This is a genomic window from Rhodococcus sp. C-2 (assembly GCF_027854095.1).
In the GTDB taxonomy this organism is placed as follows: Bacteria; Actinomycetota; Actinomycetes; order Mycobacteriales; family Mycobacteriaceae; genus Rhodococcus_F; species Rhodococcus_F qingshengii.
The window spans coordinates 1-42,583 of the sequence record NZ_JAQGFI010000027.1 but is presented as its reverse complement, the minus strand read 5'-3'; the positions used below and the strand labels follow the sequence as shown (position 1 = coordinate 42,583).

The window sequence follows — 42,583 nt, the reverse complement described above, 5'->3', positions numbered from 1 at the left end:
GCCGCGTTCTGGTGTGAGGCGGCGGCGAAGGCGTCCTGCTCGGCGCGGGTGATGTGGGCGGTTTCTTGTTGGTTGACCTGTTCGGTGAGCAGGCCCATGGCCTGGTCGGTGAAGATGTCGTGGAGGCCGTCGTAGGCCATGTGGTCGCGGAGGGTGACGTCGCCGTATTTGAAGCCTTCGCGGCTTTTTTCGAGCATGTGGGGTGCGCGGGACATCGATTCCTGCCCGCCGGCGACGACGATGTCGAATTCGCCGGCGCGGATGAGTTGGTCGGCGAGGGCGATGGCGTCGATGCCGGAGAGGCACACTTTGTTGATGCTCAGGGCGGGGACGTTCATGGGGATGCCTGCGGCGACGGCGGCTTGGCGGGCGGGCATCTGGCCGGCGCCGGCGGTGAGGACCTGTCCCATGATGACGTAGTCGACCTGTTCGGGTGCGACTGAGGACTTGTCGAGGGCGCCTTTGATGGCGATGCCGCCGAGGTCGGACCCGGAGAGGTCTTTCAACGATCCGAGGAGTCGACCCATCGGGGTACGAGCTCCCGCAACAATCACAGTGGTCGTGTCGGTCATGCCAGTTCAACTTTCAGTTCGGTGCCGGTTGCGGCGACTACGTCTTCGACGCTGACATCGGGGGCGAGTTCACGCAGGACGAGTGGACCTTCTTCGCTCACGTCGATGACGGCGAGGTTGGTGATGATCCGATTCACCACGCCCTGGCCGGTGAGCGGCAGGGTGCACGCGTCGACGATCTTGGGGTTGCCGTCGCGGTCGTTGTGCTCCATGACGACGATGACACGCCGGGCACCGTGGACGAGGTCCATTGCGCCGCCCATGCCCTTGACCATCTTGCCGGGGACCATCCAGTTGGCGAGGTCACCCGTCTTCGACACCTGCATACCGCCGAGGACTGCGGTGTCGATGTGGCCGCCGCGGATCATCCCGAACGAGAGGGCCGAATCAAAATATGCCGCACCGGGGTTGACGGTCACGGTCTCTTTGCCGGCGTTGATGAGGTCAGGATCGACGTTGTCCTCGGTGGGATACGGTCCGGTGCCGAGAATTCCGTTCTCCGAGTGCAGGACCACACGAACGTCCGAGCCCAGGTATCCGGGAATCAGTGTGGGAAGGCCGATTCCGAGATTGACGTACTCCCCGTCGATCATCTCTGCAGCCGCCCGCGCTGCCATCTGCTGGCGCGTCCAACCCGTCACTGTCACTGGTGCGGTCATCGTGAGGTTCCTTCCGAAGCGCTGACGGTTCGCTTTTCGATTCGCTTGTTCTGAGGGCCGGTGTGGACTACGCGCTGGACGAAGACCCCAGGTAGATGCACCGATGCCGGGTCGATTTCACCGGGCTCGACCAGACGTTCCACCTGCGCGATGGTGACCCGTCCCGCCATCGCGGCGAGCGGGTTGAAGTTCATCGCGGTCTTGTCGAACACGAGGTTGCCGTCGGTGTCTCCGAGAACAGCGTGCACGAGTGCGTAGTCGGCGTTGATCGCCTCTTCCATTACGTAACGCTTGGTTCCGAAGACGCGAGTCTCCTTCGGAGGCGATGCAATAGCGATCGAGCCGTCGGCGTCGTAGCGCCATGGCATTCCGCCGTCGGAGATGGGGCTACCCACTCCGGCCGGTGTGAAGAATGCGGGGATTCCGGTTCCGCCGGCGCGCAGACGCTCGGCGAGCGTGCCCTGCGGCGTCAGTTCCACTTCGAGTTCGCCGGCCAGGTACTGCCGGGCGAACTCCTTGTTCTCACCGACGTACGACGCGGTCACCCGTCGGATACGGCCGGCGCTCAGCAAGATTCCGAGACCGTGATCGTCGACACCGCAGTTGTTGGAGAACACCTCGAGGTCGGTTGCACTCGTAGCTGCGATCGCGTCGATCAACACGTCGGGGATGCCGCACAAGCCGAATCCGCCGACGGCCAGCGTTGCGCCGTCGACGATGTCGGCGACCGCCTCCGCTGCGGACTCGTACACCTTTGCTGTCATGTTCTCTCCCTGCCAAGCGTTCATTGAGTAGACACTCACTCACTTCGATATCCAGTGAACTATCTCCAGTTCACAGGTTCAAGGAATCTCGAACATCAACCGAGAACTGATCGACTACTGATCGTCTGAAGGAATTTCGTTCATTGAATGGACGCTAGGATGGCTGCATGCCAACTCACGGGCAATCGCCGGCCATGGTCGCGCGGGTGGCTGCACTTCTGCGAGCCCTCGGCGCGTCCGAACCAACGGGCACTTCCACCACGGAATTGGGCAAGGTCACCGGCCTCGCTCGGCCCACTGCGCACCGACTGCTCACGTCCCTGGCTGCCGAAGGACTGGTCGACCGTGACGCACGAACCGGTCGGTGGTCTCTCGGCCCGGAGTTGTACCTCCTGGGGGCGGCGGCCGGAAATCGGTACGACATCACCGACCGGGCTCGCGACGTCGTCGACGAACTTGCCCGGGTCACGGGGGAGAGCGCCTTCCTGTCGGCACGCCGAGGTGACGAGACCGTCTGCATCCTGAGTCAGGAAGGCAGTTTTCCACTGCGATCTCACGTGCTGCACGAGGGGAAGCGATTCCCGTTGGGGGTCGCGTCGGCGGGGCTTGCCATCTTGAGCCATCTACCGACGCGGGACGTCGACGACTATTTCGCCCGAGTGAATCTGGAATCGGAATGGGGTGAGATCCACAGTGAGGCATCACTCCGTGAGCGAATCGAGTCGACGCGTGTCACCGGGTACGCGGTCAATCCAGCCCTCATCGTCGAGGGAAGCTGGGGGATGGGTGCCGCGGTGTTCGATCGCAACGGTCGCCCGGCCTGGGCGCTGAGCCTGACCGGAGTGGAAACACGCTTCCGGCCCGCGCGTCATGCCGAGTTGGGAACGCTACTCCTCGAGTATGCTCATACGTTGTCGAACCGACTGAAAACACATGCAGTGAACTAGCTTTCGATAAACACGCTTTAGGCAGGAGCGTTCTTTACCTTCGTGCGCACGTGTGCCTTCTCGCCTTGCGGGCCGAACAGGTGCAAGATCTCCACCACCTGTTCATCGGCAGGCCCGAACCAATGGGGCTCGGCAGTGTCGAACTCCGCGACTTCCCCGGGGTGCAGGACAACCTCGTTCGCCCCCAGGATGAGACGCAGATCCCCGGCGAGGACGTAGAGCCATTCGTAGCCGGCGTGGGTGACGAGCTTCGGTGGACGCGGCCCGATCACCTGCTTGAAGACCTGCACTCGGCCGGGATAGCGCGTCAACGGAACGACGGCACTGCCGTTCTTGCGTCGGCTCGGGGTGAGATGGACCCGAGGATCGCCCGTAGCGGGGGCGCCGACGAGTTGGTCCAGCGCGACCCGGTGCGCTCGGGCAAGCGGCAACAGCAGATCGAGGGTGGGACGACGCTTACCCGATTCGAGGCGTGAGAGTGCGCTGACGGAGATGCCGGTGGCTTCGGACAGGCCCTCGAGGGTCAATCCGCGATCGCGTCGGAGCGTGCGCAGTCTCGGTCCGATATCGGTGATCAACTGCTCGAATTCAGCATCCATGCTGTCCATCTTTGCAGTTTCCGCAAAATTTCTACCGGCTTCGGACGCTGGAGAGCAACGATCCTTTCGACAGTCGAGTACGGCAGAGCACTTCGAGAGATGGAGTCCGACCATGAAACCTTCGAGCGGGATCGAACCGCAAGTGATCGGACTCGATGCAGGGCGGCGATGGGGCATCCTGGCGATCTGCTGCACGAGCCTGTTCGTCGTCGGGTTGGACACCACCATCGTCAACGTGGCCCTGCCGACGATCGGTGAGGGATTTCGCGTCGGAACCCGTGGTCTGGAATGGGTCGTCAACGCATACACACTCGTCCTGGCGAGCTTGCTGATCTCGTCCGGAGCAGTGGCCGATCGTTTCGGCAGGAGACGAGTCTTTCAGATCGGGCTCGTCGTCTTCGGGGTGGCGTCGATTGCCTGCGCGCTCGCTCCGTCCGTCGAGATGTTGATCGCGGCGCGGATCGTCCAAGGCGTCGGCGGGTCGATGCTCAGTCCGGTTGCCTTGGCGATCGTCGTCAACGTGATGACCGACCCGAAGGAGCGGGCCAAGGCAATCGGGGTGTGGGCCGCGGTCTTCGGCCTGAGTATGGCGGCAGGGCCGATCGTCGGCGGCGTGCTCATCGAAAGTTTCGGCTGGCGATCGGTTTTCTGGATCAACGTGCCGGTGATCTTGGCCGTGCTCGTCTTGACTGCTGTGTTTGTACCGGAGTCCCGAGCGCAGCAGTCGCGACGTCTCGACCTTCCCGGTCAGTTGCTACTGGTGATTCTTGTCGGCGGGGCGGTCGCCCTTCTGATCGAGGGTCCGCGAATCGGATGGTTCTCTGCCGCGGCGACGGCAGGGTATGTCGTTGTTGCTGCAGCGTTGGCCGCATTCATCCGCGTCGAATCACGCAAGCGCGAGCCGCTGATGGATCTGGCGCTCTTTCGCCGCAGAACGTTCTCGTCGGCTGTGATCGGCGCTGTCGTGGTGTTCGTGGCGTTGAACGCGACGCTACTGCTCGGCACGTTCTACTTGCAGCACTCCCGCGGTATGAGTCCGGCCCTGGCCGGCGCGATCACCCTCCCGATGGCTGTTGCGGCAACGGTCTGCGCGCCGTTGTCCGGAATACTCGTCGGACGCTTCGGCCCGCGGCGGCCGCTGCTGATCGCCGGTAGTTTCACGACGCTCGGTGGACTGTGCCTGGTCTCGCTCGACAACAACACGGCGATTCCGATGCTGTTGGCCGCTTACCTGTTTCTCGGTATCGGATTCGGGTTCTCTAATGCCCCCATCACCAACACCGCCGTCAACGGGCTGCCGAGATCGCAGGCGGGGCTTGCCGGTGGAATAACTTCCAGTGCACGCCAATTCGGTGCCGCTCTCGGTGTGGCGCTGGCCGGCGGCATTATCGGCGGCAGTGCATCGGTAGATGTCGCGCAGGCATCGAGGTCGGGATGGATCCTGGTTGCCGGATGTGGGATCGCAGTCCTGTTAATTGCGCTCGCATCTCGGAATTCCGAGGAACTCCCCGGCTGATCACCTCGCGCGTTCGTGGGAGCTTCACCCTGCGCGGGTGATTCCAAGCGCGTGCCCAACCGATACAGATGATGGGGTATCAGATCGTCGTATCCGAGCGGGGAGTGCCATGTGCCAGACACCTAAGGACGCAACACCGGCCACAGTCACGGCGAATCGCGAGGCAGTCGCACGGTATGCCATGGACGACCGGCAGGATTTTGCCGACGCGGATCGAGGGTTGATCGCTCCGTTGCCGGGCAAGGTTGTCGCCGATGACGGGCATACGGTCTTCGATCCCGATGCGATGGCATACCTCGGTGACGATGTTGCCGCGCCGGAGACAGTCAATCCGAGCCTGTGGCGTCAAGGACAACTGATGCGCCGAGGTGGTCTGTATCAGGTGACGGATCGCCTTTACCAGGTACGGAACAACGACCTGGCAAATTTGACGGTTGTCGAAGGTGGCGAGGGACTGATCGTCATCGACTGTATGGCGGGGGTCGAATCGGCGCGCCAGGGTATGAAGATGATTCGTGAGCACGTCAGCGACAAGCCAGTTTCGGCGATCATCTACACGCACACCCACATCGACCACTACGGCGGAGTCAAAGGGATCGTCGATCTGGACGACGTGACGTCCGGGCGAGTTCCGATCATCGCACCGGGCACGATCGCGTCGTTCGACAAGTTCGCGATCGGGGAAAACGTCGTCGCCGGAAATGCCATGGCGAGACGGTCCTTCTACGCCTTCGGTGGATTGCTCGATCTCGATGCCAAAGGGATGGTTACCTGCGGCATCGGCACGATCAGCACGAAAGGTCCACTTGTCTCGTATATTTCCCCCACTGACAGCATCACGGAGACCGGAACGAAGCGTGAGATAGCCGGTCTGGAATTCGAGTTCCTCTACGCGCCGGATACCGAGGCCCCGGAGGAAATGCACATCTGGATCCCCGAACTCGCCGCGCTGACCTGTGCGGAGAATGCCAATCATTCGCTCCACAACATCCAGACCTTAAGAGGTGCGCGCACTCGCGACGCTCGGAACTTCGCGCGGTATCTGGACGAGACTCTCGAGCGGTGGGGAGACGACGCGGCTGTTCACTACGGACCGCACACGTGGCCGGTGTGGGGTAACGAGAACCTGGTGCCGTTCATCGAATCGCAAAGGGACACTTACAAGTACATTCACGACCAGGCACTCCGTCTCGCGAACAAGGGGTACACGCCGCTCGAAGCTGCCGAGGTGATCGAACTACCGGACGAACTCGGGCGCAAGTGGTACAACCGCGGATATCACGGCACTCTGCACCACGACGTTCGCGCCGTGTACACCAAGGAACTGGGAATGTGGGACGGCGATCCGGTGTCGCTTCATCCTCATCCGCCGGTCGAATCGGCGAAGAGGTTCGTCGATCTCCTTGGCGCGCAGAAGATCCTGGACGAGGGTAAGCGGGCATTCGACGCCGCGGACTACCGATGGGCGGCAGAGATCCTGCACAAGTTGGTGTTCGCGCAACCGGAGAACGCCGAAGCGAGGAACCTGCAAGCCGACGTCTACGAGCAGATGGGCTATCAAGCCGAAGGGCCGCAGTGGCGTGGGATCTATCTCTCGGCCGCCCTGGAGCTCCGTGAAGGCGCCCAGCCCGCCCCGTATGTCACCGCGAGCCAGGACAGTGTCCTCGCGATGCCCATCGACATCCTCTTCGACTTCGTCGCAATACATCTCATCGGCGACAAGGCCACCGACGCGGAACTGCGGATCGATTTCGTGTTCACCGATCGCGGCGACGAGGCATGGACTGCGTGGGTCAAGCGCGGCGTCCTCAACGCACGTAAGGGCGCGTCACCGAACACACAACTGACGGTCTCGGGCCCGAAAGCGGCACTCGTGGGAGCGCTTCTGCAACCGGGCGCGGCCGCCGAACTGGCCAAGGCCGGGCAGATTTCGCTCGACGGAGACGAATCAGCGCTCGAGACGCTGGGAGGGTTGCTCGATACCTTCGATCCCAGTTTCAATATCGTCACGCCGTAACGAAGGGATAGCTTTCGATGTGTACACGCTTGGTCTACTTGGGGCCCAACGACACTGTGATCACTGCTCGATCGATGGATTGGAAGGTCGACCTCGGAACAAACCTCTGGGCATTCCCGCGCGGCATGACCAGAGAGGGCTGTGCAGGTCCGAACTCGATACAGTGGACGTCGAAATACGGAAGTGTTGTCGCGACGGCCTACGACATGTGCACGACCGACGGGGTCAACGAGGCTGGGCTGTCTGCCAATCTTTTGTGGTTGGTCGAGTCCGAGTACCCGACGTATGACGGTTCGACCCCGGGATTGTCGATCGCGGCGTGGGCGCAATACGTCCTGGATCGCTTTGCGACAGTTCAGGAAGCGGTCGAAGTACTCGCGTCGGAACCGTTCACGGTAGTGACCGCTGCCGTTCCCGGCGAAGACCGCCTCGCAACGCTGCACATGTCGCTCTCGGACGCCGGGGGAGACAGCGCGATCATCGAGTACGTCGGTGGACGCCCGACGATTCATCACAGCCGTGAGTACCAGGTGATGACCAATTCGCCGATCTTCGATCAGCAACTCGCCGTCAACGAGTACTGGAAGCAGATCAACGGGACCGTCATGCTGCCCGGAACAAACCGTGCCGCTGACAGATTCGCTCGGGCGTCGTTCTATGTCGATGCGATACCGCAGACGGACGATCCGCGGGCGGCGTTGGCATCCACCTTCAGTGTTATTCGGAATGTGTCGGTGCCCCTGGGGATTTCGACTCCCGATGAGCCCAACATTTCATCGACCCGTTGGCGCACCGTCGTCGATCACAAACGCACGCTCTATTTCTTCGAGTCGGCGATGACGCCCAATATCTTCTGGGTGGACGTGGCGTCGATGGATCTCGCGGAAGGGACACCCGTCCGAAAGCTCGGACTCGGACCGAACGAGAGCACCGTCTATTCCGGTGACTCCACTGACCAGTTCGAACGGGCGGAGGCATTCACGTTCGCGGGAGCATAAGGCTTCGGGGCGTAGTAAAAATCCAATCGTGAAACTTCTTGACATTTCTACTCCGTTCAGATGAAACTTTGTTGCATATTCGGGTTTCGTCAACGGAGGACGGCATGGGCATCACAGTGCAGACACGGAACGATGGTGCGCAGCTCAAACGGCGCAGGGCGCTCGTCGCCGGCTCCGTCGGAAATTTCATCGAGTGGTACGAGTTCGGTGTGTACGGGTTCTTCGCGACGATCATCGCGTCGAACTTCTTCAGCGCCGACGGCTCCGGCGACCTCGAAAGCCTGATCAAGACCTACGCGTCGTTTGCGTTGGCGTTTTTCTTCCGCCCAGTGGGGGCCGCGCTGTTCGGTCGACTCGGTGACCGCATCGGCCGACGTCCCACCCTGGTGATCGTTCTTCTGCTGATGTCGGCTGCGACGACCCTGATCGGTGTGCTCCCCACCTACGAGAGCGTCGGAATTCTGGCACCGCTTCTCTTGACGGTCCTTCGAATTCTGCAGGGATTGTCGGCCGGTGGTGAGTTCGGCGGTGCAGTGTCGGTGATGACCGAGTTCGCTCCGCCCGGACGACGTGGGCTGTACGGCTCGTGGCAGTCGTTCACCGTCGCACTCGGACTGCTCGCCGGTGCGGGGATCGCAGCACTCCTCGCTACTGTCCTCGACTCGGGACAGCTCGGTGACTGGGGCTGGCGCATTCCGTTCCTCCTTGCACTTCCGATGGGTCTGGTTGCTCTGTGGCTCAGGCTCCGCCTCGAAGAAACGCCGTCGTTCGAGCGTGCTCGATCAGTCCAGTCCGAACCGACAGCTGATGAAGCGGCGCCTGTAGTGCAGCCGACTGTCGGAGAGACAGCCAAGGCGATTCTGCTCGGAATCGGGCGGTTGATGGGGTGGTCTGCTGCCGGTTACACGTTCCTCGTCGTGATGCCGACTTATCTTCAGAGTTCACTCAACGCGACTTTCCATCAGGCACTTGTTGCTTCCGTGCTCGCCAATGCGGGCTTCGCGGTGACCATTCCGATCGCGGGTGGACTCAGCGATCGCATCGGACGACGCGCAGTCATGCTCACCGGCACCGTGATAATTCTGGTCTTGGCTCTGCCGCTGCTCAACGTCCTGCAGAACGAGCAGACGTCTCTGACAGCCAAGGGATTTGCAGTGTTTGCCGCCGGCGCCGCAGTGGGACTTGTTGCCGGACCAGGACCCGCCATGCTCTCCGAGATGTTCCCCACCTCGGTCCGGTACACCGGATTGGGACTCGCATACTCCCTGTCCAACGCGGTCTTTTCGGGCTGCGCCGGTCTGATCATCACGTGGTTGATCAAGGAAACGTCCAATCTCGATATTCCGGCCTACTTCGTGATGGCAACATGCGCCGTCAGCGCGATCGCCTTGAGTACCTTGCGAGGGAATGCCCACAAGCGGGCACTCGTCGACTGACCGCAGTTCTTCCGAATGCCGAAACGATGCGAGTAAGGGATATTTCATGAGAGTCATCGGTCTGATGTCCGGTACTTCGTACGACGCTATCGATGCTGCCGCAGCAGACATCCGGATCGACGGGGACACTCTTGTGCTGACCCCACTGGGGATGGTCAGCGAACCGTACTCCGGTGAGTTGCGGGCAGCGGTGGCTGCTGCGGTACCGCCGGCGTCCACCACTGTCGGTCAGATCTGCCAACTCGACACCGAGATCGGACAGGCATTCGCGGCCGTGGCTGCGCGGGCGAACGCGGAACTGTGCGGTGGCAGTGCGGAATTGATCTCCTCACATGGTCAGACGATGTTCCACTGGGTCGAAGGAGCGCAAGTAAAAGGCACTCTCCAGCTCGGGCAGCCGGCCTGGATAGCCGAGAAGACCGGATGCACGGTCGTGTCGGACCTGCGCTCTCGCGACGTGGCGACGGGTGGTCAGGGCGCACCACTTGTCAGCGCATTCGACGTATTGTGGCTCAACGGAAGAACTTCGGGTTCCGTCGCGCTCAATCTCGGTGGCATCGCGAACGTCACTGCTCCGGGAGGCGCTCCGACATCGACGGCAGATGGTGCCGCAGTACCGATTGCCTTCGACACCGGCCCCGCAAATGCGTTGATCGACGCTGCGGTAAGCGAATTCACCGCGGGGGAGCAGTGGTTCGATCTCGGAGGTGCTCTGGGCGCAGCCGGCACACCGAACGTCGATCTGCTCGCACAACTACTGAGCGAACCGTATTACGCGCAGCCCGCTCCCAAGAGCACAGGCAAGGAATTGTTCCATCGGGACTACCTACTCGCCGCACTGCGGGGCTACGAATCCTTGTCTCTGGCCGACATCGTCGCCACACTGACTGCACTGACCGCCCGGACCGTCGCCGATTCCGTCAAAGCACTGACGGCTACCGAAGTGGTGGTGTCAGGCGGTGGCACCAAGAACCCGACGTTGATGGCGATGCTCCGTGACGAACTGGGCGACATCGCGCTTGTCTCTTCGGACGAACTCGGCGTCACCTCCGACATCAAGGAAGCATTGGCTTTCGCGGTTCTCGGCTTTCTCACCGCACACGGATTGCCTGGAAGCATTGCTTCGTGCACCGGTGCACGTCACGCCAGTGTGCTCGGATCCCTGACGCCAGGAAGCCGTGGGCTGCCTAGAATCACATCGGTGCCGTCAGCTCCGAAAACGATGCGAATCGAGGCGTTATGACTTTGGACCGGAGTGCTCCGGCGTCCGTCGACCTGCTTGCTCGTATTCGTGCATCACTGAGTAGCCTCTCGCCTGCCGAGCTGCGGATCGCCGAAATCATCGAAGCCGACCCCAGTCTGGCCTCCACCCTGACGGTCAACGACCTCGCCGAACGAGCGTCGACAAGCACGGCGACAGTGGTCCGCACAGCCAAACGACTCGGTTTCGAGGGTTATCCACAGCTTCGTCTCGCGCTGGCGGCGATCAGCGGGTCCGGTACAGAGAACACGATCCCGCTCGGTGTGGACATCGTTGCTGCCGACTCGGCCGGTGAGGTGATGGCCAAGCTCGCCGAGTTCGAATCCGAACAGCTCAAGGGCACGGCGCAATTGACAGATCCTGCTGCGCTCGAAGAAGTTGTGTCCCGGATTCGATCCGCCCGCCGCGTCGAGGTCTACGGCATCGGCGCCTCTGGCATCGTCGCGCAAGACCTCACGTTGAAGCTCTCTCGCATCGACGTCAACTGCCGGGTTCATCTCGACCGAGACGCGGCCATGGTCAGCGCCAGCTTGCTCGGACCGGACGACATCGCAGTGGGGATCTCACATTCAGGTGAGACTTCGGATGTCGTGGAACCACTTGCCCTTGCCCGTCGAACCGGGGCGTCGACGGCTGCGATCACCGGAGGGGCACGATCGACGCTCGCCGTGCAGTCACATCACGTTCTGCTCACTGCCGGTAGAGAATTCGGTTTCCGATCGGCTGCGATGGCAAGCCGCACCGGTCAGCTGTTGGTAGTCGACACAATTTTTGCGATGGTGGCGCACTCGCTGCCCAGCGCACTCTCTGCTCTACAACGAAGCCATGATGCCATTGCTTCGAAGCGGCACTGACGAGGAGTCGTCGCTGTGAGTACTGACGAGGAGTCGTCGCTGTGAATACTGACGAGGAGTCGTCGTAATGAATATCGATCGAGGAGGACTCGCCACAATGCAATTGGAAATGCTCTCCACCGAGAGACCCAACCCTCTGACCCGCGATCTCGATGTCATGTCGGTGTCGGGTCTGCTGACGGTGATGAATCAACAGGACGCAATCGTGGCCGACGCGGTAGCAGCGGTACTACCCGCCATCGAAGCCGCAGTCGACTTGATCGTCGCGGCCCGAGCACAAGGTGGTCGACTGATCTACCTGGGAGCGGGGACAAGTGGGCGTCTGGGAGTTCTCGACGCAGTGGAATGCCCTCCGACGTTCGGGACCGATCCGGGCGAGGTGATCGGCATCATCGCCGGTGGCCCAGGAGCGTTTCTGAACGCCGTCGAGGGGGCAGAGGACGATCCGCGAGCGGCTGGGGTCGATCTCGACGCAATCTCGTTGAACGCCAACGACGTCGTGGTGGGTCTGGCTGCCAGCGGTCGTACCCCCTACGTCATCGGGGGACTCGATCACGCCCGCGAACTCGGCGCTGCAACAGTGGCAGTCTCGTGCAACCGGAACGCGGCAATGAGTTCTCACGCCGGCGTGGCCATCGAAGTGGAGACCGGGCCCGAAATCCTCACCGGATCGACGAGGCTCAAGGCCGGAACTGCGCAGAAGATGGTGTGCAACATGCTCTCCACGGCCAGTATGGTTCGCTCCGGGAAGGCATTCCACAATCTGATGGTCGATCTTCGGCCGACCAATGCCAAGCTTGTCGATCGTGCGAACCGGATCGTCGCGGCAGCCACCGGAGTCGATACCGAGATCGCTGCGGAGACCATCGACAATGCCGATGGTCATGTGAAGGCAGCGGTCGTCATGTTGTTGGCCGAATGCGACTTCGCCGAAGCAACCGAACTGTTGGACCGCGCTTCGGGTTCGGTACGTGAGGCCATCGTCGGAGCCGGCACGAGCAGTGAGGATGTCTGAATGGAAATCGTCATAGTTCCCAGTCCGGAGGACGGCGGGCGAATCGCTGCAGATATCGTTTGTGGCGCAATCGAAAACGGAGCGCGGACGCTCGGCCTCGCGACCGGATCGTCACCGCTGCACACGTATCGAGAGCTGGTCAAGAGGCATCGAGAATCGGGAGTGTCGTTCGCGGCGATGAGCGCGTATCTTCTCGACGAGTATGTAGGTCTCACGTCCGATCAGCCGCAGTCCTACGCGCACACCATCCGCACGGAACTCGTGGATCACCTCGACATCGACAATGCGCGAGTGTTCAGCCCCGACGGCGGGGCCGCGGATCCCAGTGACGCTGCCCGGCGTTACGACGCTGCCATCGCCGAAAACGGTCCCATCGACGTGCAGATCCTCGGCATCGGCCTGAACGGACACATCGGTTTCAACGAGCCCTCCTCCTCGCTTGCATCGCGCACCCGAGTGAAGACCTTGACCGAGAGGACCCGCGCCGACAATGCACGGTTCTTCGCAGACCCAGCCGACGTACCGCATCATGTGATCACGCAAGGGCTCGGAACCATCAGTGATGCACGGCATCTCGTCCTGATCGCGGACGGCGCCCGCAAAGCGCCCGCCGTCCGGGCCGCGGTCGAAGGTCCGGTCTCGGCATTCTGCCCGGCGTCGGTGCTGCAGCTGCATCCACACGTGACCGTCATAGTCGACGAGGCAGCTGCCGGCGAACTCCAACTAGCGGACTTCTACCGCTACACAACCGAGCACAAGCCTGCAGAGCAGGGTTACTGAAAAGCGGGCTGCTGAAAGCGGACTTGATCTCCAGCGCAGTTGAGGTCCTAGCCTCGGGGGATGATCAACGCCAGAGGTCCAGCGGTATCCCCGCCTGCGGCGCCCCGATTCTTCTCACCACCGCTCAGTGTCGCGATCGTCGGAGCGGGGCCGGCGGGAATCCACGCCGCCGGCGCTCTCGCCGAACTTGCGCCCGGCACCAAGACAGACGTGTTCGAGCGTCTACCGACGCCGTACGGACTGGTGCGCTACGGTCTCGCACCAGGGCACCCCGAGTCCGAAAAGTTCGCCCATTCTCTGCACACCACGCTGGTCGCCAGTGAGTTCCGGCTGTTCTGCAACGTGGAGATCGGAAAGGACCTTTCCGTCGATGACCTACGTTCGTCCTACGATGCCGTGATCATTGCAACCGGTGTGCCGCGGGATGCACCTCTCGACATTCCCGGCGTCGAGCTTCCAGGTTCTTTCGGTGGCGCCGAGTTTGTCGGTTGGTACAACGATCACCCGGACAGCTCGCCGCAGTGGCCGCTGAACGCGGAATCGGTCGCAGTGATCGGAGGTGGCAACGTCGCACTCGACGTCACCCGTATGCTCCTCGCCGAGGCGCAATCGCTGCAGGCCACGGACGTCTCCGACCAAGTTCGGGAAGGGATCGCCGGCAGTCGAGTTCGCGAAGTACACATCTTTGTCCGGCGCGGACCAGCCGACGCTCGCTTCTCCCCGAACGAGTTGCGCGCTCTCGGTGAACTACCCGGCGTAGATGTTGTCGTCGATTCTGTCGATGTCGTACCGGACCGGCATGTCGAGCGGATGACCAAACAGTTGGCGCACACCCGACTGACAGTCGAGACACTCCGTGGTTTCGCGGACGCTGCTTCTGCCGATCGGACTTCCCGGCGCCGAGTTCACCTGCACTTCTACCGACAGCCGGCGCAGATTCTCGGCAGCGGGAAAGTCGAAGCACTCCGCGTCGAGCGGACAGACCCGGACGGATATGGTCACGTCACCGCTTCGGGTATCTGTACCGACTATCCGGTTCAAGCTGTGTACCGGGCAATCGGATTTCTCGGGACGCCACTTGCCGGGGTGCCTTTCGATCACGGACGCGGCAATGTTGCGCACCAGGGCGGCGCAGCGGTCGACGAGAGCGGCTCGCCGATCGCAGGTTTGTTCGTGACGGGCTGGATGAAGCGAGGTGCCGCCGGGCTGATCGGTGCGGCTCGGCCTGATGCACGCCAAACCGTCGAAACCTTGCTGCGACAGTTGGATTCGGCATACGAGCGTCGAGCCGGCCACGGCCGGATCGCGGAGGTCCTCAGGGCCGGCAGAGTGGTGCCCGTCGATTGGGACGGATGGCTTCGCATCGATGCCGCCGAACGTGCCCTCGGTGTGAAGCATGGGCGTGATCGGATCAAAATCAAAGAGCGCGACGAACTCGTTCGCATCGGCACGGAGTCGGCAGTTCACGCCGAATAGATTCGCTGGGGTCTGGAGTACCACCGGGGTTACGCTGAAGTGAGTCACTCCGATTCATTGTGATCGAGGTGCGGAACAGAAGTGTCATGAATGAACGTGGTGCGCAGGCCAGTGACGCGACAATCGCGAGCGGGCCCCTGACCGAACGGGGCACCGTCACCGAGTTGCGCCCCTCAACGCTGCCGGTGATGCGTGACGGCCAGAACGGTGCAGACGGCCTCGGCCGCCTTGTGGCGGATTGGGAGGAGGGACGAACCCCGTCCGACCTGAGCGACTATCTGCCTGATCCAGCCAAGATTCGTCGGGCGGCGCTGATCGAACTGGTCGGAATCGACATGGAGTACCGCTGGCTGAAAAATGATTGCCCGAAACGGCTCACGGATTACTGTGCCGAGTATCCCGAATTACTCGAAGAACCATTACCGGCCGAGCTCCTGTACGAGGAGTTCCGGCTGCGGAAGCAGGGTGGGGAGGACGTCGCAGCAGCCGAGTACCTCAGCGAGTTTCCTTTGCAGGCAGAGAGTTTCGAGCAGATGTTCGACCGTGATTCGATGGCGGGTCGCGAAGACGTGATGATGTTGGGGCTCTCGGGTTTCGACGAGTTCGAAATCGGGCAGCACCTGGACGATTTCGAACTGGTGTTGGAACTCGGGCACGGCGCATTCGCCCGAGTGTTCCTCGCTCGGCAACTCTCGATGCAGCGGTGGGTTGCGTTGAAAATCTCGCGCAACGTCGGAGTCGAGCCGCAGACTCTCGCCCAGCTCGACCATCCCAACATCGTCCGGGTCTTCGATCAACGGCTGCTCGAGGAACGCGCACTGCGAGTCCTGTTCATGGAATACGTGCCGGGTGGGACCCTGCTCGACGTGGTCAAACTTGTCCGCGTGACACCGCAGGCGCAGCGGTCCGGACAACTACTTCTCGACGCCATCGACAAGACCCTGGCGAAGAAGGGAGAGATGAAGCCCAGCGAGACGAGCCTGAGGAGCGAGATCGCTGCGATGTCGTGGCCGGAGACCGTGGCCTGGATGGGGATGCGACTGGCCGATGCCCTCGAGTATGCGCGTGAGCACGGCGTATTACATCGGGACATCAAGCCGGCGAATGTCCTGCTCAGCGTCGAAGGCATCCCCAAGCTCGCCGACTTCAACGTCAGCTCGAGCGAGGAGGTCTCGACCGAGGACGCTGCATGTTTTGTCGGAGGCTCGCTTGCCTACATGTCTCCGGAGCAATTGGAGGCCTGTGCGGTGGGGGCGCCTGGCACACTCGACACCCGTAGCGACATCTATGCACTGGGCGTGATGTTGTGGGAACTCCTCACCGGGAGTAGGCCTTTCACGGACGACGGTACGGGGGAGAGCCCACCGTCGCCCAAGAAGGCGCTCGAGGCCCGCCGGCGCGGGGTGGATCCCGCAGCCGAGGCACGGCTACCGGACGACTGTCCGCCGGCGCTGCGCCGAGTTCTGGTCAAGTCTCTCTCGCCGGAGAGAGACGGAAGGTGGTCTGGCGGCCGAAAGTTGGCTCGTCAGTTCGCACTGTGTCTGGACCGGTCTGCTCGCAATCTGGTGGACCCACCGGAAGGGAGTCCACGTTCGTCGTTGTGGAAGTGGGCGCTGCCGATAGTGCTTGCCGCGATCGGAATTCCGAATCTTCTTGCGGCGGGCTACAACTACTACTACAACAAGATGCTGATCATCTCGGGTCTCTCGCCGCAGGCTCAGCAGCATCTCGAGCAGGTTCATCTGGTCATCGGGGTGGCTGCGTTCTCTCTCGGTGCCGCAGCGATCCTGTATTGGTGTCGGCTTGCACTCACCGTGCCTCACGGACTGCGCAACGGTCAGACGTACAGCGCGGAGGTCTTGAACAAAGCGCGTACCGCGACGCTGAATGTCGGACATCGCGCGGTGGTGATCGCATTCGGTCTGTGGGTTCTGGCCGGTATCGCATATCCGGTCGCATTGCAGATTGCCGCCGGCGGGATTCCGCAGCGAGCCTACGTGCACCTGATGTCGTCGCTGGCGGTGTGCGGCGCCGTCGCAGTCGCGTATCCGTTCTTCATCCTGACGTACTACTCGGTTCGATGTCTGTATCCGATCTTGTTGTCACACGGCGAGTTACGAAGCGACGACGGCCGCGATATACGTTCACTGGGTCGCAGCAGCACGCGTTACCTCGCAGTCGCGGCGTCGGTTCCACTGGTGGGAATCGCGGGGCTCAGTTTTGTCGGTTCGGGTGCCGGTGAGGAACTCAACGCAACAGTCCGTGCGCTGTGTTTGGGCGGTATCGCCGGATTCATCGTTGTGTATCAACTGTTTCGACGGATCGAAAGTGATCTCCGAGCACTGCTGCGCGTCGTGTCTCTCGAGGTGTCGGCGTCTCCGTAAGTGCCGAACAACCGTATTCGAGTCGGCCTATGTGGAAGTGCTCTTGCGTGGTCGGCTGCGACGAACTGCTTTGGTGCGAGGCGGAGACTTCTCTTCCGATTCTTCCTGAGGGTCGTCGCGCCAGTGAATCTCGATTTCTATCTCGACTTCGTTGCCGTCGACTTCGATCTCGAGTTCCCACCGAACCTGTTCCGGAACACTGATTTCGATCGAGTCCCCACCCGACCCCAGCTCCACTTCCGATCCACTGGCGAGGGCTTGACCGAGGGCGATGAGTCGGTCGGCGACTTCCTGCCGTGAGAGTTCTGACTTCCTCTTGATCTCCAGTTTGGGCACGAGCACTCCTGACCTCGGCGGATTCTCCCTTTCACGGTAGTTGGACGAAGGGGAGATTGTCGGAGTTTGTGGAACCACACAGCAGGACGCGTCGACGCGCAACAAACCTGAAGGCGCTGTTGGGGGCGTGAGAAACAGCGAGGAATCCGGCTCACTTCCAGCACGGACGAATCGGTCGGGAGGGCCCTGTCCGCGATGATTTTCGCGAAAGTCTGGGTTCAGTCCAGAAGATTGCGCAATAGTGGAAAGGTGCCTTCGACGCCGGATTATGCAGCCCAACTGCGTAACGCTGAGCTTCGCGTGACTCGTCCCAGAGTCACGGTGCTCGAGGTTGTGCATGCACGCCCACACGCAGCCACCGAGACTGTCTTCGATGCTGTGCGGGCTGTTCTGCCGGGGGTGTCGCGGCAGGCGGTCTACGACGTGTTGCACGCTCTCACCGACGCCGGGCTGATCAGGCGGATCCAACCGTCCGGATCGGTGGCGCTGTACGAGTCACGCGTCGGCGACAACCATCATCACGTCGTCTGCCGGTCCTGTGGGGTCGTTGCAGATGTCGACTGCGCAGTCGGAGAGGCACCGTGTTTGACGCCGTCGGCGCACAACGGTTTCGTTCTCGACGAAGCCGAGGTCATTTACTGGGGCCTGTGTCCCGACTGCTCGACAACTCAGAGTTTGCGATCACAAACGTGATCGAAGTCCGTTCTACTCGCTCATGGAGGGATTACCGTGTCCGATAGTTGCCCGGTTGCTCACGACGGAAACACCGAGAGCACCAGCGAAAGTGAAAACCCCGCAATCCCGTCTCCGACGCCTACCGGGAATCGTCCGAGAACAAACAGCGACTGGTGGCCGAATCAGCCGGATCTCTCTGTCTTGCATTCACATTCGTCGAAGTCGAATCCGATGGGTGCCGACTTCGATTACGCCCAGGAATTCGCCAAGCTCGATGTCGAGGCGCTAAAGCGCGACGTCATCGCGTTGATGACGGCGTCGCAGGATTGGTGGCCGGCCGACTACGGGCACTACGGCGGACTCTTCGTGCGTATGAGCTGGCATGCTGCCGGCACCTATCGCATTGCAGACGGCCGCGGCGGTGGCGGCCAAGGTGCTCAGCGTTTCGCCCCGCTCAACAGTTGGCCGGACAACGCCAGCCTCGACAAGGCCCGGCGCCTGCTTTGGCCCGTGAAGCAGAAGTACGGAAAGCAGGTTTCCTGGGCCGACCTGCTGGTGTTCGCGGGCAACTGCGCCCTGGAGTCGATGGGGTTCAAGACCTTCGGCTTCGGATTCGGCCGAGAAGACATCTGGGAGCCCGAGGAGATCTACTGGGGTCCCGAGGACACCTGGCTCGGCGACGAGCGTTACAGCGGAGACCGTGAGCTGTCCGGACCGCTCGGAGCCGTGCAGATGGGCCTGATCTACGTCAATCCCGAAGGACCCAACGGGCAACCGGATCCGGTAGCGGCCGCCCGCGACATCCGAGAAACGTTCGCCCGCATGGCGATGAACGACGTGGAGACAGCTGCGCTGATCGCCGGCGGTCACACCTTCGGCAAGACGCACGGAGCCGGACCGGCCGACCTCGTCGGACCGGAACCGGAAGGTGCTCCCATCGAGCAGCAGGGACTGGGCTGGAAGAGTGCCTTCGGCACGGGTGTGGGTAAGGACGCGATCACCAGTGGTCTCGAAGTCGTGTGGACTCCCACTCCGACGAAGTGGGACAACACCTTCTTGGAGATTCTGTACGGCTACGACTGGGAGCTGACCAAGAGTCCGGCGGGTGCGTGGCAGTGGATTCCGAAGGACGGCGCGGGGGCGGGCACCATCCCGGATCCGTTCGATTCGTCGGCCGGACGCACCCCGACGATGCTGACGACCGACCTGTCCCTACGCCTGGATCCGACGTACGAGAAGATCACCCGGCGCTGGCTCGATCATCCGGAAGAATTCGCCGAAGAGTTCGCCAAGGCTTGGTACAAGCTCCTTCACCGTGACATGGGACCGGTCACGCGCTACCTGGGACCTTGGGTTCCCGAGCCGCAGCTGTGGCAGGACCCGGTTCCCTCGGCCGATGATCAACTGATCGGGGACGCAGACATCGCGATCCTCAAGAGTCGACTTCTCGACTCCGGGCTGTCCATTTCGCAGTTGGTATCGACGGCGTGGGCGTCTGCCGCGAGCTTCCGCAGCACGGACATGCGCGGCGGCGCCAACGGTGCGCGAATCCGACTGGAGCCGCAGAAGAATTGGGAAGTCAACGAGCCCGCAGCTCTCTCCGCGGTGCTTCAGACTCTCGAGCGGGTTCAGCAGGACTTCAACCAGGCTGGTGGAGCCAAGGTTTCTCTCGCCGACCTGATCGTTCTGGGTGGTACAGCGGCCGTCGAACAGGCTGCGAAGAACGCCGGACAGGACATCACGGTCTCGTTCACTCCGGGACGTACGGACGCAACGCAGGAGCAGACAGACGTCGACTCGTTCGAGGTACTCGAACCCCGGGCCGACGGATTCCGGAACTACCTCAAGGGAGGCGAGAAGATTCCGGCAGAGATTCTGTTGGTCGACCGCGCGTACATGCTGTCGCTGACCCCGCCCGAGGTGACAGTGCTGGTCGGCGGACTTCGCGCGCTGAACGCGAACTTCGGCAATACCCGTCACGGGGTGTTCACCGATCGTCCCGAGACGTTGACCAACGATTTCTTCGTCAACCTTCTCGACATGGGTACCGAGTGGAAGCCGTCGAAGACGGACGAAAACGTCTACGACGGCGTTGATCGCGTGACGGGCGATCCGAAGTACACGGCAACTGCGGTCGATCTCGTTTTCGGATCGAATTCGCAACTGCGTGCACTCGCCGAGGTGTACGCCAGCGCAGACGCCAAGCAGAAGTTCGCCGAGGACTTCGCCGCAGCCTGGACCAAGGTGATGGACCTCGACCGGTTCGACGTGAACTGATCCAGCAGATCGTCGACGACGCCCCGCGAGCTTGTTCTCGCGGGGCGCCGTCATTTCACGCGCACGATAGCGTGGTCGTGTGGCCGATCAATTTGCGCTGGTACCAGCGGTGTACGTGCTGTTCTGTCGAAGCAACCCGGTACAACGGCGCGAGGTGCTGCTGCAATTGCGCGAGGGCACGGGATTCATGGACGGATACTGGGCTCACGCTGCTGCGGGCCACGTCGAACTGGGGGAGTCGGCGATCGACGCTGCCGTTCGGGAGGCTGCGGAAGAACTTGGTGTCGAGTTGCTTTCCTCGGAACTGAAGCCGCTGACCGTGTTGCATCGCCGCCACGCGGACGGGAGCGAACCGGTGGATCATCGAGTGGACTTCTTCTACGAATGCCGCACGTGGTCGGGTGAACCACGCCGGATGGAGCCGTTGAAATCTGCAGATCTGCGGTGGTGGCCGGTTGACGAACTCCCGGAGAAGTTGGTCGACCACGAGCGTTTCGTAATCGAAGCCCATCACTCCGGTCAGCTCGCACCCATCCACAGTTACGGCTTCTGACCGGGTGACGATCTGATTCAGGCTTCGCTGGCAACGATGACCGGGCAGTGTGCTTTTCGAATCATCGCACTGCTCGTGGTGCCGAGAGCGGTGTCGTCGAACGAGCCTCGCCCACGCCGACCCACGACGAGAAGCCGTGCCTCGGTGGAGAGTTGTTCAAGAATGGCAACCGAGGGGCCGTCGAACTCGATCTGACGGATCGCGACGCCAGGGTAGAGCGTGGCCCAACCCGACAGTTGCCACGTCAGCGGCGTCGAGTGCTGGGGCGAGTGCCCGGATGCGACGTCTCGACGCAGTTCGGCCTCTGGCGGCGCTGCGTGCACGACGACCAGTTCGGTGTTCGCTGCCTCTGCTTCCTTGAAGGCGATGGCCAGAGCGCTTTCGCTGTAGGCGCTTCCGTCCAAACCGACGACAACCGGCAAGGCTGCCGCAGCGCTGCTTTCACGCGGTGTTCCGACTCTTGCGAACGAACATGTCGGTCCAGGTGCGGCGGGATCGTCCTGTGGTGCGACGATCAAGGCGGCCTCGGACGTCAACGCGGTGAGGATTGCGGTGTTCTCCCCGGAGATCAGATCGGTCCGGATCCGAAGATCTGGCGACACCGACTCGGCGATCTGAATGGCCTCCATGAACAGGCCGGTCGGCGATGCCGAGGTGTTCAGATCGGCGCTCGGAGCTACGAAAACGATTCGCATCCAGAGACCGTGGCGATGTGCGAACTCAGCCGCCCACGTGATCACGTCGGGGCGCAGCGGGGATCCGTCGATGCACACGACCACCGCTCCGTCCGCGGACCACTCCGAGGTGATGAGGTCAGTCGATAGTTCGGGCTTCATCGTGAACTCCTCGGGCTGTGTCTGTTGAATGCGAACTAGCTTGCAGGACAGTGCCGAACAGCAATCCTGCTCCGATTATCTAGCACGCGGCAGTCGTCAGGGGCAACCACACGAGCGTCGTGACAGCGAACATGAGCACGAGCAACGGGGCGAGGAGATGGCCGGGTTTCGCTCGGCATTCGTGGTGCTGCTTTTCTGCCCAGGCTCGGTACTTCGTGCCGTCATTCATGTTGTTTCACCTCAGTTCTCACGTCGGAAACCGACTTGTGACCAAGCAGTCCGACATGCGCCTCGTCGCGCATTCTTTCGACCATGTGGGGGTAGTGCAGTTCGAATGCCGGCCGCTCACTGCGGATTCGGGGAAGTTCGGTGAAGTTGTGTCGCGGTGGTGGGCAGGACGTCGCCCATTCGAGCGAGTTTCCGAAGCCCCAAGGATCGTCGACGGTCACAATTCGGCCGTACCGGTAGCTCTTGAAAACGTTCCAGATGAACGGAATCGTCGAGGCTCCGAGCACAAACGCGCCGATGGTCGAGATCGTGTTGAGAAGAGTGAAATTGTCCGATGGCAGGTAGTCCGCGTACCGCCGAGGCATGCCCAGGGCGCCGAGCCAATGCTGGACGAGAAATGTTGCGTGAAAGCCGATCAGGGTCAACCAGAAATGGATCTTGGCGAGCTTCTCGTCCAACATCCGGCCGGTCATTTTCGGGAACCAGAAGTAGATTCCGGCGTATGTCGCGAACGCGATTGTCCCGAAGAGGACGTAATGGAAATGCGCGACAACAAAGTACGAGTCGGTGACATGAAAGTCCAAGGGCGGGCTGGCAAGGATGACGCCGGAGAGTCCGCCGAACAGGAATGTGACCAGGAAGCCGACGGAGAACAGCATGGGCGATTCGAAAGTCAACTGCCCCTTCCACATGGTGCCGATCCAGTTGAAGAACTTGACTCCGGTGGGAACTGCGATCAGGAAGGTCATGAACGAGAAGTAGGGGAGGAGAACGGCGCCGGTTGCGTACATGTGGTGCGCCCACACAGCGATCGACAGTGCAGCAATTCCCAATGTTGCGTAGACCAATCCGGTGTATCCGAAGATCGGCTTGCGGCTGAAGACGGGGAAGATCTCCGAGACTATGCCGAAGAACGGCAGCGCCAGAATGTAGACCTCGGGATGGCCGAAGAACCAGAACAGGTGCTGCCACAACATGACTCCACCGGTGGCGGGGTCGAACAGGTGCGCTCCCAGGTGCCGGTCCACCCACAGTCCGATCAAGGCAGCAGCGAGCAGCGGAAAAACGAGGAGGATCAGCATGCTGGCGACCAGCGCATTCCACGTGAAGATCGGCATGCGGAACATCGTCATACCCGGGGCGCGCAGGCAGACGATCGTCGAAACGATGTTGACTGCGCCGAGGATGGTGCCGACGCCGCCGAGAGCGAGACCGATGATCCACAGGTCGGCGCCCATGCCGGGGGAGTGGAGTTCGCTGGTGAGCGGTACGTAGGCGGTCCAGCCGAAATCTGCCGCACCACCAGGTGTTACGAATCCGGCGGACGCGATCAGGCCGCCGAAGAGATAGAGCCAGTAGCTGAAGGCGTTGAGTCGCGGGAAACACACGTCCGGCGACCCGATCTGCAGTGGCATGAGGTAGTTGGCGAATCCGAAGAACACCGGGGTCGCGTACAGCAGGAGCATGATCGTGCCGTGCATGGTGAACAACTGGTTGTACTGCTCGTTGGACAGGAATTGCATTCCCGGAACGGTCAATTCCATGCGCATGAGTAGTGCCATCAGTCCGCCGATCAAGAAGAAGGCAAACGAAGTCACGATGTACATCAGACCGATCATCTTGTGATCGGTGGTCCTGAGGATCTCGACCAGTTTCGAACCCTTCGGAGCGGTTCGGGGAATTGCATCGGCGGGAGAATCGACCTCACCGACCGGCCGGGGCGCGAGATCAACCACGACGGCCGCCTACGCACATCGACGTGACGAAAGACCGAGAATGCCTGGGACTGTGGAACATAACGCAATGATCGTGGCGACCGGGAACTCGGACGAGGGGAAAAGGTCCCTAGGATCGGAACAGAGGCATGGCGTAGATCACGTGGTCCGGTACGGTCGAGAGAGTTGTCTTCACGAGCCGAAAGAAAGCGAGATGGTCATGGCATGTCGTATCAGTGAACTGGTGCTCGGTTGCCGGGAACCCGAGGTGCTGGGCCGGTTCTGGTGCGAGGTCCTGGACTTCGTCGTGCTCGATCGAATGGACGACGGTTCGTTGGAGATCGGCCCACGCGAAGGGTTCGGCGGTCCGCAGCCGACGATCATCCTCAGTCGCAGAGACGAACCGGAGAAGGGTAAGCCCCGCCTGCATGTCGACGTCAACGCCACCGATCGCGATCAGGAGGCCGAACTGGAACGCCTGTTGAGTCTTGGTGCGCGGCCGGCCGACATCGGCCAGACAGGGCACGAACAATGGCATGTCCTGGCCGATCCGGAAGGTAACGAGTTCTGCCTGCTCAAGGCCCAACTGGATCCGCTCTGACGCTCAACGATGCTGGATCGGCAACGGACTTCGCCTGGGGCTCAGCGGAACACGCCACACCAGTTCGGTGACACCGTTCTCGCTGGTGATGTTGCTCGAGCCTCCGCACTGACGAGCGCGGGTCGCCAGGTTGTCGAGACCGTGGATTCTGGTTGCCTGGTCGATTCCCACACCGTCGTCGACGATGCTGATGACAAGCTCCTCGGTGGCCCGGATGGTGACGTCGATGGCATCGGCATGTGCATGCCGCAGAGCGTTGCTCAAGCCCTCGCGCACAACGGCTTCGGCGTGCGGGGCAAGTCGAGACGGGACGGAACTGTCGATGGTTCCCTCGAAAGTGACGCTGGGAGTGATCGACGAGTGGCCGGACAGACCGTTGACGGCATCGAGTAGTCGCCGCCGCAGGCTTGTGGGAGTAGACATCTCGCTCGTATGGAGGTCGAAGACTGCGGTGCGGATTTCACGGACTGTTCGATCGAGTTGATCGACAGAGGTGTCCAATACGGTTCGAACGGTGTCCTCGTCGCCTGGACGTTGCAGCACCCCCTGCAAACTCAACCCGGTGGCGAACAGCTGTTGGATGACGTGGTCATGGAGATCCCGCGCGATTCGGTCGCGATCTTCGAGGACGTCGACCAGTCTTTCTTTCCGTTGCTGTTCTGCGAATTCGACAGTGACAGAAGCGATGTCTGCCATCGCCGTCAGTTGCTCGATCTCGTCCACTCCCCACGGGCGGTTGCTGCGGCGTGACGCGAAGAGAACACCGCCGCCGAACGAGGTTCCGGAGAGGGGGAGTGCGACCACTGATTCGTCGCCGGAAACGTTCAGTGCCGGAACGGAACTGCCATGTGGTGCAGAGATCGGCCGCCGGCTCCGCGCAGCGTCGTCGATCACGGTCCCGGACAGATCGACGGCTGATCCGGTCGCGGGGACAGGCTGGGAATCAGCAGCATCGGCGACGTGGACTACCGGCTCTCTGCCGAGGTCGTAGCGAACGACGCACACAAGATTTCCATCCGTGAGGTGCCGCGTCGTCCGAACCAGTTCCGCCAGCGTCTCGTCGCGGGATCCGCCGCTGAGCAGACGTACATTGACGGCGGCGACGGCCTTGAGCCAGGCTTCTCGCGTCCGGGATTCCTCGAACAGACGCGCATTGTCGATGGCGATGCTCGCAGCATTTGCCAGAATCTGGAGTACAGCCTCGTCGCGGTCGTCGAATGCAGTCCGTTCTGAGCTGTCCGCGAGGTAGATGCTGCCGAACACCTCGCCCCTGACGAAGATCGGAACACCGAGAAACGTGTCCATCGGCGGGTGATTGGTCGGAAACCCTGCCGAGGACGGATGCGAGGAGATTCGGTCGGTTCGAACCGGGCACGGTTCTCGAACGACCAGGCCCAGCAGGCCGTGTCCTTCGGGAAGATGCCCGATTTTGGCAACCTGCCCCTGAGTCAAACCGGAGTGGATGAATCGGGACAAGCGTCCGTCGGGGGATTTCACGCCGAGCGCGCCGTAGTCCGCGTCGAGGAGATGTCGCGCGACGTCGACTATCTGTTGCAGGGTTTCGTCGAGCTGGAGTGTGGACCCGACGGTCAACACGGCACTGAGCAGTTTGGGAATTGCAGTCGGGTTGAGAGCAGTCAGCTCCGCGCTTCCGGCGATGTCGCCGAAAAGGCTGAGCATGAGCGCGTCGCGGCTACCTGGCATGGTGCGTGCCCGTGGTGGCGGAGAAGGGCGAGCCGGACGGCGTCAGCAGGTGAGTGGTCGCCTGGCCGGAAGGATCCGGGTGCGAAGTGCCCGCACGAAGCTTTGTCGCCAGAACTGCGGCCTGCGTTCGACGTTCGAGACCCAGTTTCTCGAGGATGCGTGAGACGTAGTTCTTGACTGTTTTCTCCGAGAGTTCTGCGTGCGAGCTGATCTCTCGATTGCTCAGTCCCTTGCCGATCAACTCGAAGATCAAGAGCTCCTGATCGGTCAACAGGGCTGCCGCAGTACCCGACTCCTGTTCGGACCGGATGCGCCGGACCAAACCGATCACCGCCTGGGTGTTCAACAGCGACTTGCCGGTAGCAACCGTGCGGATCGCCGACACCAGGTCGTGGCCGCGGATGTTCTTGAGGACGAATCCTCGTGCGCCGGCGATCAGGGCGTCGAGCAGTGCGTCGTCGTCGGAGTACGACGTGAGCATCAAAGTGGCGGCGCTCGGGTAGGTCGACGCCAGTTCTCGGCACAGTTCCACACCGTTACCGTCGGGAAGTTCTGACGTCCATGACAACCACGTCGGGTCGGCATTCGGGTATTCCGGCCGAGGCTTCGCGAACACACGACGCCTCGCCAACAACGTTGAATCCCGATACCTGATTCAACAGGTCTGCCAATCCACGACGGACGATCTCGTGGTCGTCGACCAGATAGATGCCGATCGTCACGGTGGTCACCTCTTCCAGCTCACGCCTGCCGTCGATGTTACCGGACGGTAATGTCCCGACAGGATCGGGTTGTCCGACCGATGGTCGACAAAAAACCCGCGTCGAAGGGTGCGAGACCGAGTCTCGATTGCACAGAGTCAAAGGTCCCGACCGTCACGAGATCTGAATCACCCAGATCTCGTGAGGCGGTGGGTGTGAGCTGAATGTGATTGCACCGGTGGCTGTTCGATCCGCTCAGTCGACGGGAGCGAGTTCGACGGAGACGTAGACACCCTTGCCTTTTCGGTGTGCGAGTGCCTCGCCGGGGCGATCGATACCGTCCAGTTGGAGAACGATCGGACCTTGTTCCGGGTAGAAATTGCGCCACCAACTCTTCTTGTCCGGCATGGCAACGCCGATCGTCACATGGTCGCCTTTTCGTTTGTAGGACACGGGCGCGCTGAAGGTGCGACCGGACTTGCGTCCGACGTAGGTGATGACGGTCATGGAACGGCCCAGTAGTTTGCCTACGATCGGAGCGCCGATCAGTGGTTGGACCACTACGTTCACGGCGGCGGATACACGTTGGAAAGTGTTCACGAGAAGCCCTTTCACGACGAATGCTGCACGAATTCGAATCCTGCACGGAAATGGTGCGTGCAGTAGTTCTATCCTGCTCGACCGGGATTGTCGCGTGGGCAGAAATTGGTACAAACCGGTGTGCCGAAGCGAGTAGCGTGGGGTACGTCGAGGGTCATTCGAATATGCGCGGTCAAGCCATGTCGTCCTCGACGCCAACCCGGTCTGTGGTCGAACGGCCGAGAACTGGAGCGCCGGTATGGCGTCGAACCCGTCCGATGTGTCGAATGCACGAGGGCAATCCGAGTCGACTGACGAGGATCAGAAAACACCGTCGATCTGCCCGGCGTGTCAGCACAGTATGAAATCCCACGATCCGCTCGGGGTTCGCTTCTGCGCAGTGACTGCCGACCGCGGTCTCGATCGAAAGTGCATCTGCGCTGCAGATCGCGAGGAGATGCAGCACTATTCGCGCTACTGAGGTGCATCCTGCATCCCAATCGGAGACGCACCGACCTGTAGTCGCCGACAGTGCTGGATGCCCCGAACCCGCCCTCGTCTATCGACGATCAGCACGTGGTGGTGATGTGTGCGTAGTGCACTTTTACCTGTACGACGTGCAGGGCTGCAATGTGTATGTGCGCTGCCCGCCGCGCTCAGAGGTGACCGGATAGACCGCCGGTCGCGGTGTGTGCTCGCTTCGCCGAACGACTACCTGCTCCAACGCTGCCGTGCTTACTCGATCAGATCCACCTCCCAATTCGTTCGTTGAATCTGTGTATCGACCTCGTGAATCTCGCGGGCGAGGTCGTCCGCGATTGCCCGAAGTTCGGTGACGGGGACTGCCGCGACATAGACCAATTCTGATCGGAGTTGACGACCGTAACCTCGCTCTTCGCGCCCGGACGCGGCGTCCGCAGCGGCATTGACTGCAGAGTGTCTCAGACGCAGCACATCTCGATGGGCGAGTGCATCTGTGACAGTGCCGTTTCCGAGGATCGCCTGCGCATTGGTTCGATTGATCGCGCGCATCAACCGTTCGAGTTCGCTCAGAGTTGACGTCAGCTCTTCGAGAAGGACGGCGGCGTCTTCGGCGGGAACTTCTCCCTCCTGGTGGCGTGCATTGTCGACGATCCGCTCGCGCAAGTGCGCAACCTTGCGAGTGGTGTCACTGCGTAGCGCCAGTGCCTCTGCCAGTTTCATGGATGAAGCTCCTGCTCTGACCTGAATCGGGAACTCCAAGCTAGCACTCGGTTGACAACCTGGGTCGGATTCCATTGTCTTGCTCCGTTCTTCCCAGTTCAGCATTCGAATCATCTTGGAGACAGCTGGTGCTGCGTGTCCTTCGATGAAGCGATGCAGCCGGTGGAGCACGCTGCGCACGGTCTCGGGTCGACGGGGCGGGCGAGGCATACGATGGTCCGCCGTCGATCTCGCGGTTCAGACTGAAATAGTCGCCCCGCGACGAGTTAGAGTGCGCCTTTCCTATTTGTTCGTCTTCGGGAGGCCAGGGGGATTGACCAGCGACTTGTCGACTGCCTCGTTGGTGATCTTCCATCGCTCGAGAACTTGCTCGTATGTGCCGTTTTCGATGAGATGATCTATCGCCTCGCTGATCGGTTGTACCAAGCCGTTGTCTTTCTTGACCAGTACACCGATCTGGCCCAACGCGGCCTCACCGGCTCCGGAGAACTGACCGATCACTTCGTTCTCGCCAGTCTGTGCAGCGTGAAACTGCGATGACGGGTTGGGGCCGAAGTAAGCGTCGATTCGACCGGAAGACAGCGGCAGGTAGTAGTCAGTGGTCTTCTGGTACACGGTGATTTCAGCGGGAGCACGCCCAGCTGCGAGGTTGTCCTCATTCCACTTCACCAGCAACGCCTCCTGATTGGTGGCAGCGCCGACTCCGATCTTCAGTCCGGCGATGTCTTCCGGCTTCTCGAGTGAGAGATTCCTGTCCTTTCTGACCTCGAACGCGAGAGTGTCGAGGCGGTACGTCGCGAAGTCGTATTTCTCTTTGCGCTCTTCGGTGACCGTCACGTTGGAGATGAACGCATCTGCGTCTCCCGAATCGATCCGCACCGAATTCTGCGCCCAATCCGCGACCTGAAGGTCGATTTTCAGCCCGAGCACCTCTGCAATCAAATACGCGACGTCGGTCTCGGAACCGATGACAGTCTTGTCGTCGTCGGCATAGAAGCGCAACGGTGGAGCGGTTCCAGCGTTGCCGGTGATTCGGATCGTGCCCCGGTCGCGGAACTCCTGAGGGACCTTCGCTGCGATCGAATCAACCTTGTCGGTGCTGATGCGGTTCTGCTCGGCCGACAAGTTGATACTGGATGTTGTTGCACCGGAGTGTTGCCCGGTCGATTCTTCATCTGGGCTTCCGCAAGCGGTACCCAGGAGAGTAACTGTGGCCAGGGTAGAGATCAGAAGCGTTGCGGTGCGAGGACGGGTGAACATCGGGTTCCTTCCGGGAAGAGGGTTTGTCGAAGCAGGTTGTCGAGATCACGAAGTGTGGGCTAGCTCTTCCACGCATCCACGAAGTCCACCGAGTAGAGATCGGCTTGGATGCGCAGGTCGTGAACCGCGGGAGTCGTCGCGTAGATCAGCGAAGAGGCGTGCAACGGGATCGCCAGTGCCTGATCGGCAATCAGTTCCTGAATCTCCTTCAACACTCCGTTTCTCGCATCGACGTCTACGGTCTGAGATTGTTTGACCAGCAATGCATTCAGCTCCGGAGTCGAGGCGATGCCTTTGGTCGAGCCGAGAGTGGGACTGAACACCAGCAGTACGTCACCGTCGGCGCGCAAGCTCTGGAAGTAGATCGATTCCCATGTGCCGTCGGTTCTCGCGGCGTTGTCCTCGGCAGTCGAGCGAGGTTGCAAGTTCACTGCAACTCCGATGTCGCGCAGCTGAGATTGGATCAGTTCGAACTGCGATTGGGGGAGGTGGTTGCGGTAGGCCAATTCGACGGTCAGTTTCTCACCGTCCTTGGTTCGGAATCCGTCACCGCCGACTGTCCATCCACTGGCGTCCAGCAGTGACTTCGCACCCGACGGGTCATAGGTGTACTCGGACCACAGATCGGTGTAGCCGGGCGCTTTCACCGACAAGATGCTTCGCGCTTTCTCGTCACTCGGTGTGTAGGTGGTGTCGATGATCTGCTGGGTATCGATGCCCTTCACCAAAGCACGCCGCACGTTCAGGTCCGCAAGTACCGGCGCGAACGTGGGGTTGAGCAAGAGCGAGTCGTTGATGCCGGCAGCAAGGGACGGGATGACAGTGAGTCCGGCGCCTTCTGCCCGGTCGACGTCTGTGCTCGGAATGTCGATCGCGGCGTCCAGTTGTCCTGACGTCAAACCGCCGATTCGCACCGAGGATTCGGGGACCACCAAAAAGGTGATCGAATCCAGATAGGCCTCTCCCTTGTTCTTGTTGAGTGAGGATCCCCAGTGGTACCCGTCCCGACGAGCGAGTACGACCTTCGCGTTGGTCTCCAGTTCTTTCTGTACGAACGGGCCGGAAGCGATAACGCCCTGGGCGCAGCGTTCTTCGGGCGTCTTCTTCAACGATTCCGGTGCGATGATGGCGAGCGTGTCGGAGCGGGCGGCTTGAAGGAAGCCCGCTGACGGTTCCGAGAAATTGAGTGCGACAGTGGAAGCGTCGAGTACCTCCGCTCCAGTGAAGTTTGCGAGATGTGACTTCGCAGTGGTCGCGAAGCCACTGTCTCCCAGTCTCTTCTGGCTTTCGAAGTTGTCCGCGACAACCTGCGCATCCAGACGCTCGCCGTTGCTGAAGGTCACGCCGTCCCGCAGAGCGAAGACGAATCGTCGACCGTCGTTCTGGACCTCCCAGGAGGTCGCCAACCAAGGCACGATCTCCCCGGTCTCGAGGTTCTGGTCGACGAGTTTGTCGTAGAGTGGATGGAATGCCGTAGCAGTTTGACCGTTCAGGGTCTTGTCGATGCACGGTGGAAACGTATTGATCGCAAAGGTCAGATCGCCCCCTGACACGGGCTCGGAGTCGGCGCTCGCAGCTGGCGTTGCAGTGCTGCAGCCGGCTGCAACTGCAAGCGTCGACGCCAGGATGGCGACTCGGATCGGTATGGATGAAAGCCGCGACGTCGTCATGGGCTGAGTTCCGTTCATCGTGGGGAAGTGCGAGTGGTGTCGAAGATGTGGGACCGCAGGGTCGTTCCGGTGTATTCGCGCCGGAACACGCCCCGATCTTGCAGAAGTGGCACGACGGAACTCGCGAAGTCGTCGAGCCCCCTGGGGAAGTGGGTAGCGGTCAGGATGAAACCGTCAGCTGCTCCCGATTCGAAGAGGTGCGTCAACTCGTCCGCCACTTCTTGCGGCGAGCCGACAATCTCGGGAGTGAGATCATTGCGCGCGAACAACTCTGCGGTTTCGGCGATGGTGAGATTTCGGGATTCGATCAGGCGTGTCAATCGACGCGAGGGGCCACCACCGCGGTTGAGAACTTCGGCGATCGGAGTGGACGGATCGAACTGCGACAAGTCTAGTCCTGCGGAGTGGGAGACCCACTCGATTGCCGCATCCGGATGGATCAAGGATCGCAGGTACTCCTGCCGTTCCTTTGCGATGCTCGTCGTCTCGCCGACTATCGGTTGCACAGCGGCGACGAGGCGCACCGAATCAGGGTCGCGTCCGGCCTCTTCCGCGTAGCCGCGAATTGCCTTGCGCTTCGCTCGAAGATCTTCCTCCAACGGGTCGATCGCAAAGACCAGATCTGCCCACCGCCCACCGAATTCGCGCCCTCTCACAGATTCACCTGCCTGGATGAAGACCGGGCGGCCCTGAGGTGATTGTGGCAAGGTGAGTGGACCCTGCACCGACAAGTATTTGCCCTTGTAGTCGGCCGCGTGAATCTTGCTTGTGTCTGCGTAGATTCCGCTGTCGCGATCGGCAGATACGGCGTCGCCGTCCCACGACGACCAGAGTGCGGTGGTTGCTTCGAGAACTTCGTCGCCGCGCTCGTACAGTTCTTCTCTCGGAAGCCGATCGACTTCGGGAAAGTTGTCGTTAGCCGGACCGGGTGCCGTCATCACGATGTTCCAGGCCGCGCGCCCACCGCTGAGTATGTCGAGGCTGCCCAGAGTTCTCGCCAGGTTGTACGGGCTGTTGAAGCTTGCCGAAAGGGTTACGCCGAGACCGATACGATTTGTTGCGCCGGCCACCACTGCAGCCAACTGCGTCGGATCATGTTGAAAGCCGGTCAGCAGACCGTATTTGGTGTGGCCGTCGACGTAGTGCACACGCTCAGGTATCAGTATCAGGTCGAATTTTGCTCGTTCCGCTGCTTGCGCGTATCGCTCGTAGAGCGCTCTGTCCTCGAAGGCATTCTCCGAGTACGAATGCCGCCACATTCCGGCACTGTGCATACTCGGAAAGACCATGTAGGCGCCGAGGATCATCTGTCGTGTCATCGCTGGTCCGGATTCCTTGGTGTGTGATGGATGTCAGTGGAGACGGGTCGTTCGGGGTCGGCGCTCCACCCCGACCACGACGCGACGTAGACCGCGGAGCTGATGCCGACCGCTGCAAGCGCCAGTGCGTTGTGCGACGCGGCAACTCCGCCGCCGCAATAGGACACGACGGTGGCACCACGCTCTATTCCGAACTGGTGGAAGTATTCTCGTAACTCGCGGTCGGGAAGTAGGAATCCGTTGTCGTCGAGTAGGTCAGTTGCCGGCGCTGAGATAGATCCGGGGATGTGGCCGGCGCGGAAACTGCTCGATCCTCGGGCGTCGAGCAATCTGCCGGCCGATGCCGCGCGCAGGGCGTCTTCTGCGTCGGCGAGTGTCGTGCTAGTGGTGGAAGGTGGTACGGGAATCGAATCGTTTGTCGATGTGCGTTTCCGGGCTGTAACCCATCCGGACGATCCGCCGTCCAAGTACCGCACTGAACGTCCTGCCCAGCGAAGCGTGAACCACGCGCGGGCCGCAAGCAGGGGGCTGTCCGAACTGTAGACCACGATGTGAGCATCGGCGGATACTTTCAGATCGTTCAGTGTTCTTCCGAATGCGGCGAGGTCTGGCAGCGGTCGATTCCCGTCAGTCCCGCCTCCACTGCTTTGAAAGTCGTTGATCGACAATGTGATGGACTGCGGCGCAGTAATGATTCCGGCTCCGCCCTCGCTGTTGTCTCGCACCACGTTGACGACGACGAGCGTCCGATCGGAACGAATGAGTTCGCGGAGTTCGGTTGCGGAAACAATGACTGCGCGACGCTCGATTCCCCCTGCTTCTGACATGAAAGATATTGTGTAACAATTGCTTCAGTCAAGAAAGAGATAAGATCGTGGCAATCTTTACTCATGGCGCCACGGCTGCCAGCACTTGTCCGGCATCGATGACATCTCCCACCGTTACTGTCACCGACGAGACGATTCCGGGTGAGGAAGCACGAAGGGCAGTCTCCATCTTCATTGCTTCTACGACCGCGACGACATCACCTTCCGACACCCGCGTTCCAGTCTGCAGCACTGCCAGCACGGTTCCCGGCATCTTCGATGTGATCTCTCCGTCGCTGAGATCGGAATCCTTTGCTGTATAGACTTTCTCGTCCACCTTCACGGTCCAGCCACCAACGCACACCCATATACCGGTGCCGACTCCGAGGCGCCCAGCGGTGGTTGTCAAACCATCGGCGACCAGACTGAGTGTCACCTCGTCGGTTCCACCCCTGACGACCACCGAAATGTTCCGGCCGTCGGCGGCGACAATCCAGTGGTTGCTTCGTTGTGAGATGACGGTTGTCGGCACGACGCGGCCGTCGGCAATGAGTTCGCGTCCGATCGGGTCGGATCCCAACTTGCGCAATGTCTCTCGATGTAGTCCGTGGGGGCCGGTCCACGACGACCCGGTGACCGGCGATTGTTCCTCGACGGAAGTCCACACCATCGCAACAGCAGCGGCGGTGGCCTGGAGCTCTGCAGAATCCGGGATCAACCGAGTGAGGTGCTCGTCGACGAAGGAAGTGTGAATGTCATCCGCGCGCACAGCCGGTGTCGCCAAGAGAAGTCGGAGGAAACCGATATTCGAGGTTCCACCGAAGTAACTCGAGTCGGCCAAAGCTCGGTCCAATGATTCCAGTGCGGTTGACCGCGTCGGACCGCTTGCTATGACCTTTGCGATCATCGGATCGTAGAACGGCGGAATGCTGCCGGCACCCTCGAAAGCACTGTCGATGCGAACCCCCGACGGCCAGGCTATGTCCACGGAATGTGAAGGTGCGGGCCGAAACCCGTTCGACGGATCCTCGGCGTAGATTCTGGCTTGCACCGCGAAACCCCGCAGCGCGATATGGCGCTGCTGTAACGGCAAACGGGCGCCGAGGGCGATGTCGAGTTGCAGTTCGACGAGATCGACGCCGGTCACTTCCTCGGTGACCGTGTGTTCGACTTGTAGGCGCGTGTTGACTTCGAGAAAGTAGTAGCGGTTTTCGGCGTCAACCAGAAATTCGACGGTTGCCGCATTCACGTAGCCGACGCCTCCGAGTAGTCGCAGAGCGTCGTGCTGCATGGCTCCCAGGACCGATTCGGGGACAGAACTTGCCGGTGCCTGCTCGATGATCTTCTGGTTCCGACGCTGTAGGGAGCATTCACGGGTGAAGAAGTGAACTCCTGTACCGAAGGAATCGAAGAGGACCTGAACTTCGATGTGACGCGGACGCTCCACCAGCGTTTCGATCATCAGGTCGCCGCGGCCGAAGTTCCTTTCGTTCAAACCGATTGCAGAGGTGATGACCTCTCGTGCGTCATCACCCGGATGTAGTCGAACCATCCCCTTGCCGCCGCCCCCGAACACCGGTTTCAGCAGCACCGGCACGTCGAGAGATCGAACGTGACCGAGGACGGTATCGGGATCGGCGCTTGCCTCGCCCCACGCGGTGAGAGTCGGGATGCCGGCGTCAGCGGCGGCCTTCTTCGCTCTTGCCTTGTCTCCGAGTAGAGCGATGGATTCAGCGGCCGGACCGACGAATGTCAGACCTGCAGCGACGACGGCTTCAGCGAAATCGGAGTCTTCGGAGAGGAATCCGTAACCCGGGTGCACGGCATCGCAATCCGCGGCCAGCGCGGCCGCAATGATTTGATCCGAATTGGTGTAGGACTCCGAGGGGATGTCTCCGTCCAGAAGCACGGTGTGATCGGCGAGGCGATGCCACTGTGCGTGTGAATCGACGGGGGAGGAGATCGTCAATACCGACATGCCGAGACGACGGGCCGTGCGCGCGATGCGCGTGACGATTTCACCCCGATTGGCGATGAGAAGTCGAGTCATGTTCTCACATCCTGAAGACGCCGAAGCGCGTTGTTCCGTGATTGCGGGGAAGCATGGACAGCGCGAGTGAAACCCAGGATCGCGTGTCGACCGGGTCGACGATCGCGTCAACCCAAAGCCTGGATGCGACGTACACCGACTCGCCCTGCCGGTCGTAACCTTCGCGTATCGGCCGTTTGATTTCCTCGATTTCCTCTTCCGTGAGCGGAGTTCCGCGTGTGCGCGCAGATTCGATCTTCATCAATGCCATCACCGACGCTGCTTGCTCGGAACCGACCACGGTGGTCTTCGCGTTCGGCCACACGGCCATGAAGTCAGGACCTATCGAGCGTCCGCACATCGCGAGATTTCCCGCCCCGTAGCTTCCGCCGATGACGATGCTGAGCTTGGGAACCCTGGCGCAGGCAACGGCATTGACCAGTTTCGCGCCGTGTTTGGCGATACCTTCCGCCTCGTACTGCTTCCCGACCATGAATCCGTTGACGTTGTGCAGGAACAACAATGGGATGTCTCGTTGTGAGCACAGTTCGACGAAGTTCGCGGCCTTGAGGGAGTCCTCCGAAAAGAGCACACCGTCGTTCATGATGACCCCGACGGTGTACCCCTCGATGTGGCCGGTCCCGCAGACGATGGTTCGGCCGTAATTCGCTCGGTACTCGACTAATTCGCTGGCATCGAGCAGGTGGGCCAGAACGTCGCGCGCGACGATCGGGGTTTTCGAGGAAGCCGGGATCACCGTGTCGAGCTGCTCGGGGGAGTGAAGAGGTGGTCGCGGAGATCGTGACGGCGCCCGTACCTCCCGTCGATCACCGCGGGCGACGATGTCGGCGATCATGCTCAGAGCCTCGATGTCGTCGTTGGCGATGTGATCGACGACGCCGCTGATCACCCCGTGCACGTCGGCGCCGCCGAGCTCTTGCGGTTCGACGTCGACACCGGTTGCAGCCTTGACCAACTGAGGGCCGCCCAGATAGACGGTGCCGGTACCGCGGACGATGACGGTCTCGTCGCACATCGCTGGGATGTATGCACCTCCAGCCGTGCAGGAACCCATGACTGCTGCGATCTGAACGATGCCGTCTGCCGACATTTCGGCGATGTTCTTGAACATCTCGCCGAAATGGTGCTCGTCGGGGAAGATCTCGTCCTGCATCGGAAGGAAAACACCTCCGGAATCGACGAGATAGACACACGGCAACCTCAGCCGACGAGCGACGGATTGCAATCGCAGTTGCTTCTTGACGGTCAGCGGGTAGTAGGTGCCGCCCTTGACGGTGGCGTCGTTCGCGAAGATGGCGCAGAGTGAGCCGCGGATGAGCCCTACGCCCGTGACCAGACCAGCCGACGGGAGTTGCTCGTCGTACACCTCGAATCCGGCCAGTTGTCCGATCTCGAAGAACGGGGACTGCACGTCGAGAAGAGCATCGATGCGTTCGCGAGCGGGCAATTTGCCGCGAGCCCGGTGCTTGGCGACCGACCGCTCGGGTGCCCCGTGAACGGACAAGTGTTGCGCGTCCGCAACTCGCTCGCGAATTTCCTTGTATGCCAGTAAGTTTTGCTCGCGGGTACCGGGGTCGAGTTGTGCGGTGCGTTCAATGACGGGCATGGGACGTACCTACTGTCGGTTCGGAGGAAGCTGTGCGGAGGGAGAATACGAGCGCAGTCGCTGCTGCAGTGATCAGTGCGACGATTGCCGACCACACGCGTTCATCGGATGCGAGAGGTCCGACTACAGAGGCGATGCCGGCAATTCCCTGCTGTACGAGTCCGCAGTACGCGACGGCGATGGCTCCGCCTTCAGCAAAATGCGTCACTGCTGATGCTGCCGAGTTCGGGAAGAGAAGCGATTGCCCAAATGTCAGTGCGATGTATCCGAGCAGGAAGACCGCGAGCAACGGCGTGGAACCGAGTGGGGGATACCAGCAGAGCATGAGGACGAGGCCGGCAAGCAGCATGCACAGCGCACCTCGACGCATCAACTTCTCTGAACCGACGGTTGTGGCCCTTCGATTGACGTAAAGCGCGCCGCTGAAGTAGGCGGTTCCGTAGAGGATTCCGAAGGCTCCGAATGCCCACGGTTGCAAGTCGAATCGATCGCTGAACAGGAAGGGGCTCGATTGCTGCACAAGGACTATCGCGCCGAAACCCAGGCCCCCCGCAATGGCTGGTTTGTAGAACTGGGGTGTCAGGACTATGGCATTCCACCGAACAACGCGTTCGTTGTTGTCGCGGACTGTGGTGTTCTCGGTCCTCAGTGCCACCGCAGCGAGTGCTGCTCCGAGTACTCCGAGCACGCCGAAGCCGGTTCGCCACGAGGTGAACGACGCAAGAGCGCCGCCGATCAGTTGGCCACCGCCCAGTGCCACCACAAATGCCATCGACAACAGCGACAAGCGGCTAGCCAACTCCGAACCGGTGAACTTGTCCTTCACCATCATTCGCACGATGATGGCCGCACCTCCTGCTCCGATGCCTTGAACGATCCGGCCGATCAGTAGTACGGCGGCGCTCTGGACCAAAGCCAATGCAATGCAGGCGATCACGAACAATACCAAGCTGGACAACAGTGCCGTCCTGCGTCCGAGTCGATCTGCCAACCGCCCCCACACGACCACCGGAAGTGCGGCACTGATCACGAAGAGTGTCACCGACCACTTCACCACGGAATCTTCGATGCCCAGATCCGTCGCGATCTTCGGCAGTGAAGGGAGGTAGATGGTCGTGGCCATTTGTGCTGTCAACACGACGGCACAAGCCAGCGGTGTCACTGCGACAGTGCGGTCGTCGCTCATTCCGTGACACTTCGTAGGACGTCGGCGAAGCGCTCGATCGTTGCATGTGGAAGGTCCGCCCGAAGCATCAGTCTCAGCCCGGCTTTGCCCCGGCCGATGACAGGGAAGAAGACCGCCGATGTGTAGAAACCGCTAGCCAGCAGTTTCTGTGCTGCGGTGATGGTTTGTTCTTCCTCGTGGAGCGTGACGAAGCGGATCGGGAGTCCATCGCCCGATGCCGGCGTGTCGACGAGCGAATCGAACAGTTCGACAACCGTGCGGAGTTGCCGCTGCCGCTTGTCGACCTCTCCGCTGCGGTGGAGCTCCACGGACGCCGCAATAGCACCCAGCCCGGCTACGTTCACACGCTGCGACCACGTCAACGGGCCGCCGTAGCGAAGTGCGAGATCACGATTTCGACTGCCCCCGTTCCGGCCGAGTGCGATCGCACCGCCGGAAGCACCGAATCCCTTGTTCAGTGATGTCAGCAAGAATGTTCGATCATTGAGGCTGCCGATGAGATCCAGGACCGCGCCACGCCCGTTGTGTCCGATGACCGAGGTGCTGTGCGCCTCGTCGAGAACGAGAATCAGTCCGTATTTGGCCTGTAATGCAAACAGTTCGTTCAGGGGCGCCTTCCCGCCTGTGCTGTAGACGGTGTCCGCCACGTATGCCACCTGAGAATTTGTTCGGCAAAGACTTTCGAGTTCATCGACGTCGTCGTGCCGAATGGTCACGATCGTCGTTTCGTCGGCGACGCTCGCCTTCATGGCATTGAGGCAGAAGTGTGCGTTCTTGTCGAACACCATGAGGGGAGGTTCACCGCCGGTGAGCAACCCGGACGCGACGAGGGGGAGCAAGCTCCACGCAGCGTTTGCGGCGGATCCGAGGGTGAGCACATGTGCGTCAAGCAGTTCGCTCAACGCGGCCTCTGTGTCGTCGAGAAGGCTGGAGTGGACTCTCATCCGCGAGATGGAACTGTTCAACGTTCGTTCGCGCTCGAGAGCGGCGATCGCACCCGAACGAATTCGGTCGTCGGTGTCGAGCCCCAGATACGAGTACGTGGAGAAGTTCTCGAATTCGTATCCTTGGATCGTCCGGTGTTCGAAACCTGCGACGCGATCGGCAGTGAGATCGGCCAGACCCTTACTGACTGCGCGATCCCAGAATGGGTCGCTCAAATCAGCAGCACGCCTGAGGTTGGAGTACAGATTCCTATCTTTCAAGCTCTCGGCAACCGTCATTTCGCGGCTGTTCCCTTCACTGGATTCGATAGCGGAATTACTGCGTTGATGCACTGAGGGGCATCGCCGTCAGTTGACATTGCTCATTGAGAACGAAAGACAATTCGATGTCAAGCATTACGGAATCGAGACGCCGAGAAAAAGGAAGAAACCCTATGGTTTGAAACTAGTTGAATCTGTAACTTAAGACGTTGTTGCAGTTCAGGGACGGTGATGATTTATCACGATTTCCCGTGATAAATCGGATAATGCCGTGAGTCACAGACTTGTGTGCACTTCCACGTGATGTTCGAAGAATATTATGATCCGCATGCGTCAAAGGGTTGGCACGGAAGCGATAAGGCTTCTGTCTCATATTTTTCGAGGATCTCGTGGAGGTTCGGCAATCAGGCGATCCTGTATCTGGAATCGATTTTCTTCTTAATGAATTTCAAAACGTGTTAGGTCCGCCTATCGAATTCTTTACTCGGAGTATGGATGATCCGGCAATGAATCATCCTCGTTGCGACCACTTGCTGCGCAGAAGCATCAGTGCGGTAAGGGTGAGGCCCCATCCGATTGTGGACAGTGCGACGCCCACGCCTGCCTGTCCGGTGACATCGGCACTGGCGTCGATGCTGAATGCTGTGGTGAATCCTGCAGCAGTGCCGGCAGCGGCCGTCATACCGCCGGCCTTCATCCATCGCGAGCAATGGGCGGAACCGAAACACGCCAGAATCACTGTCAGTCCACAGGCGACGACCTGCCAGGTGGGGAACTGTGTCGGAGCAGGCAGGCCGGGGCCGCGGAATCCGCCTTTGTAGTCGGCTGACCAGCTGAGCCAGCCCACGCAAGACAGAAAGCCCAGTGCAAAGGCCAACAGGCCGGTGCGCCACAGTCCGAGTGAGCCCGATCCCGTGTGCCCGCCGCCGAGGGCGGTCGTGGAGTGCTCCAGGCCAGTTCGTTCCGAACGCCAGATTGTCCAGATGATGCTCGCGCCGATAGTTGCGGGCACGCCGACGAAGATGAATGCAATCCAGAGAAACTGCGGCCAGGAGAACTCGAGATCGACAGTCATGGTCGGAGTATGCGCGTACTTCGAATCATGTGCGCCCATCTGTCAATCTGGCGAGTTGCGGGTCAACCTTCCTCGACCTTCTCCACATGTGTACTTGTAGGGTCCAGGTCGATATTCCGTGTGTTGATCAGTCGAAGCCTGGGAACCGGATCGCCCGTGGTGTCGTCGATCAAGATCGAGTGTGGCTCACCGTCATCGAAGGCGTGGCGCTCTCCCCACTGTCGCAGGCTAATGATCACGATGAACAGATCCATACCGCGTTCGGTCAGGATGTACTCGTTGCGGGTACCTTGCGCGTTCGGTTGGACTTCGAAGATTCCCTGCTCGACAAGGACTTTGAGCCTGTCCGTGAGAATGTTCTTTGCGATGCCCAGGTTTCGTTGAAACTGACTGAATCTCGATGACCCGTCGAAGGCGTCACGCACGATCAGCAGCGACCATCTGTCGCCGATGATGTCGGCCGCTCGGGCCGTCGGGCAGTGCGGGTCTGTCCATTGTGCGCGATCCGGCATCGAGTTCCTCATTGGTTGCGTTTTGAAACTGTATTGACGTAACCTCCAAATGGTATCAAAACGCAACCAAGTTGAGGTGGAAGTGCCTGTACGTCATGCTGTCGAGAACTCGCGGGGCAAGTTGAAAATGTCTCGCGGACTTCGCCTGTTGCTCGCAGTGCTCTGCGGGGTCTCGGTAGCCAACATCTACTACGCACAGCCGCTCCTCGGGCAAATAGGCTCGGATCTTTCCATTCCTCCGGCCGGCCTCGGTTTCGTAGTCGCACTCGCCCAACTCGGTTATGTGGTGGGGTTGATCGTGTTGGTGCCATTGAGCGATCTCGTGAATCGAAAGAAATTGATCGCAATCCAGATCGTCGCTGCTGCAACGGGAACGATGCTTGTTGCTCTGGCCACCACGAATCTGCAGCTGTTGATCGGGATGGCGGTCGCAGGCACGTTCTCGGTAGTTGTTCAAGTCATAGTTGCCTATGCTGCGGCAATCAGTGACCCGGACGAGCGGGGCGCAAACATCGGTGTCATCACCAGCGGCGTTGTCGTCGGCATCATCCTCGCTCGGACTGTCGCCGGCGCAGTTGCGGATCTGGCAGGCTGGCGGGCGGTCTACGCGGGATCCACTTTCATTTCGGTACTGGTCGCGGCCGTCGCGCTGACGATGCTGCCGAAAGATCCTCGTTTGCAACACGATAGGCGTTCGTACGTGCGTGCAATGGGGTCTGTCGTGACGTTGACGCTTACGAACCGACTGTTTCGCACCCGGGCCCTGATCGCCTTGTTCCTTTTCGCGTCCTTTGGTGCTTTGTGGAGCGGAATGGCCCTGCCGTTGAGTGAGGAACCATGGCGGTTGTCGACCACACAGATCGGGCTCTTCGGAATCGCAGGATTGGTTGGAGCATTGGGCGCGGTCGGTGCCGGTCGGTGGGCCGATCAAGGCAAAGCGCAACGCGTCACCGGGGCGTCTTTGGTCGTTCTCTTGCTGTCGTGGGTATTCAACGCGCAGGCGACGCACTCGCTGGTGTTACTCGTAGTCGGTGTTGTTGCGTTGGACTTCGCCGTACAGGCTGTTCATGTCACGAGCCAGAATCTGATCGTCGCGAACACACCGGAATCGTCGGGGCAGATCATCGGTAGGAGCAATGATCAGAACCTGTGGATGGTTCTCGGCGAGGCGGCGTGAGTGGGCGCACCTTCCCGGGAATGATCTGAAA

The 42,583-nt window shown here is 60.9% G+C and carries 38 protein-coding genes and 1 pseudogene; 17 read left to right on the top strand and 22 right to left on the bottom strand.

Annotation, left to right across the window (positions count from 1 at the left end; translation table 11 throughout):
- From PCS43_RS32760 to PCS43_RS32750, 3 genes are all read right to left on the bottom strand, one after another.
- Positions 1-572, bottom strand: a 572-nt coding sequence (locus PCS43_RS32760; RefSeq protein ID WP_270923240.1) for a beta-ketoacyl synthase N-terminal-like domain-containing protein, incomplete at its 3' end; no start/stop codon positions are given.
- A complete protein-coding gene (locus PCS43_RS32755; RefSeq protein WP_007726396.1) occupies positions 569-1,231 on the bottom strand; it encodes a 3-oxoacid CoA-transferase subunit B in 663 nt (220 codons plus the stop codon). The genes PCS43_RS32760 and PCS43_RS32755, both read right to left, overlap by 4 nt.
- The gene (locus tag PCS43_RS32750) at positions 1,228-1,995 is read right to left on the bottom strand and encodes a CoA transferase subunit A (RefSeq protein ID WP_178377363.1); all 768 of its coding nucleotides are present in this window, start codon (positions 1,993-1,995) and stop codon (positions 1,228-1,230) included. The genes PCS43_RS32755 and PCS43_RS32750 overlap by 4 nt, the downstream gene beginning before the upstream one ends.
- Positions 1,996-2,162: 167 nt before the next feature.
- On the opposite strand from PCS43_RS32750, the gene PCS43_RS32745 reads away from it, so the two are divergent.
- On the top strand, positions 2,163-2,942 hold the full coding sequence (locus PCS43_RS32745) for an IclR family transcriptional regulator (RefSeq protein ID WP_063314910.1): 780 nt from the start codon (positions 2,163-2,165) through the stop codon (positions 2,940-2,942).
- A 17-nt stretch (positions 2,943-2,959) separates the two neighbouring features.
- On the opposite strand, the gene PCS43_RS32740 is transcribed toward PCS43_RS32745, so the two are convergent.
- On the bottom strand, positions 2,960-3,541 hold the full coding sequence (locus tag PCS43_RS32740) for a helix-turn-helix domain-containing protein (RefSeq protein WP_042453490.1): 582 nt from the start codon (positions 3,539-3,541) through the stop codon (positions 2,960-2,962).
- 112 nt (positions 3,542-3,653) lie between these two features.
- Between PCS43_RS32740 and PCS43_RS32735 the strand changes: the two genes are divergently transcribed.
- The 10 genes from PCS43_RS32735 to PCS43_RS32690 all read left to right on the top strand — a co-directional run bounded on the left by PCS43_RS32735 (position 3,654) and on the right by PCS43_RS32690 (position 17,278).
- Positions 3,654-5,057, top strand: coding sequence for an MFS transporter (locus tag PCS43_RS32735; RefSeq protein ID WP_161120327.1), 1,404 nt, complete (start codon positions 3,654-3,656; stop codon positions 5,055-5,057).
- Positions 5,058-5,166: 109 nt separating this feature from the next.
- The gene (locus PCS43_RS32730; RefSeq protein WP_042452401.1) at positions 5,167-7,074 is read left to right on the top strand and encodes an alkyl/aryl-sulfatase; all 1,908 of its coding nucleotides are present in this window, start codon (positions 5,167-5,169) and stop codon (positions 7,072-7,074) included.
- A 17-nt stretch (positions 7,075-7,091) separates the two neighbouring features.
- Entirely contained in the window at positions 7,092-8,072 is a 981-nt protein-coding gene (locus tag PCS43_RS32725) for a linear amide C-N hydrolase (RefSeq protein WP_054780862.1), read from the top strand.
- Positions 8,073-8,176: 104 nt separating this feature from the next.
- On the top strand, positions 8,177-9,508 hold the full coding sequence (locus PCS43_RS32720; protein ID WP_209907833.1) for an MFS transporter: 1,332 nt from the start codon (positions 8,177-8,179) through the stop codon (positions 9,506-9,508).
- A 46-nt stretch (positions 9,509-9,554) separates the two neighbouring features.
- On the top strand, positions 9,555-10,751 hold the full coding sequence (locus PCS43_RS32715) for an anhydro-N-acetylmuramic acid kinase (RefSeq protein ID WP_209907835.1): 1,197 nt from the start codon (positions 9,555-9,557) through the stop codon (positions 10,749-10,751).
- Positions 10,748-11,623, top strand: a complete 876-nt coding sequence (locus PCS43_RS32710; protein ID WP_003941452.1) for a MurR/RpiR family transcriptional regulator — start codon at positions 10,748-10,750, stop codon at positions 11,621-11,623. The genes PCS43_RS32715 and PCS43_RS32710 overlap by 4 nt, the downstream gene beginning before the upstream one ends.
- Positions 11,624-11,720: 97 nt before the next feature.
- Entirely contained in the window at positions 11,721-12,638 is a 918-nt protein-coding gene (murQ, locus tag PCS43_RS32705) for an N-acetylmuramic acid 6-phosphate etherase (protein ID WP_199267501.1), read from the top strand.
- Positions 12,639-13,418 (top strand): glucosamine-6-phosphate deaminase, encoded by a 780-nt coding sequence (gene nagB / locus PCS43_RS32700; RefSeq protein ID WP_209907837.1) that lies wholly within the window; start codon positions 12,639-12,641, stop codon positions 13,416-13,418.
- A gap of 60 nt (positions 13,419-13,478) precedes the next feature.
- Entirely contained in the window at positions 13,479-14,894 is a 1,416-nt protein-coding gene (locus tag PCS43_RS32695) for an FAD-dependent oxidoreductase (RefSeq protein ID WP_209907839.1), read from the top strand.
- Between the two features lie 86 nt (positions 14,895-14,980).
- Positions 14,981-17,278, top strand: a complete 2,298-nt coding sequence (locus tag PCS43_RS32690; RefSeq protein WP_047269011.1) for a serine/threonine-protein kinase — start codon at positions 14,981-14,983, stop codon at positions 17,276-17,278.
- A gap of 27 nt (positions 17,279-17,305) precedes the next feature.
- On the opposite strand, the gene PCS43_RS32685 is transcribed toward PCS43_RS32690, so the two are convergent.
- Positions 17,306-17,614 (bottom strand): amphi-Trp domain-containing protein, encoded by a 309-nt coding sequence (locus PCS43_RS32685; protein WP_037129603.1) that lies wholly within the window; start codon positions 17,612-17,614, stop codon positions 17,306-17,308.
- 249 nt (positions 17,615-17,863) lie between these two features.
- On the opposite strand from PCS43_RS32685, the gene PCS43_RS32680 reads away from it, so the two are divergent.
- The 3 genes from PCS43_RS32680 (at position 17,864) to PCS43_RS32670 (ending at position 21,119) form a co-directional block, all read left to right on the top strand.
- Positions 17,864-18,307, top strand: coding sequence for a Fur family transcriptional regulator (locus PCS43_RS32680; protein WP_037129600.1), 444 nt, complete (start codon positions 17,864-17,866; stop codon positions 18,305-18,307).
- A 36-nt stretch (positions 18,308-18,343) separates the two neighbouring features.
- Positions 18,344-20,566 carry a catalase/peroxidase HPI gene (gene katG, locus PCS43_RS32675; RefSeq protein ID WP_003941458.1) on the top strand — a complete coding sequence of 741 codons (2,223 nt, stop codon included), beginning with the start codon at positions 18,344-18,346 and terminating at the stop codon, positions 20,564-20,566.
- A 79-nt stretch (positions 20,567-20,645) separates the two neighbouring features.
- Positions 20,646-21,119, top strand: coding sequence for an NUDIX hydrolase (locus tag PCS43_RS32670; protein WP_064114277.1), 474 nt, complete (start codon positions 20,646-20,648; stop codon positions 21,117-21,119).
- Between the two features lie 17 nt (positions 21,120-21,136).
- On the opposite strand, the gene PCS43_RS32665 is transcribed toward PCS43_RS32670, so the two are convergent.
- The 3 genes from PCS43_RS32665 to ctaD form a co-directional block, all read right to left on the bottom strand.
- A complete protein-coding gene (locus PCS43_RS32665) occupies positions 21,137-21,955 on the bottom strand; it encodes a universal stress protein (protein WP_125050399.1) in 819 nt (272 codons plus the stop codon).
- A 79-nt stretch (positions 21,956-22,034) separates the two neighbouring features.
- Entirely contained in the window at positions 22,035-22,184 is a 150-nt protein-coding gene (locus PCS43_RS32660; RefSeq protein WP_245361405.1) for a hypothetical protein, read from the bottom strand.
- A complete protein-coding gene (ctaD, locus tag PCS43_RS32655) occupies positions 22,177-23,919 on the bottom strand; it encodes an aa3-type cytochrome oxidase subunit I (protein WP_209907841.1) in 1,743 nt (580 codons plus the stop codon). The genes PCS43_RS32660 and ctaD overlap by 8 nt, the downstream gene beginning before the upstream one ends.
- A gap of 199 nt (positions 23,920-24,118) precedes the next feature.
- Between ctaD and PCS43_RS32650 the strand changes: the two genes are divergently transcribed.
- Positions 24,119-24,499 (top strand): VOC family protein, encoded by a 381-nt coding sequence (locus PCS43_RS32650; RefSeq protein ID WP_042925691.1) that lies wholly within the window; start codon positions 24,119-24,121, stop codon positions 24,497-24,499.
- Positions 24,500-24,502: 3 nt separating this feature from the next.
- On the opposite strand, the gene PCS43_RS32645 is transcribed toward PCS43_RS32650, so the two are convergent.
- The 3 genes and pseudogenes from PCS43_RS32645 to PCS43_RS32635 form a co-directional block, all read right to left on the bottom strand.
- Entirely contained in the window at positions 24,503-26,203 is a 1,701-nt protein-coding gene (locus PCS43_RS32645) for a sensor histidine kinase (RefSeq protein WP_209907843.1), read from the bottom strand.
- Positions 26,193-26,925 (bottom strand): annotated as a pseudogene (locus PCS43_RS32640) (response regulator). Before PCS43_RS32640 ends, PCS43_RS32645 begins: the two are co-directional and overlap by 11 nt.
- Positions 26,926-27,159: 234 nt before the next feature.
- Positions 27,160-27,504, bottom strand: a complete 345-nt coding sequence (locus tag PCS43_RS32635; protein WP_037129595.1) for a nitroreductase/quinone reductase family protein — start codon at positions 27,502-27,504, stop codon at positions 27,160-27,162.
- 238 nt (positions 27,505-27,742) lie between these two features.
- Between PCS43_RS32635 and PCS43_RS32630 the strand changes: the two genes are divergently transcribed.
- Complete coding sequence (locus PCS43_RS32630) at positions 27,743-27,964, top strand: RGCVC family protein (protein ID WP_042925672.1); 222 nt, start codon at positions 27,743-27,745, stop codon at positions 27,962-27,964.
- 254 nt (positions 27,965-28,218) lie between these two features.
- Here PCS43_RS32630 and PCS43_RS32625 read toward each other — a convergent pair whose 3' ends face one another.
- The 11 genes from PCS43_RS32625 to PCS43_RS32575 form a co-directional block, all read right to left on the bottom strand.
- Positions 28,219-28,686: a DIP1984 family protein gene (locus PCS43_RS32625; RefSeq protein WP_209907845.1), complete on the bottom strand. Its 468-nt coding sequence runs from the start codon at positions 28,684-28,686 to the stop codon at positions 28,219-28,221.
- A gap of 282 nt (positions 28,687-28,968) precedes the next feature.
- Complete coding sequence (locus tag PCS43_RS32620) at positions 28,969-29,946, bottom strand: ABC transporter substrate-binding protein (RefSeq protein WP_209907847.1); 978 nt, start codon at positions 29,944-29,946, stop codon at positions 28,969-28,971.
- Between the two features lie 59 nt (positions 29,947-30,005).
- A complete protein-coding gene (locus tag PCS43_RS32615; protein WP_064114290.1) occupies positions 30,006-31,616 on the bottom strand; it encodes an ABC transporter substrate-binding protein in 1,611 nt (536 codons plus the stop codon).
- Between the two features lie 14 nt (positions 31,617-31,630).
- Positions 31,631-32,935, bottom strand: a complete 1,305-nt coding sequence (locus PCS43_RS32610) for an NtaA/DmoA family FMN-dependent monooxygenase (protein ID WP_209907849.1) — start codon at positions 32,933-32,935, stop codon at positions 31,631-31,633.
- Positions 32,932-33,762: a sulfurtransferase gene (locus PCS43_RS32605; protein WP_209907851.1), complete on the bottom strand. Its 831-nt coding sequence runs from the start codon at positions 33,760-33,762 to the stop codon at positions 32,932-32,934. Before PCS43_RS32605 ends, PCS43_RS32610 begins: the two co-directional genes overlap by 4 nt.
- A gap of 61 nt (positions 33,763-33,823) precedes the next feature.
- On the bottom strand, positions 33,824-35,791 hold the full coding sequence (locus tag PCS43_RS32600) for an acetyl/propionyl/methylcrotonyl-CoA carboxylase subunit alpha (protein ID WP_209907853.1): 1,968 nt from the start codon (positions 35,789-35,791) through the stop codon (positions 33,824-33,826).
- 4 nt (positions 35,792-35,795) lie between these two features.
- A complete protein-coding gene (locus PCS43_RS32595; protein WP_003943673.1) occupies positions 35,796-37,397 on the bottom strand; it encodes a carboxyl transferase domain-containing protein in 1,602 nt (533 codons plus the stop codon).
- Positions 37,384-38,583 (bottom strand): MFS transporter, encoded by a 1,200-nt coding sequence (locus PCS43_RS32590; protein ID WP_054187583.1) that lies wholly within the window; start codon positions 38,581-38,583, stop codon positions 37,384-37,386. The genes PCS43_RS32595 and PCS43_RS32590 overlap by 14 nt, the downstream gene beginning before the upstream one ends.
- Positions 38,580-39,806 (bottom strand): aminotransferase class I/II-fold pyridoxal phosphate-dependent enzyme, encoded by a 1,227-nt coding sequence (locus tag PCS43_RS32585; protein WP_209907855.1) that lies wholly within the window; start codon positions 39,804-39,806, stop codon positions 38,580-38,582. Before PCS43_RS32585 ends, PCS43_RS32590 begins: the two co-directional genes overlap by 4 nt.
- A gap of 493 nt (positions 39,807-40,299) precedes the next feature.
- Positions 40,300-40,902, bottom strand: a complete 603-nt coding sequence (locus tag PCS43_RS32580; RefSeq protein ID WP_209907857.1) for a hypothetical protein — start codon at positions 40,900-40,902, stop codon at positions 40,300-40,302.
- A 23-nt stretch (positions 40,903-40,925) separates the two neighbouring features.
- A complete protein-coding gene (locus PCS43_RS32575) occupies positions 40,926-41,375 on the bottom strand; it encodes a winged helix-turn-helix transcriptional regulator (protein ID WP_007726458.1) in 450 nt (149 codons plus the stop codon).
- 127 nt (positions 41,376-41,502) lie between these two features.
- Between PCS43_RS32575 and PCS43_RS32570 the strand changes: the two genes are divergently transcribed.
- Positions 41,503-42,552 (top strand): MFS transporter, encoded by a 1,050-nt coding sequence (locus PCS43_RS32570; protein ID WP_270923239.1) that lies wholly within the window; start codon positions 41,503-41,505, stop codon positions 42,550-42,552.
- Positions 42,553-42,583: the final 31 nt, after the last annotated feature.

What these genes read in the sequence shown, in the direction of transcription:
- PCS43_RS32755 (WP_007726396.1), bottom strand. Translation starts at nt 1,231, where the DNA reads ATGACCGCACCAGTGACAGTGACGGGTTGGACGCGCCAGCAGATGGCA.
- PCS43_RS32750 (WP_178377363.1), bottom strand. Translation starts at nt 1,995, where the DNA reads ATGACAGCAAAGGTGTACGAGTCCGCAGCGGAGGCGGTCGCCGACATC.
- PCS43_RS32745 (WP_063314910.1), top strand. Translation starts at nt 2,163, where the DNA reads ATGCCAACTCACGGGCAATCGCCGGCCATGGTCGCGCGGGTGGCTGCA.
- PCS43_RS32740 (WP_042453490.1), bottom strand. Translation starts at nt 3,541, where the DNA reads ATGGATGCTGAATTCGAGCAGTTGATCACCGATATCGGACCGAGACTG.
- PCS43_RS32735 (WP_161120327.1), top strand. Translation starts at nt 3,654, where the DNA reads ATGAAACCTTCGAGCGGGATCGAACCGCAAGTGATCGGACTCGATGCA.
- PCS43_RS32730 (WP_042452401.1), top strand. Translation starts at nt 5,167, where the DNA reads ATGTGCCAGACACCTAAGGACGCAACACCGGCCACAGTCACGGCGAAT.
- PCS43_RS32725 (WP_054780862.1), top strand. Translation starts at nt 7,092, where the DNA reads ATGTGTACACGCTTGGTCTACTTGGGGCCCAACGACACTGTGATCACT.
- PCS43_RS32720 (WP_209907833.1), top strand. Translation starts at nt 8,177, where the DNA reads ATGGGCATCACAGTGCAGACACGGAACGATGGTGCGCAGCTCAAACGG.
- PCS43_RS32715 (WP_209907835.1), top strand. Translation starts at nt 9,555, where the DNA reads ATGAGAGTCATCGGTCTGATGTCCGGTACTTCGTACGACGCTATCGAT.
- PCS43_RS32710 (WP_003941452.1), top strand. Translation starts at nt 10,748, where the DNA reads ATGACTTTGGACCGGAGTGCTCCGGCGTCCGTCGACCTGCTTGCTCGT.
- murQ (WP_199267501.1), top strand. Translation starts at nt 11,721, where the DNA reads ATGCAATTGGAAATGCTCTCCACCGAGAGACCCAACCCTCTGACCCGC.
- nagB (WP_209907837.1), top strand. Translation starts at nt 12,639, where the DNA reads ATGGAAATCGTCATAGTTCCCAGTCCGGAGGACGGCGGGCGAATCGCT.
- PCS43_RS32695 (WP_209907839.1), top strand. Translation starts at nt 13,479, where the DNA reads ATGATCAACGCCAGAGGTCCAGCGGTATCCCCGCCTGCGGCGCCCCGA.
- PCS43_RS32690 (WP_047269011.1), top strand. Translation starts at nt 14,981, where the DNA reads ATGAATGAACGTGGTGCGCAGGCCAGTGACGCGACAATCGCGAGCGGG.
- PCS43_RS32665 (WP_125050399.1), bottom strand. Translation starts at nt 21,955, where the DNA reads ATGAAGCCCGAACTATCGACTGACCTCATCACCTCGGAGTGGTCCGCG.
- PCS43_RS32660 (WP_245361405.1), bottom strand. Translation starts at nt 22,184, where the DNA reads ATGAATGACGGCACGAAGTACCGAGCCTGGGCAGAAAAGCAGCACCAC.
- PCS43_RS32650 (WP_042925691.1), top strand. Translation starts at nt 24,119, where the DNA reads ATGGCATGTCGTATCAGTGAACTGGTGCTCGGTTGCCGGGAACCCGAG.
- PCS43_RS32645 (WP_209907843.1), bottom strand. Translation starts at nt 26,203, where the DNA reads ATGCCAGGTAGCCGCGACGCGCTCATGCTCAGCCTTTTCGGCGACATC.
- PCS43_RS32630 (WP_042925672.1), top strand. Translation starts at nt 27,743, where the DNA reads ATGGCGTCGAACCCGTCCGATGTGTCGAATGCACGAGGGCAATCCGAG.
- PCS43_RS32625 (WP_209907845.1), bottom strand. Translation starts at nt 28,686, where the DNA reads ATGAAACTGGCAGAGGCACTGGCGCTACGCAGTGACACCACTCGCAAG.
- PCS43_RS32620 (WP_209907847.1), bottom strand. Translation starts at nt 29,946, where the DNA reads ATGTTCACCCGTCCTCGCACCGCAACGCTTCTGATCTCTACCCTGGCC.
- PCS43_RS32615 (WP_064114290.1), bottom strand. Translation starts at nt 31,616, where the DNA reads ATGACGACGTCGCGGCTTTCATCCATACCGATCCGAGTCGCCATCCTG.
- PCS43_RS32610 (WP_209907849.1), bottom strand. Translation starts at nt 32,935, where the DNA reads ATGACACGACAGATGATCCTCGGCGCCTACATGGTCTTTCCGAGTATG.
- PCS43_RS32605 (WP_209907851.1), bottom strand. Translation starts at nt 33,762, where the DNA reads ATGTCAGAAGCAGGGGGAATCGAGCGTCGCGCAGTCATTGTTTCCGCA.
- PCS43_RS32600 (WP_209907853.1), bottom strand. Translation starts at nt 35,791, where the DNA reads ATGACTCGACTTCTCATCGCCAATCGGGGTGAAATCGTCACGCGCATC.
- PCS43_RS32595 (WP_003943673.1), bottom strand. Translation starts at nt 37,397, where the DNA reads ATGCCCGTCATTGAACGCACCGCACAACTCGACCCCGGTACCCGCGAG.
- PCS43_RS32590 (WP_054187583.1), bottom strand. Translation starts at nt 38,583, where the DNA reads ATGAGCGACGACCGCACTGTCGCAGTGACACCGCTGGCTTGTGCCGTC.
- PCS43_RS32585 (WP_209907855.1), bottom strand. Translation starts at nt 39,806, where the DNA reads ATGACGGTTGCCGAGAGCTTGAAAGATAGGAATCTGTACTCCAACCTC.
- PCS43_RS32580 (WP_209907857.1), bottom strand. Translation starts at nt 40,902, where the DNA reads ATGGGCGCACATGATTCGAAGTACGCGCATACTCCGACCATGACTGTC.
- PCS43_RS32575 (WP_007726458.1), bottom strand. Translation starts at nt 41,375, where the DNA reads ATGCCGGATCGCGCACAATGGACAGACCCGCACTGCCCGACGGCCCGA.
- PCS43_RS32570 (WP_270923239.1), top strand. Translation starts at nt 41,503, where the DNA reads ATGTCTCGCGGACTTCGCCTGTTGCTCGCAGTGCTCTGCGGGGTCTCG.